This window comes from Kaistella sp. (genome assembly GCF_041824135.1).
Lineage (GTDB): Bacteria > Bacteroidota > Bacteroidia > Flavobacteriales > Weeksellaceae > Kaistella.
Genome location: NZ_JBGZYM010000113.1, coordinates 1 through 57,671 on the forward strand (window position 1 = coordinate 1; position 57,671 = coordinate 57,671).

Below are 57,671 nucleotides of genomic sequence, written 5' to 3' on the forward strand. Positions count from 1 at the left end.
AGTTTAAGAATCAGCGGGTCTATAATATTCTTTTGCGAGTAATAATTCGCACCACAAATATTTGATTTTAAGGTATAATTTCCTTTTAAAATTACGAATTGATTTTTGCTGTTTCTGGAAATAGGTAAGTTATAGATTTGGTTACTTTGAATACCAACTAATCTCACAATAATATTACAATTGGATGTGTTTTCAATAACCGCGGCAGTACTTTTTTCTTGAGGGTCGGAATCATTTAAAAGATAAGTAAGAACCTCTGCATTGATCTTTTTTTTGTTGAATTGATCTTTTTCGAGCAAAGCGGAAAACTCTCTATTTTCATTAATTGTATTTGAGGAAGTTTGCGAATTAGTCGGTCGGTAAATCGAATTCCCGGTCGGAATCATCTCACAACTCATTAAGAACAAAAACGATAAAAGCAGATATAATCCTTTCATAATATTTTAAAAAAGTAAATATAATGATTATTCAAATTTTAAAAGAAAAATGCCAAAGAATTAGCTTTGGCATTTGTATTAAGTGATCTCTTTTACAAAGAATAATTCGGAGCTTCCTGCGTAATAATCACATCATGTGGATGAGATTCTTTCAAACCACTTCCAGTGATCATTACCATTTTTCCGTCTTTCTGTAAAGTGTCGATATCTTTCGTTCCGCAATATCCCATTCCAGCTCTGATTCCACCAGTTAACTGAAAGATAACATCTTCTAATTTTCCTTTGTGTGGAACGCGGCCTTCAATTCCTTCAGGAACGAATTTCTTGGCTTCACTTTGAAAATATCTTTCTTTTCCGCCACGTCTCATTGCTGAAAGTGAACCCATTCCTTGGTAGGCTTTAAATGTTCTTCCCTGGAAAATAATTTCTTCCCCTGGAGATTCGTCCGTTCCGGCTAGAAGAGAACCGAGCATTACGGCACTTGCGCCAGAAGCCAAAGCTTTTACAATATCACCGGAAAGTTTAATTCCACCGTCGGCGATAACGGCTACATTTTTCGTTTTTGCGTATTCGAAAACGTTATAGATTGCAGAAAGTTGAGGAACACCAACACCAGCAACAACTCTCGTTGTACAAATAGAACCTGGTCCAATTCCTACTTTTAGAATATTTGCACCTGCTTCAATTAAATCTTTCGCACCCTCAGCAGTAACAATATTTCCACCTACAATATCGAGGTCAGGAAAATTCTCACGGATCTCTGTAATTTTATCTAAAACGCCTTTTGAATGACCGTGTGCAGAATCAACGGCGATAATATCAACCCCAGCATTAACTAAAGCAGTAACTCTGTCGATCGTATCTTCACCAATACCAACTCCAGCTCCTACGATCAGTTTTCCTTTGTTATCTTTGTTTGCGTTCGGATATTCTAATTGATTGTCAATATCTTTAATGGTAATTAAACCAACTAATTTGAAATTTTCATCAACAATCGGAAGTTTTTCAACGCGGTGTTTCAGTAAAATTTCTTTGGCCTGTTCCAAAGTAGTCGTTTTGTCAGACGTGATCAATTTATCTTTAGTCATCAATTCTTCTACTTTCGCATCCAGGTTTTCCTGGTACTTAACATCGCGATTGGTAATGATTCCAATTAAAGTGTTCTCATCATCAACAACAGGTAAACCAGAAATTTTATAGTCCGCCATTAAATCGCGGGCGTATTTTAAAGTGTGATCTTTGGTAAGAGTAACAGGATCTGAAATCATTCCGTTTTCTGAACGTTTCACTCTGTACACTTGTGCCGCCTGTTCTTCGATAGTCATATTTTTATGGATAAAACCAAGACCGCCAACTCTTGCTAAAGCAATCGCCATTTCTGCTTCGGTTACCGTATCCATAGCTGCGGAAACGATGGGAACATTGAGCGTAATTTTATCGGAAAGTTTTGATTTTAAGGAAACCTGATTAGGTAAGACTTCTGAATAAGAAGGGATTAGAAGTACGTCATCGAAAGTGATGGCAGTTTCTACGATTTTGTTGTGGATAGACATCTTTTACTTTCTGTGCGAAATTAAGTTATTTTAATTAAAAATAAAAATTTATGCATTTTATTAACAAAACTTTAATGTGCGTTTTTTAATAAAATCCATTGCGATTTCTGAATTTTATTCCCAGCATCATCCGTTAAAATATAATAAGTCCAATAGGTTCCAGTTGCATAACTGATTCCGGTTCTGGATTTTCCATCCCAGTAGGATTTGTTTTTGTCAGTATGCTCGTAGACTTTGGTGCCGTATCGATCGAAGATTGCCAGTTGTAAGGTACTCATGTTTCCTAAGGCTGAATAATCCCAGACATCATTAAACCCATCAGCATTCGGGGTAAAGACATTCGGTAATATAGTATCGGCATTTCCCGGTTGCTCTGGAATTTCAGTCTGAATTAAATCTACTTTTCGAATAGCGAAACAACTGTTTTGAGTAATCACTCTGACGTAAATCTCTGTACTATTCGTGATGAATTTTGTGAGCTGGCTGCCTGTAATCTCATTGCGATTGCCTTCTGCATCACTTTTTGTGCGGTAATATTTAATAATATCATTGTCTCGATTATCAATTACAGCTTCTGTTAAATCATAAACATAACTTCTACTATTAAAACTTTTTGGGAATATTGCGTTTTTTAATTCCGCGGTGGGCGAGGAGTAAACGGTAAAGGAAGCTTTAAATATTTCGTAGAATCCACTTTCTGCGGTCAATCGATAAACGATTCGGTTTTCTCCAGAAAAACTCTCATCAATGTTAACCAAAATATCTTCGTCTTCTACTGTTGCTGTTCCGGAAAGCGGTTGCGTTAAAATTTGAATTGATTTTACGACTTCCTTAATTCTGGGTGGACTAAAAGAAGGACTTATTAAGAAGGAATGACAGAAACTGCCAAGATTTTTCTCCGTTAAAGTGTAAGGACAGGCAACGACGTTTACCGCATCGGTAGTAAAGCTGAAGCCGGTATAAAAACAGACACATCTGTAATCTCCAGGGAGCGTTGGAATATAAGTAGAACTGGTAGCACCTGGAATATCGACGCCATTTCTTTGCCATTGAAAACTGATAAAATCGGTACTATTCAAATAAAGATAGACGCCTTCTTCAATACAGTTGCCATTTTTAATGACAAAGGGATCATTTGAAAAGGCGGTATAACTACTGCCAAATCCTGCATATTGATGTCCACCTGTAGCATCAACCAGTAAACTTTTAGTAGAAGAAATGGTAATGTTTCCTGAATTTGCGGGTCTGCTAAAATAAGACCAACCAGGCTTTCCCGGCATCGGTGAAAGATTGGTTACCGTTGCGCCATTATACGTGACGTTGGCATTATTTTCAGTTTTAACCGTAATTTTATTGTCCATCGTCACCACTCCAATTTTATCAACACTTGGAATTTGGATGGTGTTTGCTAATTTCTGCCTGGGATCTGACAAATAATTTTTGTCGAGCGGATAAGAAAATAACATTCCACTGGAAACATCGGTGAAATCTGGCGATGGTCCTCTGACCAGCATATTAAATCCTCCTATGAGCTGATAAAAATAAATTGGTTCCGAAGCTCGAACAAACAGACCAGCGTTCGGGATGGTCATGCTATCAGAATTGGTGAAGCTAGGCTGAGAATCGGGAATCCATTTATCACTTACATTAGGTGTTGGCGCAATAAAGTGTTGCCCTTTATTTAAAATGATATAAGGTGTTGTTTCCTCGTTAAAATAAATTTTGGTATTATCTTTCGTAGCGACGATCAGTGGTTTCTCCATTCCTGCTACGGTCTTTGTCATTCCGTTTGCAACGAAATATTCTTTACCAATTTTAGAAGTCGGCACCGTTTGATCGAAATTCATATTCCCGCCTGGTTCACCAATATTTTGGCTCACAAAATTTCCGTTGATAACGACGATGGGCTCGTCAGAAGTTATTTTTGCCCCGATTAAGTTGGGATCATTGTAATCTAAAATTCCACTCGGGTTATTGGCTTTTTTATCGGCTGCCACAATGAACGATTCTCCTTTATTCAAAACAAAATTTAATTCGTCATCGGTACTTCCATCAGAAAAAATAATTCTGGGATCGTATTCAGAAAAGCGAACATGGGTATTGTCTTTTGTAGCCATTACCGATGCCACGTAATTTTTGTCGTCAGGATTATTACCCTCAAGAATATTCTGATCCATGACGGTGTAAAACTCTTTTCCTAAGGCAGATTTCCCTTTAGATCCGAAAGCTTCAGTAATAGAAGGATTGGTAAGAAGCGGACCTTTGGCAACTCTTAAACTTGCATAAAAACTCTTCTCTCCTGTAATATGAATACCGCTTGGGATTGGTTTCATCACACGACGATCAGTAGCTGCGTAGATCATGGAGCTGTCATCCAGTTGAAAAACAGCGGGCGAAGAATTGCTGATGGTTAACGTTTTCAGCAAAACGTTATTATTATAGACCTTTACGGTAAAGGGAGCTGTTTTTTCGGTGGAGAGATAAAAGTAAATTTCAGAAATCTGATATCCACTCCCAGTACGGTAGATCGGCGGAAACCAATGTTCTAAGTCTAACTGGGCTTTAGCGCTTACACTGAAGAAAATTAGGAGTGTTAAAAATATCTTAGAAAATTTCATTGTCTAAATTTAATTAAAAAAAAAGCAATGATTTAACTACTAATGTTAATTATTTCAACACTTTATTGCGAAGGTCATTTTTTTCTGAATAATTGATCAGTCGGGAAATATCATCTGCGGTGAATTTACCGGAAACATCAACCAAGACCAACTCACTTCCCGAAGCGATAGTGATCATTAATTTTTTGATTTCGTCGCCTTTTTGTTTTGCTTGAAAATTGATGGTTTCCTTTTCCTTTCTCACCGTCATCCATTCTTCAAAATTATCTTTCTTTAAATATTTGGTAAAATCTGCTAGCATTGCAGCATTCCCATTTTCGATGGTCATAACCTTTACATCAGAAACTTTGGAAATCATATTGATCAGTTCTTCACTTTCACCTTCGTCGCGTAAAGATTTTTTTACAATGGGTTTTGCCAAAAACATCGGTACATTGATACTTGTAAATTGAGCACCTCCATAATTATAAGAAGGATTATCAAAAAAGCTTATGTTGGGTTTCTGAGAAACGATGCACGACTGTAGCGATAATACAATAAGTGCAACGGCTATGATAGCAAATGATTTTTTCATGGTGTTAGTTTAAAGGTTTAACGCTTCCGCCGCTTGATGATTTCCCACTCGCAACGATGTTTTTTGGATTTCCTTTGTATCGAATAGAAGCGCCCGAAGTTGCCGATGCAGTTAAACTTTCAGTCGCATTAATTTTAAGCATTGAACCTGATGATGCACTTGCTGTTCCCATTTTAGAAAGTAAATCTTGTGCATTACAAGATGCCGCACTGGAAAGGGAGAACACCGTGTTGTCAGCAGTTCCGACGACCGTTGCCGAGGAGCCGCTGCTTCCTGTCAGTGCGAATTTTTTAGTTTGTACATTCAACCTCATCGAAGAGCCAGAACCGATATCTACGCTTGTGTTATTTCTGATATTCAGCTCTGCATTCAGATCTGCTCCTGAGGAAACTTCAGCTGCGAAATCACTCTCATTGATGGTATTGATTGTGGTCAGTAACGATCCAGAACTTACGCGTACTGAAGAAAGTCTCGGCGCTTCAATCGTTACCAATAATTTTTTGAAATTCAGTTTCCGATTATTTTTGTTTTTGATTCCAATCACCAGGATTCCGTTTTCAATTTCTGTGGAAACATATTCCTGTAAATTAGGATCAGTTTCTACGATAACAGACTGGTTACTGCCTTGCGTGAAATTAACTTTGATTCCACTCGATACAGAAACTCCCGTAAATTTTCCCACATTTCGAACTTGAGTAATTCCATTAGAGTCAATATTTTCTGTGTTGACAGAACTTTTTGTTGCTGATTTTTCGGCTTCATTGATGAGGTTGTTCACATCATCCATGGAGATTTTTCCGTCGAGCATCATTAGCAAAGTATTTCCGTCTGCGTTAATGCTTAGTAAAAGATTGTCTAAGATTCCATTAGTGGCATCTGATGACAAGAATTTTATTTTGTTGTCTTTGCTGTGAACCGTGATCAGCTCTTCATATTTCATGCTTTTAATGGAGCTCGCAATATCGCTTTGCAATTTTTTAAATTGAAGATAAGGTCTGGCATCCTCGGCTACTTTTGAATACTGTGGTTTTTCAATAATTAAAATTTTCAAACTATTGATTTTACTCAATAAAGGTTTAATCTGAGCCAGTTCATCATCAGCAATGTTCAACTTGTTCAACATACTAAACATTGGTTTGCTGATTTTAATAGAAGTCACCCCATCGGTTTCCTGGTATTGCTCAAAAAGCTGATCCAGTTTATCTTTCTGCGCATTTATATGAAAGAAATGAGAGAAGAAAAGGGCGAATATGATAAGTAATTTTTGCATGATATTATTTTTTAGTAATCATTAGTAAAGGAGTTGAGGACCTCAGTTTGAGCCACCGTTTTAGATACATTTTCGGACAGGATTCGGAAGGAGTACTTCGTCAAGTCGATCGCTTCCTGTTCGTTTTCTATTTTTTGCCCGTTGATGATCACATAACTGGATTCATAATCGGAAGTTTCTGTTTTTTCTTTTTCTTTTAATTTTTTCGGTGTAGAAACTTCGGCATATCTCTGTCTCGCGTTTCTATTGATGCGACCTCTTTTCGGAATAATCTGTTCTATAATATCGACTTCTTTTTGGTCTACGGCAGAAGTGGAGTCTGAGCGTACTTTAAGAGGTTCGATTTTTAGCGTATCAGAAACAATGGTAGTCGCAATGTTTGTGTTTTGGTCGAGACTGTCGTTTACTATTTCATTAAAACCAAAATTGTCTTTCCCTTTTCCTGTACTTTCTGTTTCATAATTGAAGAAAAGACCAATTGATATGAGTAAAATTACGCTCGCCGCCATCCAGAAGGTTTTCGGAAAAGTACCGCCTTTTGTTTTTGGAGCTAGAGGAATTATTTTCTCTTCCTGTTTTGTTTTCTCCAGGAAATCTTCAAAGTCCCAGTTCATTTTCTCTTCTTTGAGGTCTTGGGTGATTTCGTTGTATTTATCTTGTGCTTGATCTTTTTTCATCTTAATAATTGTTATAAACTTTCAATCATTCTATTTTCGAAATCCATCAGTTTCAGGATCTGCTCTTTCACTTTTTGTCTGGCCCGCATTAGATTCACTCTTACTGCATTTTGCTCCATTTCCAGAATTTCAGAAATCTCCGCAACATCAAAATCTTCTACATCTTTCAAATGAATCACGGCTTTCTGTTTCTCCGGAAGTTCATTAATAAACCCAATAATCTGTTCCTTCATATTATTAGATTCCACTTCATGAATTTCGCTTCTGTGTTTTTGAAAATCTGCAAAGCCCATTTTCACGTCTTCGTGTTTCAATCGGTTCAGACATTCATTTTTCACCGATTTCATCGCATACGATTTCAGATTTCCAAAATCTGAGAGTTCTTCTTTTTTCTGCCAGAATTTCAGCATCAAATCCTGTACAACATCTTCGGCTTCATCACCGCTGATCACAAATCTTTTCGCAAAACGATACATCTCATCCTTGAGACAGAATACCGTGTTTTTAAAGATTTCGTGAGTCATTGTTTTTTTTCTATAAGTAAGACAACTAATTTCCGAATTATATTACATCAAAATAAAAAAAACTTCAAAATAGTTTTTGAAGTTTTAAAAATGAGATGTTTTTAGGTTTGATTAAAAGTGCCTTTTGTTCTATTGTAGAGTTGTTTAAATAAGAAGTTCTCCTTTTTTGAAAAAAGGTTTTCAGGGCGTAGAGTAATCAAAAAAAGACCTGCGATTTAGCAAGTCTTCTTTTATTTAAAGGTGAAAGTTTTATTTTACAATTAACTTCTCAGACATCAGTCCTTTATCAGTTTGGAAATTGACGAAGTAGACTCCCTGAATTAAATTTTGAATATTAATTTTAGTTTCAGAAATTTTTGGTTTAATCATTAATTTTCCAGAAGCATCGAAAATTGCAATTCTTTGGATTTTAATGTCTGGTGATACATGGAAATTGACCCAGTCTTTTGTTGGATTTGGATATAGGGTAATCCTGGATTTATTATTTATAGAAGTATTTGTTGTTAAAGTTCCGGGTGAACATTCCTGATCATAATAGATAAATTGTTTGGTGCAATAATTAAAGGCAATTGCTATTGGGCAACCATTTCCTAAGAAATCTACAAATCTGGTAACCACCCAATCACATCGCAAAGGAGATCCATCCCCCGGGAAATCAGTAGTTGGATAAATCGAATTTGGATCATCATTAAATCCAAACTGATTGATCAATCCTGTTCTGTTAAAATCAGGGAAAATTCCTGAGGTGGCATTTCCTCCATTTTCATGAAAATACATTCTTCCGCCTCCATATACATCATTTACACTATCGTACCACAAAGGATCTGAAGCAAACAAATTTAATTTAGTAGAACAGTCTTTGGCATATAATTCCGGTACTTGAAAACTATTGCCATGCGGTGGAAATAAAGGATTTTGTATCCAATTAAAAAGATAGGATGGCGTAGTTGGAAAAGCCATAATTTGAGGAGCAACCAAATCAAATCCAAATCCATTATTTTCAAAATAGACGATTCCAGTAATCCTCATTTTACCAGCAATGAGAATATCGGGTAAATTGTCTCCATTTAAATCTCCGATCTCTATAAACTGGTTGGTCTCTCCAGGGAAATCATTACTTGTGTCGTAGCCAAAGTCATCACCAAACGCCATTGCATTTAGCAGTAAAATTGGAGGTGAATTAAAATGACCTGAGCCATCATTATGAAAGATAAATACGCCGCCTGCAACTCTACCAGCATATCCTTCTCTACCAGCAAGTACAATTAAATCATTGTCACCATCGTTATCCCAATCAAAAAGACGGTAGGAAATTGCGTTAGTTCCCCAAGTAGGATAATTTAGATGAGTACCTATAGCAGGAAAATTAAGGTTAAGTGGTGTGCCGGTAGAATTAAACACAGGAGCATTTCCTACGCCTGCGTTATTGATCAGCACATGCAGTTGCCCAAGTTTGGTATATAAAATATCAATATCTCCATCATTGTCTATATCCCCGTATTCTTTGTCAATAATAGTATCATTTCCACTAGTAAGCTCAGCTACTACAGAAGCTGGGAATATATTTGGAACGGCAGGTTTAAATGGTTTAAAATCCAATTCGGGACAATTTCCATCTCTCAGTGTTTGGTAGGTTACAGAAGCGACCGTGTTTCCGCTGCCATCTTTTATGATATTTGTTTTTTCTGAGGTACTATTATTAGCAATAGTGCCCGAAAATTCTAATACTAAAACTTTTTCAGGATCAAACGGGATATTCATAATATTCCAATCTAATGTATTTCCAATGTGATTTTCGGTAATGGAAAAAGGATTTACAATAGGAAGTGTTGATCCTAATCCTGCGCAATCTCCCTCAGAATAATAGCTAAAAGTTGGAGTTCCAGTTAAATTAATATTCTGTTGCGAAGTCTGGAGCTGATCGATCAATTGAATATTTCCTGCAACATTTCCGGTGTTTTTCACCAAAATCCTAAATTGAATCGGGTCTCCTAAACTATAATTGACCTGTGGATTTACAATACATTTGGAAACTTCAATTACAGATTCTAGCGGACTCGTAACGCAAGCCGGACTGTTAGTGCTGCTGGCGGAAGTATTTATTCCGTATGCTGTTACCACACCAGTTACGCTTGCCACATTGCAGCAAACTCCACTGGTCATTTTTTTAGCGGAAAATTTAATTTTAAAATACTCGCCAATATTAAGACTTCGATTTTGAATTACTATGTTTAGATTTCCGTTGGTTGTAAATTCGACGGGTACATTGTTTTGATCTACCACCGTAATCTCCACTGCTTCGTTAAGTTCTACACAGGCAGGAAGCGCATCTGAAATAACAATGTCTGATAGATCTAATGTTCCGGAATTCGTTACCGTAATTTCGTAATTGAAAGTATCGCCCACATTTACAACAGAGGCATCCGCAACTTTTGCAATGCTGAGTTCTCCATATTCGTATACATAATAGTTAGCAATATCAGCAAGAGTGCCAGTAATTTTGTTAATTTTATTTCCTGCCGTTTGTGGATTTATGATTGCGCTAAAGTCGAAGACCAAAGCCTTGTAAGGATCGGCAGGAAAATCCGGAATTTGCCAATTTAAATTTACTCCTGTATGATTTTCGATGATAGAAAATGCAGGAGTAGTCGTAATTAAATTTCCTATTTCATCGCAAGACTGCGACTGTACATCATATAAATAGGTATAGTATCCGATCGTTGGTGTTCCGATTAATGTTAGATTCTGAGAAATTGTTTGAAGTTGATCTGTAATGTTGAAAGATTGATTTGCAGTAGGATTTACGATAAAAACTCTAAAATCAATTTGATCTCCCACACGGTAACCGGTCTGTTGATTTAAAATGCACTTTCTCACAAAAGGTTGCGGAGGTTGTGGAGGATATTCACCTACGAGAATACTTGCACATTTGGAATCTGAAAAAGTTCCGGTTTCATAGGTGCACAGTTCGCAATCAGACTCTGGAAGTAAAGCGCCGGTCTGCGTAACGCTGGAGCAAATGGTAATAAGTGAGCCAGGTATTGCATTGCTGTTAACAAAATAATCGAAATTTAAAGCTACTCCAGTTAATATTTCACTCCAGGTAAAAGTATATTGATTATTGGGCGATACAGAATAGGAATTACCATCTGTGTCTGTCACAGCAGTTACGGTAATATCACCAGTGATTGTTATGGTTGCGGTAACATCTGTAGAATAGAGAGATTCATTAAATGGGTATATTCCCACATTTAATTGAGATACGGTACCGGGAGGAATTGGTTGGTTTGTCGAATTATAGGAACTCGTAAAAATTTCATTTGAGTGATAAATTTCAAAAGGACCAATCATATAATTTCCAGTCCCAATACGATTCTCTGCTGCGATTGTACCTGTCAAAGAAGGTTCAATACAATTTGCATTAGATAGGTGAAAATCATAATTTACGGTAGTGTGTGTTGGTAAATTTAAGATACAATTTGACGATCCTCCTGTAAAACTAAAGTTATTAGTCTCATTCACATAGTTTTGCGAAACAACAGAATTGTCAGGTAGCGTCGCAGAGTAACTGCCACTAATCGAATAAACTCCTAATCCATAACCATTAGGAAAACAGCTATTTGCATTCGTCTTAAATTTATAAGTGCCACAATAATTGGCATCGTAAGACGGGACTCCAGTAAAAGTCCAGGTGTTTTGAGCACGCGCCGTGATCTGCATCACTTTTTCAAAAACTTGACCGCAACTAAGTTCGATTTTTACAGTGATGCTTCCGACGGTACCATTGCAAGTCGTAAATCCCGGAAACCTGTATTTTAAATTAAAACTTTGGCTTTCGTTGCCAGGTAAATTATAAGAAACTTTAGGATTGGGAGTTCCATTTGGGAAAAACGGATTGATGGTACTCAGATTTTCTAATTCACTGCTGTGAGTGACCGTAATCTTTTTGGTACAATCTGCAGCGAGATCACCTTCAATACTGAAATAGAAAAAAAAATCTTTTCCGGTCAGCTCCTCGGTTTTCAATTTTAGCGTAGTTGCGTTATTGGCAATATTGTTTACCATATCAAAGACCTCTAATTGATCAGTGTTGTTGACCACTATCGGATTGGGACATTGCGCTTTTATTAGTGACGAACAAAATAGTATTAAGATTGAAAAGAAAATAAATAAGTAATTATTTTTCATAAGATCAATTTTAAAATTTGGTAATTTCAAAATTAAATTAAAAACAACTACAACCAATATATTTAATAAAAAAAGGGTCTAATAACCCTTGTGTTTAATAATTGGTACTAAATTGTAACTTTTCATGAATAAAATTAAATTTTAGATAATTGAAAAAGGTAACTATTTACATCAATAATTACATTAAATGTTTTTAGGAGAATAATGTTCTGCTTAGATAAAATGAGAGGTTTACAAATCCGTCACCTTTTTCTCAATCTTATAAACCGTTCCTCGAAAAGTAGCCACCAAAATTTTATGCTGATTCGTAATTGAAATATCGTAAACTCCGGTTTTTCGGGTGTCGGAAATCAGAATGCTTTCTGCAGTTAAAGTGTCACCCAATCGAATAGCTTTTGTAAAGTTCATTGAGCAATGTAAAGCAACTGAAGCTTCATTCGTATTATTACTCGAAAACGCCAAAGCCGAATCGGCGAGCGAAAACGTAACGCCACCATGAACTGTTCTCAATCCGTTGATCATTTCCTGTTTAATGGGCATTTCGATCAGGCAGTATTTTTCGCGAACTTCAATGAGTTGTATTCCCATCCATTGGGAGAAATGATCCTGATTGAGCATGTATTGAGCGAGTTCGTGTGGAGACATCATGTGAGGTGCTGTTGAGTTAATTTGAATGACGTGACAATTAAAATTTATTTCAAATTACGGGCTTTGACTTCCTTCTCTAAAAGAGTTACCTGAAAATACAAAGGCATGGTGATGACAGGCAACATAAAAACAGGGATAAAGCTGGCAATTGATATAGCACTGAAACCCTTATTAAAAAAAATATAGACGAGTAGGATGATCAGGATAACACAGACCACATACATTCCAATTAAAATTCCTTTAAACAGATCCCGTCTTTTAATTAATTTTTCATCTGATAATTCAGAAAGATTATTTTTATTTTCCATTGAATTAATTTTAATTATCTGATTAACAAGTCTATATGAGCCTGCATTTTACGAAGCAACGGGCTTTGACGATATCGTTCTTCCTGATATTCGTCGTACAGTTTTTGTAAAGTCTCTGAAATTTTTTCAAAGCCAATATCAAAGCCCCATTGCAGCAAACCTTTCGGATAATTCACGCCTTTTTGCATCGCTAATTCTAGGGCTTCGTCGTTGGCAATTCCGAGTCGTTTTGCTTCTACGGCTTCGTTGATTAACATTGATATAATGCGCATGAAGATTTCTTGGTAGAGTTCCTCATCTATTTCTGGTGCAGGTTTTTCTGCGTTTTCAGCATAATCATAAAAGCCTTTTCCAGTCTTGCGACCGTGTAATTTCGCCTCGCTCATTCTTTGTTGCAGCAAACTCGGTTTGTATTTCGGATCGTAGAAATAATCGGCGTAAACGGTTTTGGTTACGGAGAAATTAACATCGATTCCAATGAGATCCATCAGTTCAAACGGTCCCATTTTGAAATTTCCCAAAGTTCGCATCGCATCGTCAACCTGTTCCGGTGTGGCGATGTTTTCTTCAGCAATTCTCAACGCTTCTCCATAAAACGGACGCGCAATTCGGTTCACAATAAATCCAGGAACATCTTTCGCAATCACCGGAATTTTTCCCCAACTTTCCATTAAAGTGGTAATTTCGTTGGCTAAAGTTTTCTCGGTTAGTAATCCGGGAATCACTTCTACCAAAGGCATTAAAGGAGCCGGGTTGAAAAAGTGAATTCCAATAAAACGTTTCGGATTCTTTAATTCAGATGATAGGGAAGTGATCGAAATAGAAGAAGTATTGCTCGAAATAATGCATTTCTCAGAAACAATTTCTTCTAACTGCTGAAAAACTTTAGTTTTAATTTCTTTGTTTTCAATAATCGCTTCAATCACCAAATCACAATCTTTGAAATCCTGAAGCTCCGAACAAGGCTTTATTTTACAGAAAATATCTTCGCTTTTTTCTTCTGTAATTTTTTGTTTTTCTACTAATCTGCCCAGAATCTTTTTAAGGCTTACTAAAGACTTTTCTGTTTGAGCAGAATTTGTATCATATAAATAGACCTTACAACCAGAAGTTGCGGCAACTTGTGAAATCCCAATTCCCATGGTTCCTGAGCCTATAATTCCTATTTTATTCATGGTTTAATTAAATCAATTTCGATGATATTATTATCTTTTTTAATTTCTTCCAGCATGTTTTTTTCAGCACCCCTAATCATCTCTGCATATTTTGCGTCAGGAAATCTTTTCTTGAGAGCAATGGCTGGATATTTTCTATTTTCCTTAAATACTTTTTCAAATTTCACGTAAGGAATGGCGATCCGGCGATTGCCAGTATTTTCTGGATATACAAAATGATAATTCAAATTTTTAATCCCTTTTAATTCAAATTGGTGACTTTTAGACTCGTCTTCTATTTTTACGATTAAGCCTGGCAAACCTTTAAACTTGTAAGGACCATCTTGAAAAGGAATATCTTTTGTGAACCAAGCTGTCCATTTTCTACCACCAAATTCTGCGGTAGCTTTTTGAGCTTTATAATCTAAAACAGAGATATACTCTGGGTAAAGTTTCCATTTAATATCAATATTTTGCTGAACTAAGTAATCAGATTCTGCGATCTTTGTCAGATATTCAATCGTATTAGAATTGCTTTTTTTAACTACGCGATCTCTTATATTTATTTTATTTCTTTTTTGTGGTGGAGCAGGTGGTTTAAGAAAATAAGATCCATCTTTGATTTCTGCGTGTATGGTAGAATCTGAAACAAATTGTTCGTAATTAAAATATTCAGATTTTTCATGATCGATATTTAAAACCATTATCGCAGAAAAATGAACTGCTTTTTCCGTAGAATCAGGTACCGTAATATACTCGTATAGAAACTGTTTTGTTTGTGCAAAATAAAAATTTGCGATCAAAATTAATAAAATTACCTTTAGTTTTTTCATCCAATTTCTGTAAGATGTTGATTTGATGATGTGTTAATGTATTGATGCGTTGATGAGAGAATCGTCAAATAACCACATCATCAAATCATCCAATTACTTTCCTTTATATTCCGGTATTCTTTTTTCTAAAAATGCAGAAACTCCTTCCATAAAATCTGCTGATTCGGCCGCGGTTTGCTGCAGTATTCCTTCAAGATCCAACTGCTGACTCAAAGTATTATCATAAGATTCATTGAAAGCTTTTTTTGTTAAAGAGATTGCTTTCGTTGGTAAATTAGAAATCTGAGTTAAAACTTCCATAGCACTTTCTACGAAATTTTCATCTGGAAAAGCATCTGCAATTAAACCTAATTTTTTAGCATCTGTCGCCGTAATTTTCTTTCCTGTAAATGTTAAATAGTTGGCTTGCTGTCTTCCTAAAAGTTTTGGTAACCAATACGTGCCGCCTGTATCCGGAATCAATCCGATATTAACAAAAGCTTGAGAAAAATAAGAAGATTCCGTCGCTAAAGTAAAGTCACAAATCAAAGCTAACATTGCACCAGCACCAACTGCAGGGCCATTGACTAAAGAAATGACCGGTTTTCTCGCCTGAGCAATTTCTTTGACCAACGGATTGTAATAATCAATTACGATTCGCTGTATAACTCTTTCTTCATCAGGATCACTGAAAGACATGGCGTCTTTCAAATTTTGCCCCGAACAAAAGGCTTTACCGCGACCTGAAATCGCCAGGCAACGAACATTTTCATCGCGACTTCCATCATGAACGAAAGTGCGAAGTTCGCTAAGCGTAGTTTTATTTAAACTGTTAAATGTTTTCTCATCGTTTAGATAAGCGATCAATAATTTCCCGTCAATGTGAGATTCTATTTCGAGTTGCGTGTACATATTAAAGTGTTGATTTGATAATGTGTTAATGTGATCAGGTTTTTCCTGATTATTAATTGGATTTTAACGAAGATAAAGGTTTAATTATATTTAAAATAATGCTTTGAATAATGCTTTTTCAATCATCAAATAAGCACATGGTCAAACCATCAAATCACTTTAATGACATTTGAAATAATCGAAGGGCTCCAAACAATCGTTACATTGATAACTCGCTTTGCAAAGGGTAGAACCAAACCGGCTGATCTGCTTCGTGTTTTCTGAGCCGCATCTCGGACATTTCTTTGGAACGTTCAGATGATCTTCGTGATTGCCTTTTTCAGGGGGTGTAATTCCGTAAACGCGAAGTTTTTCTCTGGCTTCGTCGGTAATCCAATCCGTTGTCCAAATGGGAGCTATTTTTGTGATCACTTTGGCCTGAATTCCTTTTTCCTTAAAGAGTTTTATAATATCTTCTTCGATATTGAACATGGCCGGACAAGCCGAATAAGTCGGGGTAATCACGATTTCTACTTCTTTGTCAGAAATCATTTTTGCTTCCCGAACAATCCCAAGTTCCACAATGTTGATCACTGGAATTTCGGGATCAGGAATTTGGGAAAGAATTTCGAATAAGTCGTTTTCTATTTTAACCACGGAATTATATTTTTTTTAACCACAAAGTCACAAAAGTATTATGATTGTTAAAGTGAAAATGATGTTTTTGAAAGTTTACAAAATAGTAATTGAAATTTTCAACTACAAAGTGACAAACACTTTAAATAACGCAATTGCTGAATAAAGTTCACAAAAGCTAAAATTAATAATCTTGCAACTATCAACTATCAACTATCAACTATCAACTGAATTTACCAGGCGCAGTTTGGATACGTTTTTTGCATAAACTGCAGTTCACATAAGATAAATCCGAAATATTCGGTGTGATAACCGGTTCTTGAACCTTTTTGCATAAAGTCACTTTCCGGGATTTCTAATCCAAAGTTTTGGAAATCTTCAGTAACGGTTTTCGTCCACTGTTCCTGGATTTCTTTTCCATCAGGTATAACATCTAATTTTGCCAGATCTTCTTCACCAATAGTTTCAGCAAACATTCCGCCGGTATATTCCCAAAGATTTTCAACTGCATTTTTCACGCGGGTTTTACTTTCTTCAGTTCCGCCTGCAAACATTTTGATCCAGGTTGACGTGTGCGTGTAATGGTATTTTACTTCTTTCAAAGATTTTTCAGCGATGGCAGCAATTTGTTCGTCGCTGCTTTTCATTAATTCTGTATAAAGAATTTTCTGATAAACCGAAAAGAAATAAACTTTCAAAATCGTGTTTGCATAATCACCATTTGGAAGTTCTGATAACTGACAATTCAGGTATTCTTTTTCCAACCGCAAAAAAGCCAAATCATCCTCCGATTTTCCAAGATTCTGAATTTGCGCTGCGTATTTATAAAAATTATTCGATTGTCCGAGATAGTCTAAAGCGATATTGGTCAAAGCGATATCTTCTTCCAGATAAGGTCCTTGCCCGCACAGTTCACCCAGTCTTTGACCAAAAATCAAAGTATCATCGGCTAATTTTAAAGTATAATTAAAAAGTGGATTCATTTATTATTTGTTGGGTGTTAGATGTTAGGTATTGGATGTTCGGCGTTGTCAAAAACATCTGACGTCCTACATCCATCATCTTGCATTTACATGTTTTTCACATCATTCGGGATTTCGTAAAAAGTCGGATGGCGATAGAGTTTATCATCTGCCGGATCGAAAAATGCTTCTTTATCAATTCCTTCCGAAGTCACCAAATATTTACTTGGAACGACCCAAATTGAAGTTCCTTCCATTCTTCTGGTGTAGACATCTCTTGCTGCCTGCAAAGCCATTTCAGCCGTTGCTGCCTGTACGATTCCTGCGTGTTTGTGGGAAAGTCCTGGTTTTGTTTGAATAAAAACTTCCCACATATCTAAGTTGCTCATTGCTGTAAATTTTATGGTTTTAAAGATAAAGATTTTTAATGAATTCCGTATCGTTCGAATGATTGCCAATACTTATCTTTATATATTTCAAAAGACATATCGTAGTCAGGATATTTTTCAACCGTTTCTGCCAGAACTTTTGAGATCTTTCGAAAGTCTTTGCTGACGAAATAAATTTCTCTAATGTTATCGGCAGTTTCCCGACCGAGATTTAAATTTCCTTCTTCGGTTTTCAATTCAAGCGTCATTTCATCTTCAATCAAATTAAAAAGGTCGTAATCTTTATCATCAGGGAAACCATTGTTCTCATCTCCTTGGTATTTAATTCTTAAAACCGAAATCCATGGATGCGAAGCTTTTTTGTCCCACTTCAATAAATCGACATTAACGGTCGCGAGCATGAGAAAGCCATTTTCCAAAGTCCCTTCTAATAATGAATAGGAATCTTCGGTAGTTTTAATAGTTGCAGCGTCATACTTTTCTGTAAATTCTCTTTCTCGCCAGCTCAAAAAATCTTTTAACTTTTCAATCGGAATCAATTCTTTCTCAGCGTCATTTTTATTGGATATACTAAAGTTGTCGATTTGAGTAACGAAATTAAGCTCACCTAAATAATTGTCAATAAAGAGATAAGTTCCGTTAATGACTTCATTTTCATTTTGATCATTTAAATCATCATGGACGAAAATTAAATCAATTTCATCAGGATAATCTTCATCGTCATTCGAGTAGAAATAGATATTTTCTTTGCTGAAAATATGATCGCCTATTCTGAGATTCACGTCTTCGATATCCAATTCTGGTTTTAGTGCTGTAAATTTCCAATTTTCAAGTGCTGGAGAAGCTGCCACGAGTTCTTGGGCGTAAACGATATCTTTAATATTTCCATCGACGGTGATAATGAGTTCAGCCGTAGAGTCATCATGCATTCCGGCCAGTAAGAAGAATTGTTCATTCAACTCTTTTAACTTGTGTAAGTTTACATCTAGAAAATTTACTTCCACATCATCCTCATCTTTTAATATACTGAAAAATTCTTTTTCTTTGGTTTCAAACCAATTCCAAAACTCTTGAAATGAATGATTATTTATAATTTCTGCGCTCATAAAATTTGTTTTTCTCCGTCAATATAAACAGTTTCTGCTTTTAAACTTCCCTGGTGATAAAGAACGTTTTGGAAATTATCAGTTTTAAATGCAACGAAATCTGCTTTCTTTCCTTTTTCTAAAGTTCCGCGGTCTTCTAAATTTAATGCAAAAGCTGAACGGAAAGTTAGTCCCGCCAGAACTTCCGCCGTTGACAATTTTTCGAACGTGGCTAAAATACTTGCCTGAGTAATTAAATTTCCCATTGGTGCAGAGCCTGGATTCCAATCGGAGGCGATGGCTAGAATTCCACCGGCATCTAAAATTTTTCTGGCTGGGGTGAATTTTTCACCCAAACCTAAACTCGCTCCGGGAAGCGCTGTTGCCACGGTTTCTGATTTCGCTAAAAAATCAATATCTTCATCAATGGTAGCTTCCAAATGATCTGCTGATTTTGCTCCAACTTCAACCGCAATTCTTGAACTTCCAGAGGTGAACTGATCAGCATGAACGGTAATTTCAAAACCTAATTCTTTCGCTTTCAATAAAAATAATTTACTTTCGTCTGGTAAAAAAGCCGATTTTTCTATAAAAATATCAACACGCTTTGCGAGATTTTCTTCTTTTACTTTGGGTAAAATTTCCTCTAAAATATATTGTAAATATTCCTGCGAACTTCCTTCGAAATCTCTCGGTTTCAAGTGAGCCGACAGACAGGTCGGAACCAAAGTCGCTTTCGTAAAAGTCTGTGCTTTTTTAATAACACGTAACATTTTCAATTCGTTTTCAACGTCTAAACCGTAACCAGATTTTACTTCAATGGTTGTAATTCCCAATGAAATCAGGAAGTTGATTCTTTCTAAAATGGTCTTTAACAATTCTTCTTCGCTCGCTGCTCTGGTGTGCTGAACGGAACTCCAAATTCCACCACCACTTTCTGCGATTTCTAAATAAGTTTTCCCACCGTTTCGCATCGCAAAATCATTCGCACGATTTCCACCAAAACAAATGTGCGTGTGAGAATCAACAAAAGCCGGTAAACAGATCTGTTCACCTTCTATGTTTTCAATTTCAATATTGGGAAATTGATTTTTTAAATTTTGAAAAGAATCTACATTTTCGATCGTGCCATCTTCAATTAGAAGTCCACCATCAACGATAATTTCAAGTTGATCATCTGATAGTTTTCCACGCAAAGGAAGATTAGCAAGTGTTACAATTTGTTTGAAAGGTCCAATTAATTTCATCAAGAAGATTTTTAAATATTTTTAAGTAGCATTTGAGAATTTATAAAAAAAAACTCAAACACATCAATCACATTAGCAAATTACATTTCTTAAATTTATTTGAGCACATTAGTTTTAAAAATCTTTGATTTTTATCTTTTGTAAACTTTTTTATTAAGATTATTTTTTCTTAAAACTTATGTGACTTATTTGGTTGAAAAATCGAACATGCTGTGAACAATTTTTAGCAATTTACTCAGTTTTCTTTAAATGATCGAAAACCATTTTGGATAGCGGAATAAACATTAAGCCAGCAACCATGAACGTAATGAAAGCTCTCTGCAATCCAAAGGCACTTGCAAGATAACCAATAATCGGCGGCCCTAAAAACATGCCGACCGTAGAGTAGGTGCTGATAATTGAAATCACAATCGGAACGGAATATTTTTTAGCTTTACCAGCAAGGATGAGAGTCATCGGGAAAAGACCGGAAACGCCAAAGCCCACCAGACAAAAACCAATAAGAACCGGGACAATGGTTGGGAAAAGCGTAACGATAAGAACTCCGGAAACGATCAATATGGAACTTACCATATATAGTTTTTGCATGCCAAATCGGCCCATCAGATTGTCGATCGTTAACCTCGAAATTGTCATACAAACCATGAACAGGAGGTAACCGTACGTGAAAACTTCTTGATTAACAACTTCTTTTAAATAAACCCCATTCCAGTCATACATTCCGCCCTCGCAAATTGCGGCGAAAAAAACCATAAATCCTAGCAGGGAAATATATTTGCTGGGTTTTTGAAATTTGAATGGATTGCTTGATTTGGCCTTGTCATTTTTAATGAGAAGAGGAAACATGGAAATAATCAGTACGATCCCAAACAACATCACCATCAAAAAATGCCAGAAAATAGAGATCTCATATTTGAGCATAATAGTAGAAAAAAGCACTCCTACAATACCGCCAATACTCCAAATGCCATGAAATTTTCCCACGATTTTTTTTTCGAATTTTTCTTGTAGAGAGAGTGATTGCGTATTGATTGCAACATTTATAATTCGGAGAGATAAGGCAAATAAAAATAGCGAGACGATCAATCCAACCAACGAAAAGCCCCAGCCTAGGGAAAATAGAGATAGTAGAAATAGTACACTTCCTAATTGGAGCGGAATCCTGCTGTTATATTTTGCGACCATCCAACCAGAAAGAGGAATGCCAATAATGGCACTTGCAGGCATGATCATTAATAAATTTCCTAATTCTCCTTCTGTAAGAGTGAAAATAGATTTGATGGTTGGTATTCTGGAGGCGAAAGTAGAAAAACAAATTCCAGATAAAAAGAAATAAGACGATAGTGCAAATCTTTGCTTTTGAGGTGTTGAAAACATAATCGCGCAAAACTACGAAATTAGAGCTCTAAATGGCGAGCGTTTTCAGCATTAATTGATATCGATTGAATTGCTTTTATTATAAAAAATTTATTTGAACTGATAAGAAATCCCGGTACTTAAATAGTATTCAGCGGAAATGTTTTGCGGATTACTGCCAGCAGATATATCCAATTGAAGCCGTGGAGTCGCGAGGTAAGTGAGACCAAAATCGACGCCATGTTCGGGAGAGAGATTCGAATTGAAATAGCCATAATATTCTGTGAATATCGCCAGCCGATCAGTAAAACTATAATCCAGACCAAAGGACAGAAAATAATAATCCTTCATTTCTTCTTTCAGATAACCGATGCCGGCAGAACTTCCAAAATTTTCAGTTAACTGTTTGTCGGAAGCTAATATGAAGGAATAATTCTCCAACTTAAAATCTGAATCTGCAATCGAAGTGAGCGAAGGCGCATAGTCGTCACCTTTTAAAAAATTATATTTTGAAGAAAATCCGTAAGTGCTTTCAGACGAGTTGCTTAAGTCTTGAATGGTTTGCAAACGAACTTCCCATCTTTCCGTCAATCCAAAACGAATAAGATGATCTGAGGTGAATCCTTTTGTACTTCGGTTGTAAATGATTCCACTTTCTAACTGAATTGATTTTGGAGAAATGATGGTACTGGCAGTTCCTTCTCCAGGTCGATCTGTTTCCATTTGGGCAAAATGAAAAACTGGGAAAAACATCACCAAAAAAACTGCGTATTTCATAGGAAGTAAATATAAATTCTTTTTCAAGGATAAAAAATTATTTGAGCTCAACTTTCAGACGTTTTGTTGTAAATATATTATCTTTGGATGATTTCAAATATTACAATGTCAGATTTCCTACACCCCGATAAAGAGAATTTTTCCGAAGATGAATTAATGCACGAGGAAAAGATCCGTCCGCAGAGCTTTCAGGATTTTGCCGGACAACGAAAGACTTTGGATAATTTAGAAGTTTTCGTAGCAGCCGCAAAAAACCGAAATGGTGCTTTGGATCACGTTCTTTTACACGGTCCACCCGGCTTGGGGAAAACTACTTTGGCTAATATTATCGCAAATGAATTGGGAGTTGGCTGTAAAATAACTTCGGGTCCTGTTTTGGATAAACCTGGAAGTCTAGCTGGATTGCTGACCAATCTTGAGGAAAATGATGTTTTATTTATCGATGAAATTCATAGACTTTCGCCGATTGTTGAAGAGTATTTATATTCGGCGATGGAAGATTATAAAATCGACATCATGCTGGAAAGTGGTCCCAATGCGAGAAGTGTTCAGATCGGTTTGAATCCTTTTACTTTGGTCGGAGCAACGACCAGAAGTGGAATGCTTACAAAACCAATGTTGGCAAGATTCGGAATTCAATCAAGATTAGAATATTATACGATCGAACTTTTATCAATGATCATCGAAAGAAGCGCACGGGTTTTAGATGTTAAAATCTATGAAGATGCTGCTTTGGAAATTGCGCGTAGAAGTCGCGGAACACCCAGAATTGCAAATGCACTTTTAAGAAGAGTTCGTGATTTTGCTGAAATTAAAGGAAATGGTGAAATTGAAATTAATATTACCAAATTTGCTTTGAACTCCTTAAATGTTGATGAATTCGGACTCGATGATATGGACAACCGAATTATGCGGGTGATGATTGAAAATTTCCGTGGGAAACCCGTGGGAATTTCTGCATTGGCAACTTCGATTGGTGAAAATCCAGAAACTTTGGAAGAGGTTTATGAACCATTTTTAATTCAGGAAGGGTTTATCATCCGAACGCCGAGAGGAAGAGAAGTGACCGAGAAAGCGTATAAACATTTGCAGATCGCGATTCCCAGAAGACCGGATGAACTTTTTTAGATATTAAACGTCAAATTTGATGAATGTTTAAAACGCAATGGGCGCAAAGAAAATTTAATATATTTGTGTTTAATAGGTCGCAAAGGCGTTTCACTCAGCAATGGCTTGATTTAATGTCTTAAAATTATATGATTGGAATATGAATGAAAATGAGATTTCAAAAATTGTATTTGAGTCGGGTTTGAAAATTCATCGGAAACTTGGAGTGGGCCTTTATGAAGTAGTTTACGAAGAATGTTTAGTTTACGAATTAAGTAGAAACGGTTTGAAAGTTGAAAAGCAAAAAGATATTCCAATTGAATATGAAGGATTGGTTATTGAAAAAGCTTTTAGAGTTGACTTATTAATTGAAGATAAAGTAATAATAGAGATTAAAGCAGTTCCCGAAATTAATAGTTATCATACCTATCAACTTTTAAATTATTTAAGAATTACAGGATTTAAACTGGGAATGCTTTTGAATTTTCACTCTTTATTATTTAAAGATGGCGTTAAAAGAATCGTAAATCATTTATAAAACAGTAGTCCTTCGCTGAGTGAAACGCCTTTGCGAACTTATTATTTGATCAGAAAGAAAAAATCTTTGCGATCGTTGCGTTAAAAACAGATCAAAATTTAAAAGATAAAATTTTATGAAACTCTATCCTATACAGTGCGGAAAATTTAAATTAGATGGTGGTGCCATGTTTGGTGTGGTGCCGAAAACCCTTTGGCAACGGACGAATCCGGCAGATGAAAATAATTTAATTGAATTAGGAACACGCTCACTTTTGGTGGAAGACGGTAAAAAACTGATCCTTATCGATTGTGGTTTGGGAGACAAACAGAATGAGAAATTTTTTGGTCATTACTCGCTTTGGGGCGATGATAATTTAGATAAAAACCTGAAAAAATATGGATTCGTCAAAGAAGATATCACTGATGTTTTTTTAACGCATCTTCATTTTGACCATTGTGGTGGCGCGATTGAGTGGAATGACGACCGAACCGGTTACCGATCTGCTTTTAAAAATGCACAATTTTGGACCAACGAAGAGCACTGGAAATGGGCGACTGAACCTAATCCAAGAGAGAAGGCAAGTTTTTTGAAGGAGAATATTATGCCGATGCAGGAAAGTGGACAGTTGAATTTTTTACCAACGCCACAAAATGGAAATTACGGTTTCGCTCCAGATTTGAAGATGGATGTTATCTTTGTGGATGGACACACCGAAAAACAAATGCTTCCAGTAATTCAGTATCAGGAAAAAACGATTGTGTTTGCTGCAGATTTAATTCCGACTGTTGGTCATATTCCACAGGTTTATGTGATGGGTTATGATACGCGTCCGCTTTTAACAATGGAAGAGAAGGCGAAGTTTTTAAAGCAATGTGTTGATAATGAATATCTCTTATTTTTCGAACATGATGCGCACAATGAATTGGCGAGTTTGAAAATGACAGAAAAAGGTATTCGCTTAGATGAAACCTTCAGCATGAATGAAGTTTTTGGATATTAAGATTAGAAAAATTAAAATAAAGTTATGATAGAAGAAGAAGCTGAACCCGAACCCAGGGACAGTACAAAGATTATTGGAATAACCGGTGGAATTGGCTCCGGAAAATCAACGGTGTCGAAACTGATCGAAGAAGCAGGTTATCCTGTTTATTACTCAGATATTCGGGCGAAAACAATTGTGAACGATCATGCACAACTTCAGCAGCAAATCAAGCAACTTTTAGGAGAACAATCCTACGATGACAATGGTTTGTATGACAGGAAGTACGTGGCTGATATTGTTTTTGAAGATGAAACCATATTATTGAAACTCAATTCGTTGATTCATCCCGCTGTAAAAATAGATTTCGAAAACTGGGTGGATCAACAAACGACTCCATTTGTTTTTAAAGAAACAGCCCTTTTGTTTGAATTGAAATTAAACGAAAGTTGCTACCAATCTCTTTTAGTTACTGCTGACGACAACTGCAGATTAAAAAGGGTGATGGATCGCGACTACAAAACATATCGGGAAGTCGAAACTATCATGTTGAGACAAATGCCGGAAAAAGATAAAGTAAAAATGGCAGACTTTGTTATTTATAATAATGATGGTCTGGAAGAGCTTGAAGCGGAAACAAAAAAAATACTGACTGAAATAGTGGCTTCTTAATTAAAGTTTCTGAAGAAATATAAAACCTGAATTCAATATGAATTCAGGTTTTTTTTGATTAAAAATTTCAGACGTTTAATTTCGGTTTTTTACCAAAAGCCAACCGCTGTATTGGGTAAAAGTATTATGGCCAGGTTCTTTCCAATTGATGATATACCAATACGATCCCGTATTGACTAATCTTCCGGAAGTTTTTCCGTCCCATGAAAATTGATTGCTTTTATCACCACTGAATACCTGTTTTCCAAATCGATCATAAATTTGAAGAGACGGTTCATCTTTTTTCAACAAACCGGAGTAATTCAGGACGTCGTTAATTCCGTCATCGTTTGGCGTAATGACGTTGTAGAGCTGAATTACATTAATACTCACTGAAACAGGTTCGCAATTGTCGGCTGAAATTACGTAGATCGTATGATTTCCCCCCGGAACATTTAAAAACATATTGGATGTTTGATAATTGAAATTGTCAATTGCATATCGGTAAGGAGGATTTCCACCCGAAGCATTTACCGTTACCGTTGAACCTTGAATATCGATGCGGGTGATTTCTGGCAGCTCAACTGGAGTGATCGAAACCGTTTGGCGATAAACACAACCATTGAAATAGAGATCGACCCAATAATCCGCTACTCCAACATTTTGTATAACCTGCGTTTTTTCGCCAGTACTCCATAAATATCCATCAAATCCTGCACCTGCATCGAGACTTGTTTTTGCTTCCGGACATATTTCTTTGTTCACTAAAACAGTTGATTTTCGAGGCTGTCTTAAAGTTAAATTTAAAATGCCGATCGCGTCACAAACTCCTGATTTTTTTAATCGATAGTAAAAAGTTTTATTGCCGCTAAGAACTTGACTTGACGAAATGTTTTCACCTGCGTAATTGTTTTGAGCTTTAGTAAGATCATCAAAATAAGTGGCGGTAACATTTGCCTCCGTTGTAAATTGAGAAAGGTAGTTGGACAGATCGACCGCCGTTTCATTATCGAAATCATTATCGCAGGCAAAATCGGAAACTGTAGTTTTAATGGCAAGCTTGGATCCGATGTTTAAAATTATTTTCCTGATGGCAGGCTGGCAAACATTATTGGCGTCAACCCTGATCCAAACTTCATTGTAAATAGCAGTGAAAGTATAAATGCCGGCTATATTGTCGTTTCCACCAAGTTGTGCCTTGGATTCATTTTCATAATAACGAATATTTAATCCTCCTAAATTCGGAATGACAATTGGCGAAATCGAATTCACATTTACTTTATATTGACCATCGATAATTCCATCTAAATCCTCATCGCAATGTGTTTTTATATAAAGGTTTTCATTAACAACTGGCGGTGAATTTGTTTCCAAAGTTATCGTTGCAGTCGCCTCACATCCGAATTTATTTTTGATGTATACATACACCACATCACCACTTGTTGCTGGATAGTTTGCGAGTTGGTTATTTGGTATGAGATTGAGCAATGCAGCGTCGCTATAATATTTTTTCTCAGCGGTGGTGTCGGGCGTAACAATCGCCTGGTTTAAATTATATACGGCGTTATTGGTGTCGCTGCATTTTTTCAAAACCACGTCATTGGTAACAACTTGATTAAGTTGAATTGTTGCCTGTACCACTTCGCAGTCTGGGATTGCACCCACGCCACAAAATGTAAAGCGGAAAGTATCAATGCCAGATTCGTTTTTATTAGCGGTATATGTCAGCGTTCCGTCGGGAGCGATGGACACCGTTCCCTTAGTTGGCTGCGTCGTTACGACAACTGTAGAATAATTAATTGCTTGCGTGCTTAAAACAAATTTTGGGATGATTTGTTGCTCACTACAAGTGGTATAATTGTAATTGGTAAAATTGGTGCAGTTGAAAAATTTAAAATCTTCGGTTTGGACTTCTGGACAGATTCCCTGTTTAATCCGTACGGCATAAATTCCCGCTTGAGAAGGATAATAAAAGTAATCGGTATTGGAGGGATGAGCAGCCGTTACAGGAGCATTAATATAAGTGTTTCCCACTTTTTGTAACCATTGATAACTGTCAAAACCTTCTATGACCGCAAGCTTCACATCATCTGGAAGGCAGTCTCCTTCAATCTTAGAAATAAGCGGAATAGAAGAAAAGCCAGCGAAAAATCCACCATATCCTACGGCATCATTTCCGGCCGTGATTCCAGCGGTCACAGCGCGGGAAGAAATTAGTGAAATATTTCCTGTGATATTGGGAATAGAATAGGTCACCCAATCGGTAGTTCCGGCAACAGGATGTGGACCGTTTTCAGGAGTAAGCACCAAAGTAGCACCATTACTTTTCACCTCTACAGCTGCATTTTTCTCGGTAATAATATTCAGTTTTGTAGGAACTGTCAAACTGTATGGAACCTGATTGCTGACATATTCATTTTCATCAATAAATCCAATTTCATCAATCTTTCTTGGCAGATAACAGCTTAAAGGAGGAATATAATTAAAACCGCCCGTGGCTGCACTGATCTCACCATCAAGTCCGGCCAAGAGCTGATAAACATAAATATCTTCAGAAGAAGTGATTAACATATTAAAGTGAGAAGAACCTTGATCGACATAACTGCCTGGTGAAGTAGTAAAAAATTCACCGGTATTAATCGTAGCAACAGGGGTTGGGTTACCGTTGAGGTAAATTTTAGTATTATCTTTTACCGCCACAATCAATGCTTTTTCCATGGTTGTCAGAGTTCCGGCATAGTCAAAACTGTTTTCTCCATTTCCTTTTACAAGCACAAAAGTTTTCCCTAATTTATTGATTGGAACAGCTTGATCCATTAATATATCAGAAACGCCCGTTACATTTGAAGAATACTGTCCATTAAAATTTCCGTTGGTTACGACCACAGGTTTGTCTGACACGATTTTCGCTCCTATATAGCCGGTCTGATTTTCATCGAAGCTGTCACCACCTTCAATAATGTACGATTCGCCTTTATTCAATTCAAAAGTGATCTCGGTTCTGGGGATCTCATCTGAAAAAACAACATCAGGTCGAAATTCGGTGATCTTTACTGTGGTGTTGTCTTGCGTCGCCATCACACTGTTCATGAAGTTCAAAGAACCAGTAGATGCGGTTATCGGTGCTACAACCGCGCGAAATTCGGTGCCAAGAGCAGCGGTTCCTTTTGAGGTTTGAATTTCAGCGTGATTTTGAATAGAAAATCTCAGACTTGCAAAAAACGGCTTTTCACCTTTTAAATAAAACCCCATCGCCACTGGTTGAAACAACCCAACCAAAGGATTATTCCAGTCATTGGTAACAATAATTCTGCTTCTTTGGTAAGAGGGAATTTTATATTTCTGAGGATTGTTTTTACTCACCATGAAACTTGCAATCACCACGTTATCATAATAAATGTCAACTTTAAACGGAGTTGTTTCACCCGTCGACATGTAGATAGATTGATAGTTTGCAGTGTTCGGACCACTTACCCGATCAGACATTGGACCGAACCAGTGTTCACGGTCTAATTGTGCGAAAGTACTGAAGAAAATTAAAGAAAATATAAAGAGTAGGAGTTTTTTCATGCATGATTGGGTTACCTTACAAATGTAATATTATTTACCAAAATTTAATAAAAATAAAATGTGGCTAAATCCTGTGACCAAATTAATTTAAATCGAGATTTTCACTGAAATAAATAAACCTGAATTCATATCAACTCAGGTTTTTTTTATACTATTTTTAGCGGTTATTCTCTTGATTTGACTAAAACCCAGCCCGTCAATTTTGCAACGGTTGTTGAGCCTGGCTCCTGCCATTGCAATACATACCAGTAACTTCCGGTTGCAACAGCTTTTCCAGATATTTTTCCGTCCCAGGAAAAGCGGTTGTTTTTATCTCCTTTGAAGACAGAAACTCCATAACGGTCAAAGATCTGTAAAAACGGATTGTCTTTTCGCAACAAGTCAGCATAGTTAAGAACGTCATTTGTACCATCATCATTTGGAGTGATCACATTCAGAATTCTAAGAATATTGATTTCAGTGGTTATTGGTAAACACTGATCTGCAGAAATTACATACACGGTATAATCTTCCGACGAAATGTTGGTGAACACGTTGGAGTTTTGATAAGTGGAGCCGTTTAGCGAGTATTGATACGGTGGATTTCCACCAGTGACTAAAACAGTAACTGTTCCGCCCTGAATTTCGACGCCTGTAATGAGAGGTAAAGATACCGCTTTGACAGAAACTTGTTGTCTGTAAGTACAACCGTCGGCGGTGAGCTCAACCCAATATTCACCCACAGGAACATTGATAGATTGCGCTGTGGAGCCATTGTTCCAAAGATAATTGCTAAAGCCAGGTCCTGCATCCAAAGTTGTCGTAGCTTCTGGACAAATGTTTTTGTCAACAAGGACGATAGATTTTTTCGGAACTTTTATGGAGATCGTTAAAGTTCCGATATTATCGCAAACCCCAGTCTTTTGAAAACGCAGATAATAGGTTCCAGAATTGGTAATGCTAACCTCACTTGGAATGGAGCCTGTGTTTTTTTGAGCATCAGAAATCGTTTTAAAGTACATTGCTGTCACACCAGTTTCGGTCGTGAAAAGCGATTTGTAATTCGCCAGATTTACCGTTTTTATTCCATCAAAATCATCATCACATTCAGAAGCGGTATTGGTTGTTTTAATTAAACCTAATTGAGCTCCAATTTTAAAATCAATGGTTTTAATTTCTGGCGGACAAACTGTTGAAATTGCCCGTACATAAATAGTAGTGTTCGCAGTATAAGTCCAGTCATTCGGCAAAAGTGGGGAGAAAGTTGGCGATAAAGAATATTCCACCGTAAATAACGATGAGTTGGTGATGATGGTCGGAGTTATCGTTGAAAATTTTACTTTAATAATTCCATCAAAGTCATTGTCACAATTGGTTCCATTAAAAGCTACGATATTCCATATTGGTTTGGGTGATTCGACAACAGAAACATTTTGACGATAAACACAACCCGAAGAATTGGTAAGATCTACAAAGTAATTTCCAACACCAACATTAATGGTGGTAGTGGTGGAGCCTGTACTCCAAAGAATATTGGAATAACCAGTTCCGACATTTAACGGAGTTGTAGTTCCCTGACAAACAGTGACCGTTGCCGGAAGTGTTGTTGAAGGTGTCGCTACTTTAATTGAAATGTTCAAAGTGCCGAGTGCATCACAAACTCCTGCTTTTTTAAATCGATAATAGAAGGTTTTATTTCCGGTAATGGTTTGAGCTGCTGGAATATTTTGACCTGGCAGATTGTTTTGAGCTTTCGTTAAATCATCGAAATATTTTACCGAATCGTATGGATTCGTAATAAAGAGATTGAGATAATTAGCGAGGTTAATACTCTCTGTATTGTTCAGATCATTATCGCAAACATTAATCGGAACAATATTTTTAATTAAAGTTAATTGGTCTCCGATTTTAAAATCAATGGTTTTTATTTCGGTCGGACAAACCGTAGAAATTGCTCTTACGTAAACCGTAGTATTCGCAGTATAGGTCCAGTCATTTGGTAAAAGTGGAGAAAAGGTCGGTGATAAAGAATATTCCACGGTGAACAAAGTAGAGTTGGTGATGATGGTCGGAGTTATCGATGAAAATTTCACCTTGGTAATTCCATCAAAATTGTCGTCGCAATAGGTTCCATTAAAAGCTGCGATATTCCAGATTGGTTTCGGTGATTCAACTACAGAAACATTTTGGCGGTAAACACAACCAGACGAATTGGTGAGATCTACAAAGTAATTTCCGACGCCAACATTAATGGTGGTAGCGGTAGAACCTGTACTCCAAAGAATACTGGAATAACCAGTTCCGACATTTAAAGGAGTTGTAGTTCCCTGACAAATCGTTACTGACGCTGGAAGTGTCGCTGAAGGCGTAGCAACTTTAAATGAAATATTTAAAATTCCGAGTGCATCACAAACTCCGGCTTTTGTAAATCGATAATAGAAGGTTTTATTAGCAGTGATTGTCTGAGCCGCGGAAATATTTTGACCTGGCAGATTATTTTGAGCTTTGGTTAAATCATCGAAATATTTTACCGAATCGTATGGGTTGGTAGTAAAGGAAGTTAGGTAAGTACCAAGGTCAATATTTTCTGTATCATCAATATTGGTATCGCAAACATCTTTGTTTATCGGACTGGCAATCGCCAACTTTATTCCGGTGGTTAAAAGAATTTCTTTGATAATAACAGGGCAACCATTTTTCGGTTCCACTCTGATCCAGATGGAACGGTTTGCAGTAAAGCTGAAAATCCCCGTGATATTGTCTGTTCCGTTGGCAATCGCTCTAGCTTCGTCTTGATAATATTTAACAACATGATCGGCTGGAGTTTGTAAAACAATCGGCGTAATCGAAATGACATCCACTTTATATATTCCGTCAAGCACGCCATCCACATCTTCGTCGCAATGGGTTTTAGTATATAATTCAGCTTTAACTTCAGCCGCCAGTTTAGATTTCAATTCGATTTTTGCAATGGCGATACATCCATAAGTGTTAACCATTCTCACCCAAACAAAACGGTCTGCTGTCGTAAGATTCGTAAAGTTGCTGATGACTTCCGTGGCAATCTGATTTTGTGCGCCGTTTAAGGTTTCATAATATACTTTCGTTACAGTCGTATCAGGTGTGACTGCTGCTAAACTTAGGTTGTAGGTTGCAATTCCAGTCAGCGTACATTCGTTCAATACAACATCATACTTTTCAATTTGATTCAGGTTAATGGTTGCCTGTACAGTTTCGCAATCTGCAATGGCACCATCTCCGCAAAATGAAAATTTGAAAGTATCTGTTCCTGTTGCATTTGGATTAGCGGTGTAGGTAATGGTTCCGTCAGCGTTGATTACTGCAGTTCCTTTTGTGGGCGGAGTATCAATTTTAATGGTAGGAATATTTACACCCTGAGAACTTAGAGCAAAGATGGGAGTGATCACTTGTTCCGTACAAGTGGTATAATCGTAATTAGTAAAGGTGGTACAATTGTAAAATTTGAAATCTCTTGTTTGTATTTCCTCACAAGAACCCTGCTTTACTTTCACCGCATAAATTCCGGCTTGTGTTGGTTCGTATTTATAAGTATTATTAATTCCTGGTGCAGGAATGTAAGTAGGACCAACCCTAATTAACCACTCGTAAGAATTAAAACCTTCTGTAACCTCTAGCTTTACACCTGGAAGGCAGTCACCTTCGGTCTTTAAAATTAATGGGATTGAAGAAAAACCAGCAAAATACCCGCCATATCCCATCGCATCGTTTCCCGAAGAAATACCTGCAGTAACAGCATTTGAAGAGAATACTGCGATGTTTCCCGTAATATCTGGAATAGAATACGTAACCCAAGCATTATTTCCTGTAACATTGAAAGGTCCGTTGCTTGCATTTAAGGTTAAAGAAACTCCGTTTCGTTTTACATCAACAGTTGCATCTCTTTCTGTAATAATGTTAAGTTTAGTTGGTACTGTTAAACTGTAGTACACATTATTTGAAGAATATTCATTTTCTTCAATCTTTCCGATTTCATCAATTTTTTTAGGGAGATAACAGTTCAATGGTGGGATATAATTAAAACCTCCTGTTGCCACCATTGAACTTCCCGAATCCCCTGCCAATAATTGATAGACATATATGTTCTTTGTTGCTTTAATGAACATATTATAATGATTAAAAGTTTGGTTAATAAAGGCGGAATTATCAGTAAGAAAATATTCACCAGCATTCAAAGTAATAACAGGTGTTGTGCCGTTGTTGATATAGATCTCGGTGTTATTTTCGGTTGCGAGTATTAATCCTTTTTCCATATTAGAAATGGTGGTGCCATTTCCTTTCATTAATACGAAATCTTGCCCTAATTTGTCAATTGGAACTCCTTGGTCCATCAAAATATCTGATGAATTAGGATAATTCCCTGCATATTGGCCATTAAAGTTGCCATTGGCAATAACGATAGGTTTATCAGCAATTATTTTCGCTCCGATATAGCCCGTATAATTTTGTGAATTGTCGCCTGTTCCATCGATAATATAAGATTGTCCCTTGTTAAGCGTAAATGTAATTTGAGATCTGGATATGTAATCTGAAAATTGAACAGTCGGACTAAAATCTGTGATGGTGACTTTGGTATTATCCTCCGTCGCCATAATGCTATTCATGAAATTAAGAATTGAACTGCCAACTGTTATTGGTGCCATGACTGCTCGAAACTCAGTTCCTAGGGCAGCAGTTCCTTTCGAAGTTTGTATTTCACCGTGATTTAAAATTGAAAATCGTAAACTCGCAAAAAATGGTTTGTCTCCCTTTATATAAAAGCCCATCGGGACAGGTTTAAATAAATCTGATTGTGAATTGGTAATAATCTTTCCACGAACAGAGTTTTGTATGCTGTATTTAACAGGATTGTTTTTGCTGATGGTAACTGAGCCTATAACAATGTTATTACTGTAAATGTCAACTTTGAAAGGTGTTATTTCGTTGGTTGACATGTAGATTGATTGGTATTGCGAGTTATTCGTGGTACGATCAACCATAGGTGCAAACCAGTGCTCCCGGTCGAGCTGTGCAAAAGAACTGAAGAATATAAAAGAGAATATAAAGAGTAAAAGTTTTTTCATTCGTTATTGAGTTTCTCTGCAAATGTAATATTCTTTTAACAAATTTTAATAAACATTAGCATATTCATAACTATTTTTCTAGGTTCATATTAAAATGGCATTTCTAAAGTTTTACATTTCTTTAATTTAATATTGGAGATCAACCTCGACGATAATTTTAAGATTAACTTTGTATTTATTATTAATAGTATGAAAAAAATAGTTTCCCTTCTCTTCATTTTCTTTTGTATAAGTGCGTTTTCGCAAGCTGATACAGCTCAGGTTATTGTTCCAAATCGAATTAATTCTGTTGAAGCGATTTCAAAACCTTACGTAATTTTAATTTCAGCAGATGGTTTCCGCTACGATTATGCTAAAAAATATAACGCAAAAAACCTGTTGAAAATAGCCGAAGATGGAGTTTCTGCAAAAGCCTTAATTCCCAGTTTTCCCACGATCACTTTCCCGAATCACTGGAGTTTAATTACCGGATTATATCCTGCTCATCATGGTTTGATCGATAATTTTTTCTACGATTATAAAAAGCAAGAATTCTACAAAATGAGCAGCCAGGAAAATGCAGAAGACGGAACCTGGTATGGCGGAACACCACTTTGGAGTTTAGCCGAAAAACAAGGAACTCTTTCTGCGTCGATGATGTGGGTGGGTTCTGCTAGTGATGCGAGTGGAATTAGACCAACTTATTATTACCATTATCACGAAAAGTTTTCTCCTGATGAAAAAGTTGAAAAAGTAATCGATTGGCTCCAATTGCCCGAAGATCGTCGCCCTCATTTCATTAGTTTGTATTTCCCGGAAGTTGATGGAGCAGGACATCGGTTCGGTCCGGATAGTCCGGAAGCGGAGAAGTCGGTTCATCTGGTTGATGACGCCGTTGGACTTTTAATTAAAAAAGTAAACGAACTAGGATTAAAAAACGTGAACTTCATTTTCGTTGCAGATCACGGAATGGTTAAAGTAGATGTAGAAAATCCGCTTGAAATTCCAGAAATGCTATTCGATAAAAAACGATTTGATTTTTATAACGCGCAAACCTTAATGAGAGTGGTTGTTAAAAATCCAGCGGAAGTAAAATCGGTTTATAAAGAATTAAAGAAAAATAAGACCGCAGATTACGACGTTTTCCTTGATAAGAGATTTCCAAAAAAATTACATTTCTCACCGAAAAATGATCGTTACAATCGAATCGGACAAATTCTTCTGGTTCCAAAAGCTCCGAAAATATTTTTAGAGAAAGGGAAGAAAACGTCTTTAGGTAAGCACGGTTATAGCCCGTATGAAGTTCCTGAAATGAAAGCGACCTTTATCGCTTCGGGTCCCACTTTTAAACAGAATAAAAAAATCGGTGAATTTCAAAATGTGAATATTTATCCAATCGTGGCTGATATTTTAAATCTGAAAGTGACCGAACCAATTGACGGAACTCAAAAGATCGCCAAAGAAATTCTTCAGAAATAAAAAAATATCTGGCTGAAAATTCAACCGGATATTTTAATTTTATAATAAAGCTTAATTTTTCAAAGACTGCATGTCAATCACAAATCGGTACCGGACATCGCTTTTCAACATTCGCTCATACGCTTTGTTAATGTCCTGCATATTGATCATCTCTATTTCTGGCAAGATGTTATTTTCGCCACAGAAGTCAAGCATTTCCTGAGTTTCTTTAATTCCACCGATCACAGAACCCGCCACTGATCTTCGTCCCAAAATCATTGGTGGTGTAGATAGAGCATCTTCCATTTGACCAATAAAACCTACCAAAACTAATGTTCCACTGATGTTTAAAGTAGCCATGTAAGGATTAATATCATGATCGTAAGGAACAGTGTCAATAATTAAATCGAATTTTCCCGCCGCAGCTTTCATCTCATTTTCGTAAGTCGAAATAACAACGGCATGTGCACCTAGATCTAAAGCATCCTGAATTTTATCCGGACTTCTGGAAATTAAAGTAACTTCTGCACCTAATCCTTTAGCCAGTTTAATCGCCATGTGACCTAATCCACCCAAACCAACGACTGCAACTTTACTTCCTTCTTTTACATTCCAGTGTTTTAGCGGAGACCAAGTTGTAATTCCGGCACAAAGCAAAGGAGCAACTGCTTTTAAATCTAAATTTTCTGGAATTTTTAAAACAAAATCTTCCGTAACCACGATTTTTTCTGAGTAGCCACCGAAGGTCTGTTGATTTAAATGTTTATCATTTCCGTTATACGTTCCGGTTGAACCATTCAAACAATATTGTTCCAGATCCTGTTTGCAGCTTTCGCATTCTTTACAAGAATCTACCAGACAACCTACTCCTGCTAAATCACCAACTTTAAATTTAGTAACCTCTGCACCGACTTTCGTAATTCGTCCTACAATTTCATGTCCCGGAACTGCTGGATATTTGGTGCCGCCCCAATCGTTTCTGGCAGTATGCAAGTCGCTGTGACAAACGCCACAATATAAAATTTCTATTTCAATATCAGTCGGTTTAACTTCTCTGCGGTCGATGATCATTTCTTTTAAATCATCGTCTTTAGAAGCCGTTCCGAAAGCTTTTATATTCCAATTATCGCTCATGTATGTTATTTTTAGTAAAAACAAAGATAGTTTCTTGTTGATCAAATTTATGTTAATGAAGTACTAAATAAATCGTCACTATCTCATAAAATTTATTCTGATGGAACCCAGACAGAAACATTTCCAGCCGGCACCGGGAAGTTTCCAAATCCGTTTTCATCGATGGTTACTTTTTCTTCGAACCAGCCTAGGAAATCGTAAAAAATTTGTCCTGTATATTGCGCTCCCATTTCCATAGGTTTTTGGTACGCGTCTTTATTACTCAGCACCACTGCACAACCTTTGTGGTCTTCATCACCTTCACGAACCCAACCCAAACAGTTAGCATCCTCGAAATAGTCGCGCTGATTTCCGTACGCAAATAATTGTCTTGCTTTCAATAACTCTTCAATTTCTTCTACTTTATCTAAAAATATTTCCTGATCATTTCCTTCTTTGTCTTTGTCGGTGTAGTTTGCCCCAAATAAATCAGGATAGAAAATACAAGGATAACCATCTTGCCTCAATAAAATTAAAGCATACGCCAAAGGTTTAAACCATTTTTCGACCGGCGCCTCTAAGTCTTGCAAAGGTTGCGTATCGTGATTATCAACAAGAGTAACTGATAAAAGCGGATTGCTTAAAGTTAAAGTTCCATCAAATATGTGTCGCAGATCATATTCTGAACCAGCCAACGAAGCTTCATGGAAATTGTGATGCAAAGAAGAATCAAACAGACTCATCGAACCTTCCGTGGCTTCGATGTATTTTTCTAAAAGAGGCAATTCTCCCGGTGCCCAATATTCACCTACTGCAAAAATGTTTTTTCCGGTGTTGGCTCTCAAAGTGTATAACCATTCTTGATAAAATTCGGGTGACTGATGTTTTACAGCATCTAAACGAACGCCATCAAACTGAATTTCGTCATGATACCATTTTCCCCAATTATTCAATTCTTCTCGCACGAAAGGATTTCGCTGATCGATATCGTTATACATTAGATAATCATAGTTTCCTTTTTCGTCAGAAACCATTTCTTCCCAGCCATCACCGTGATCGTTAATGATTTGATAAATTCCTTCTTCCTGACCTTCTGCGTAATCAACTCCTGTGAAACACTGGAAATTCCATTTAAAGTCAGAATACTTTTCGCCTCTTCCCGGAAAGGTAAATTTGGTATAAGATTCTATTTCAAAAGATTCTGATAAGTTTTCCTGACGGTTTTCAGGATTCACTTTTACGGCATGAAATTTTTCTAATTCGTCACCACCTGCCTTATGATTCAGAACAATATCTGCGATGACCGAAATTCCATTTTCCTGTAAAGTCTTGCAGGAATTAAGGTATTGTTCTTTGCTTCCGTATTTTGTAGGAGTGGTTCCTTTTTGGTCGAATTCACCTAAATCAAATAAATCATAAGGATCATAACCGACAGAATAGCCGCCACCAGCACTTTTATACGCGGGCGGAAACCATACCGCAGAAATTCCTAATTCTTTTAAATAAGTTGCAGAATCTTTAATTTGATCATATAGCTGCGAATTTCCATCGGAGTACCAATGGAAAAATTGAATCATGGTTGGGTTCATTGTTCTTAATTTTTAAAGTGGAGTAGCAAAAAGTATCCCATAAATAATTTCTCCTTTTCTTACCTCATTATATTCATCTTCTCTTCTTGAAGATCGAGCAGACGCAAATGTTTTCTAATGATTTCTTCATCCAGTAAAAGTTCTTTTCGATTTTTATTGATGAGCCATTTTTTCTGCGTATTGATTACTTCAGAATAAATGTTTTGGTATTCTTTATAATTAATAATAATTTCTGAACTGTTCAATCTGGTTTCCCATTTGGTGAGTTGATCTTTCAAGTCGGGAAAAGATTCTATTTTATCCGAATAATCAGTGCGAATTTTGTCGATGGCAACTTGGGCGAGTCCAGTACGAATTTCATAATCAATTTCTTTCTCACTTTTGATGTAATCTCGATCTTCTGGTGGAAATTTTTTAAGTAAAATAGGAAGTGTTAAACCTTGAACAACAAGGGTTAGAAGTATGACTACGAATGTGATGAATAAAATTAAATTTCTTTGGGGAAAGGGTGTTCCATCTGCCAAAGTTAATGGGATCGATAATGCTGCCGCTAAAGAAACGACGCCTCTCATTCCGGTCCAACCTAATAATAACGGCGATTTCCAATTGGGACTTTCGGGATCTGCTACTTTAATATAATTTCGCATAATTAAGGTGGTAATGACGGCGCCATAAACTGCCAGAATTCGAACAACTACCAATACTAAAGTTACGGCGGCGCCATATCCGATGGCAGTGTAAATGTTGGTGTTTCCTAAACCAGACACAATTTCTGGTAATTCTAAACCAATCATCATGAATACGATTCCATTGAGTAAAAAACAAAAACTTTCCCAAACAGTAACCGTTCGAAGACGAGAGGCGCTGCTTAGAAAATCCTGATTTCGGTAAGATAAAAACAAACCTCCGCACACTACGGCCAATACACCGGAAGCATGAAGTTCTTCTGCCGATAAGTACATCACAAAAGGCGCAACCAGACTGAGTAACATATCAGTGTTGGCATCCGTTGGTAAAAGTTTATGCAGTTTCAAAAACAGATAGCCGATTATTAATCCCAGTCCGGCACCGCCAATACACATCCACAAAAAACTGCCGGCCGCGTCTTGCCAGACAAATTGACCTGTTGCAGCCGCAATCATTGCAAATCTGAAAATGATCAGAGACGATGCATCATTAAGCAAACTTTCTCCCTGTAAAATGGAGGCGAATCTTTTCGGAACTTTTACAAATTTTAAAATAGCGCCAGAGCTTACGGCATCTGGTGGCGATACGATTCCGCCTAATAAAAATCCTAAAGCTAAAGAGAAACCCGGGATGAAATGATTAGCGAATATAGCTACAGATAAAGCGGTTAGAAATACGACGACAAAAGCGAAACTAAAGATGATTCGTCGCCATCTCCATAATTCTTTCCAGGAAGTGGTCCAGGCAGCTTCATATAATAATGGTGGTAAAAAAATTAAGAAAATGAGTTCCGGCTCTACTTTAATGGTCGGAGTTCCTGGAATGAAACTTACTGCAAGTCCTGCGAGCACTAATAAAACGGGGTACGCAACTTTAATTTTTTTTGCTACAATGAGAAGGATCGTAATCAGCAAAACCAGTGAAAGGTAAAATGCAAAGTTCTCTAGCATAAATTAATTTTAAAGTAAAAGTAAACATTAATTTGCTGTATTTTATCGATAATAGAAAGCGATTATTTAAACTCCTCAAACGGAATTTTCAACTGCACCGAGATTTGTTTTTTCTCCTGCGTATTCAAATTAGAAAGTGACAAACCCAAAAGTCGGACGGGTTTATCGAACGGGCGAAGTTCCCAAAGTTTGATGGCCGTTTTGTAGAAGTCTTGTGCGTTCTCGTAATATACTTCTTGTGTTTTGCTTCGGGTATAAACGGTGAAATCTTTATATTTGATTTTCAAGGTTAAAGATTTCCCTTTAATTTCTTTTTTAGAAAGTCTCGTGTCTAAATCTTCGCTGATGATTTCTAACTGTTTGAAAACCGCTTCTTCATCGGCCAGGTTTTCCCAGAAGGTTTCTTCGACGCCGACGCTTTTTTGAATGCGGTTCGGTTTTACTTCGCTGTTGTGAATTCCGCGAACTACATTGTAATAATAACTTCCAGATTTGCCAAACAAGCTCACGAGTTCTTCTAATGATTTCTTCTTTAAATCTAACCCTTTAAAAATATGAAGTTCATGCATTTTATTGGCCGTGACTTTTCCGATTCCATAAAATTTCTCAATCGGAAGTTCTTCCATAAAATCCACTATCTGGGTTGGATGAATGGTTTTTTGTCCATTAGGTTTTCGATAATCAGAAGCGACCTTTGCCAAAAATTTGTTCACCGAAATTCCGGCAGAAGCGGTCAATCCGGTTTCTGCGAAAATCCGACTTCTAATTTGTCGGGCAATTTCCTGAGCAGACTCAATGTCTTTTTTATTTTCAGTCACATCCAAGTACGCTTCATCTAAAGAAAGTGGCTCGACCAGATCAGTGAAGTCATAAAAGATTTTTCTGATCTGCTGCGAAATTTCTTTATACCGATTGAATCGCGGTTTTACAACAATTAAATGCGGACATTTTTCCATCGCAATTCTCCCGGGCATTGCAGAACGAACTCCGAATTTTCTCGCTTCGTAACTTGCGGCTGCAACCACGCCGTACATTCCTCCTCCAACTGCCAAAGGTTTTCCTCGCAGTTCAGGATTGTCATGTTGCTCCACAGAAGCGTAAAACGCATCCATATCAACATGAATTATTTTTCGGTCAGATTGCATGGCGTAAAATTAGGGAAATGGAAGTTAATGTAGTTTAGTGATCATAGTTGCTTTTACGACTTTTTGTTGAGTATTGATCTGAGTGAAATTTTTTATTAAATGAGCATATTGTTTACACTAAAAAGTATTTAAAAGCTTCATCATTATTTGCCTGGAGCCTAGGCGAAAATAAAAAGTTCCCAGAAATAATAAATTTATTGGCCTTTACTTAAATCCAGTCGTTTGTATTCACGGTCAGGTGATCTTATAGTATAAAGCACTCAAATTATTTATATATTTGGATGTATATAATCGTTTTAGTTTAGAAAGCCATGAATAAAGCAAAAGAAATATTAATTTTTTTAGTGATGTGCCAGTTTTTATCCTGCGGAACAGGTATTTATGGCAAAGTTATAAATGAAAATTTCACACCGACAGAAAATATTGATAAGGTGCAGGTAAGCGTACTGCGTTTTGGTGCTAAAGGTGACGGTATTACAGATGATTCCCGTGCTATCCAAGATTGCATTAACTATTGCGCTGCAAATAAGAAGATGGTGTTCATTCCAAAAACAGCGGCTTTTTACCTACTCGATTGCAAACAACTCTTTGGAGATGAAAGTACAATGATGGCACCGACTGTAAAAGTAGCTTTGGAAATGAGAAGTGATATGCATATTTTCTCAAATGGTGCAACTTTGAAAATTAAGAGTGGTATTTCTTCGGCAAAAAATCCAGTACCAATGAGAATGTTTTTTAGTAATGATTTTTTAGAAAATATTTCATTTAATGGTTTAATTTTGGATATGAACGGGCAAAATAATTTGATAAGTCCCAATTTACCAAAGTCTTCTAATAATTTTACTCAATCTCAAATAATTTTTAGTGGTACAAAGGCTAATATTGCTGCGGGCGCAAACAATGTATTAATTGAAAACTGCGGATTTATCAATAATGCCGGAGTATCTTGCATCTGTTTTGCTCAAAGTAACAAACCTAATGTGATGGTTGGTAAGAACTGGGTAATTAGAAAGAATAGATTCTTTAATAATGGATTTAATTCATCTGATCACTCTTCAATATACGCATGGGCAAATAATGTGGAGTGTTATGATAATAACTTTGCTAATCCTTCGATGTTTAGCAGTAAAAACAATACAGGAGGCTTGGTTGCGTACGAAATTCACGGCTCTAACCAACACTTTTATAATAATGTTATTAGCAATTATTATCAGGGTTTATGGATTACTACTAATAATAGTCAACCTGCAATTCAAGGAACTCAGATATATGATAATAAAGCAAAAGTTTCAGCTATGTTCGCCGAATTTTATAATGCTAATCTAGAAAAAGCTCCATTTTATCCTATCGATATTAATGGAGTGGATATATATAGGAATATAGTGACAATTACGGATGATGCGGTGAACGATGCTACGAAACATTTTGTAAGAATCGCTTCAAAAATTCATCCTTTAAATGTAAATGTTTATAACAATACGGTTATAGGGGAAAGTAAAACACAGAATACTGCTTTTGCAGTTGTTGTGATCTTGGAAAATCAAGAAAAGCCACTCGAAAATTTAATCATACAAAATAACATTGGGCGGGGTTTAGGAGATGGAATTCTGATTTATTGGGGCAAAAAAATGGACATGTCAAATATTGAGATCTCTAATAATGATTTTGGAATTTATAAATCTTTAAAGGATGCTCATAATGTTGACGTTTTCGGATATGGACCGTCGTCCGGAGGCTGTGTAAAAAATCTTGTATTAAAGGAAAATAATAAAATATTAACAGATAACAATTCGCGCTTTTTGGTGAATGGACGGTTACGTTAATTTATAAATATTTTGCAGAAATTGGAATTTTCTGCTGAGGCTTGAAATTAATTTATCCTGATTCTTTACCTAAATTTATATTATGGGTGTAAAATTGAATAATATAAAATAATCCATAATAAAATAAATATGACCGACGATAAATTAGCAGTCCTCATTGATGCGGACAATGTTCCGTATAAAAATGTAAAAGAAATGTTAGAGGAGATTTCTAAAAATGGAACTCCAACTATTAAAAGAATATATGCCGACTGGACCAAACCGACTGTTTCAGGTTGGAAAAACGTTTTGCTCGAAAATGCAATTACACCGATTCAACAATACAGTTATACCACCGGGAAAAACTCTAGTGACAGCGCACTGATTATTGATGCGATGGATATTTTGTATTCTGAAAAAGTAACCGGATTTTGTATTGTTTCCAGCGATAGTGATTTTACGAGATTGGCAACGAGACTTCGTGAAGCCGGTATGATGGTGATGGGATTTGGTGAAAAGAAAACACCGAAACCGTTTATCTCTGCCTGTGATAAATTTATTTATCTGGAAATCTTAAATGATACCGACGATTCTGATAAGGATTCTGATAAAGATTCAGGAAATACAGTCACTAAAAAAACGGAGAAGCCTAAACGTAAAAAAGAACCATTAAGTAAAGTTGATGGTAGAACTATAAAACTGATCACTGAAAGTATCAATGACTTAGGTGACGAAGATGGCTGGACATTCCTCGGAAATCTTGGCAGTTTCATCATTAAAAAGAAACCTGACTTCGATCCGCGAAACTTTGGTTTTGCAAAACTCTTACCTTTAATTAGAAGCATCGGAAAGATTGAAATTGATGAACGCGAAACGGGTGTGAATAATATCAGACACATTTATGTGAAAGTGAAATAAAAGAAATATAATCTTTCGCATAATTGTTCTTACCATTTTTAATTTTTACTCCTGCGGATTTTACAGATTAAGCAGATTTGTGCAGGAGATAATGTGTAATTAGAAATCTGCGAAATCACCTAAATCTGCGGGAATAAATTTTTACAAGTTCAAAAGAATTTTAGGCTCCCTTTTTGTACCGTAGGAAATCTTAATTCTCTAAATTTCTTAATCAAAATCTTAATGGTTCAGTTTTAATTTCAATTTTCAAAATCGTTACGAATTCTTTAAAATAAAAAAACGCATCCCGAAAAGATGCGTTTCTCTATTTATATTCTTGATGGAAATTAAGCGTTATAATTCTTCACCAAACCTTTTACTATTTTAATCACATTCGGCATCGCTTTATCAGCAGCCTGTAAAACTTCTTCGTGAGAAACCGTGAACGCGATATCTGGTCCACCAACATCAGTAATAATGGAGATTCCAAAACACTCCATTCCTTGATGTTTTGCTACAATCACTTCTGGAACAGTGCTCATTCCAACCGCATCGCCGCCGATTGCTTTGATCATTCCGTATTCAGCGGGCGTTTCAAAAGTTGGACCTTGTAAAGCAACATAACAACCTTGGTGAGCTTTGATTCCTAAGTCATCTGCAACCTTGGCAGCGACTTCAATCATTTTTTTATTGTACGGTTCGCTCATGTCCACAAATCGAGGACCGAGTTCGTCTAAGTTTTTTCCACGAAGCGGATGTTCCGGCATCATGTTGATATGATCATCAATAATCATCACATCGGCAACATTGAACGTAGGATTTACGCCACCGGCAGCATTTGATAAAATCAAATTTTTAATTCCTAACAAATGAAAAACCCGAAAAGGAAAAACGATAGTTTGAATATCGTGACCTTCATAATAATGAAATCTGCCACTCATCATCAACACTTTTTTGCCTTCAAGTGTTCCGTAAATCAGTTCTCCTCCATGTCCAGCAACAGTCGTCTGAGGAAAATTTGGGATTTGGGAATATTCTAAAACGTCTATCGCTTCTACTTCATCTTTTAGTTTTCCTAAACCTGAACCTAAAACGATGGCAAAATCAGGCGTGTCCTGAATGATGTTTTTAATAAAATTTGCCGTCTCTTTAATTTTTTCTAACATAATCTAATATAATTTGATTAAAATCTTCCTTCCTATCGATGTTCACATTGATGGGCCAATAGTAAACAAGATCTCTAAGATAATCAAAAGTTTTCAGTCTTACATAGTCTTTTTCGGTAGTAAGGATGAGTTTGTATTCGCCCAGTTTTTTATACTCAGCCACAATATTTTTAATATCCTGATCGCTGAAATTGTGATGATCGCGAAACTTTAAATGTTTTACTTTTTGGGAGAAACGAGCGAGATGTTTTAGTAAAGGTTTCGGATTGGCAATTCCAGTAATTAATAAAATATCATAGTAATCAAGATTGTTATCAGGAAGCATTTTATCTCTCGAATATACATTCTCGTCATAACCAATACTCGAAAAAAATACTTTTTGATAATGCTGAGGTTTAATTCTAGAAATGTAGTATTGCTTTTTCTCGTCGGTTAAATCTTCCGGACATTTAGAAACCATAATAATTTGAGCCCGTTTTGCACCGCTTCTGCTTTCCCGTAAATCTCCCGCTGGCAAAATAAAATCTTTAAAATAAGGATCATTATAATCCGTCATCAGAACATTAAAGCCTGGTTTAATGGCTCTGTGTTGATAAGCGTCATCCAAAACCAACGCATTTAGATCCATATCCTGGATCATCTTTTTTGCTCCAGGAACTCTTTCTTCAGAAACGCCAATCACAAATCGATTTTTAAATCTTTCAAATAGCTGCATCGCTTCATCACCCACGGTTTTGTAATTGCTGTCGTAATTAGTGATTCCATAACCTTTGGTCACTCTTCCGTAACCTCGGGAGAGAACGCCAGTTCGGTAATGTTTGGATAAAAGATCAGCGATGTACATCACCATTGGCGATTTTCCACTGCCACCAACGGAGAGGTTTCCGACATTGATTATCGGTGTTTTAAATGTTTTCGATTTATAAATTCCCCAGTCATACATTGTGTTTCTAACAGCAGTTACCAAATGATAACCCAGGGAAAAAGGGTAGAGATACCATCTTTTCATAGTCGCCAAAATTACGAATTTTTAACAGTAAAGGAAACAGTAAAAAGCTCATTTTTATCACTTCCGATTTTTTATTTGATGATTGAGCTTCATGATATAAATTTCCTAATTATAGCCGTGGTTTTTAAACAATTTGTTTAATTTTGCTTTTATAGTTTTAACTGATGAGCAAAAAAAATATAGCCGTAGTTATGGGAGGATATTCTGATGAGTATAAAGTCTCCCTGAAAAGTGGTCAATTGATTTTCGATTCTTTGGATCGTGATCTCTATAATGTTTACAAAGTAGTCATTCTAAAGGAAGAATGGTATTTTGTGGATGATCGCGGCGAAAAATCACCGCTTGATAAAGCCGATTTTTCCGTAAGTTTAACCAGCGGCTTTAAAGTTAAATTTGACGTCTGCTTTAATATTATCCATGGGAGACCGGGTGAAAATGGTGAGCTTCAGGCGTATTGGAATACCATCGGACAAAAATATACAGGTTGTGATTTTTATCAAAGTGCTTTAACTTTTAATAAAAAAGATACTTTAGCCGTACTTTCAAAATATGGAATTCCATCCGCAAAAAGTATTTATTTAAGATTAGGTGAAGAGATTGACGAAAATGAAATTGTTGAAAAATTAGGTTTGCCTCTTTTTGTAAAACCCAATCAATCAGGATCTTCTTTAGGAATTACTAAAGTGAAAGCGCAGTCAGAATTGAAAGAAGCGTTAAAGTTTGCCTTTGCAGAAGACGAAGAAATTTTAATTGAAAGTTTCCTCGATGGAATGGAAGTTTCCGTGGGAGTTGTCGATTTTAATAATGAAACAGTCGTTTTAGGAATCACTGAAATTGTTCCTGACAAGGAATTTTTCGATTATGAAGCAAAATATGAAGGCGCTTCAGAAGAAATTACGCCGGCAAGAATCGACGATGAAACTCGTAAAAGAGTGGAGGAAATTTCTAAGCGAGCGTATGAAGCTTTAGGAATGAGCGGATTCTCCAGAAGTGAATTCATCATTATGAACGGCACTCCTTATATGTTGGAAATGAATACCAATCCAGGTTTTTCACCAGCTTCCATTCTTCCACAGCAGGCAAAAATTTATGGGATTTCAATCATGGATCTATGTGGAAATGAAGTCGAAAAAGCCTTAGCTAAAAAATAAAAAATAAATTTTGTTTTAGATTTAAAATTATTTTCATCTAAAATTTACAATCTAAAATCAGTTTATGAGAGTTGCAGTTTTCCCAGGTTCATTTGATCCTATAACGCTTGGTCACTATGATATTGTCGAAAGAGCTTATCCTTTATTCGATAAAATCATTATCGCAATTGGGCAAAATTCACAGAAGAAATACATGTTTTCTTTGGAACAAAGAATGGAATTTATTCAAAAATCATTTGCGAAATTCCCGAATATTGAAGTGGATCATTTTGAAGGTTTAACCATTGATTACTGCCACAGTAAAAATGTAAATTTCATTTTGCGTGGACTGCGCAATCCAGCCGATTTTGAGTTTGAAAAAGCCATTGCACAGACCAATAGAGAACTGACGAAAAATAATGAAATAGAAACCATATTTCTATTAACTTCTTCTGGCAAGTCATTTATCAGCAGCAGTATTGTACGGGAGATTATCACCTTCGGAGGGAATTACGAAATCTTAGTTCCCGAAGCTGTTCGAGTTCTTCCAATGAGCAATAAGTAATGAGCAATTGGTAATTTAGATTGCTCCTTAAAATTAGTTTTTTTTATTATAAACAATAACTTATGAGCAATCTTGATTATAATCAAATCTTTAGGGACAGGACAAAAAAACTTGCGTTTCTATAATAAGAACTCTTTCCGTACTGCCTTATTCTGAAGATTTATCCGTCATTAGAAAGCAGATTTATCGATCTTCAACGTCGATTGCTGCAAAGTACAGAGCAGTTGGGCGAGCAAGATCTGAAAAAGAAAAATTTGCTAAACTTTGCATTGTTGTATAAGAAGCAGATGAAACTCAGTTTTGGTTAGAAATTATTGAGGAACTATGTTATTTGCCCTCAGAAAAATTAAATTATTTAAAAATAGAATGTGATGAAATTGTGAAGGTAATGACCAGCTACAAAAAAAACTTGCGGATAATTTTCCGAAGTAAGAATTTTTTATATTACTCATTACTCATTACTTATCATTCATTACTTATTAAAATATGGTTCAAGAAAACTTTACGCTAGCCATTGAAATTTTGGGTACGATTGCTTTTGCAATGTCGGGCAGTTTTGCCGCGATGCAAAAACGGTTGGATCCATTTGGTGTTTTAATTATCGCTTTTGTAACCTCTGTTGGAGGCGGAACAATTCGTGATTTACTACTTGATGTTCCCGTTTTTTGGATGCACGACATGTTGATCTGCACGGTCATTTTCATCACCTGCATTTTCTCTATGATCTTTAAATCATTTGAGAAAAAGTTCAAAGTCACCATGTTTCTATTTGATAGTTTCGGCTTGGGATTATTCACCATTATCGGAATTCAGAAAGGAATGGATGCCAATTTACATCCTTTGATCTGTATTACTTTAGGGACCATCACAGGCTGTTTTGGTGGGATTAGCAGAGATATTTTACTGAACAGAATTCCGCTAATTTTCAGAAAAGAAATTTATGCAACCGCTTGTATTGTCGGTGGCGGAATTTTCTTAGTTTTGGTAAAATACACTACACTTTCCTACGCTTTGGTTCAGATTTCCACGATTCTTCTTATCGTTGCCATCCGAACATTTGCGGTAAAATACCAATGGCAGATTCCGAAATTCTACGGAGTTGATAATAATACGGAAATGTAAAAAGTGGTGATTTGTAGGAGCAACTAGATTCTGCTTCTTAGAAGTTCACATCGTTCCTCCTCAAAAAAGGATGCCGTTTCGATCGGGACTAAAAATATCATTGAGTTTGTTATTTCAAAACTGTTAAAGCGATTCTTGTAATTCTAATAAAAAATAGAAGCTCATTTAGGGCACATCATCAACTCAGCCATAATCTTTTTCAACGCTCGTTTATCTCCACAAAAAAAGCCCGAACTCAGTCGGACTTTATATCTATTTACAAAAAAAGGTTAAGAGAATTTACCTCTGTTTCTCATATTTGGATTGTGCATGTGCTTTTGCATGGAAGGCATTTTTAGCTGATCTTTCAGCATCTTAATTTGATCGGTCATCATTCCGGCAGAATCTAATTTCTTCGCTTCTTCCAATAAATTTTTCGCTTCCTGGCGTCTGCCTTTTTGCATCGCTCCAGCAGCAATATTTAGGGTTGCCATGGCGCGGTCATGTTTCATATTCAAACCATAATCCAGCGCTTTTCTCATAAAAGGTTCCACTTTACTCGGATTGTCCTGAGCTAAAGTTAATCCTTGCAAGTAATGGAAATACCCAAACTGAGTCTTGTGTAACTGAGCTGTATAATTGGTAATTTTAGTCAACCAGCTCGCAGCTTTCACCATGTTTTGTTTTCTTAAAAACCAAAATGCCAATAAGATATATTCGTTTTTGAAGAAAAGAAAAATAGGAATAGCAGACAAAATAACCACGACGATTCCCCAACCGATATTTCTGTTCATCATCAGGTAAATTCCAAAAGCAATCATTGCTGCAGTGATGACGAATTTTATGTATTTATTCATTGTTTAATTTTAATGGTGCAAAGATAATAATTTGAGTCGAAAATGGAAGCCCAGTTTTGAAGTCTAATTTTTATACTAATTTTACCTTTCGCTCATAGGTTTGAAAACAAAAATCGAACTCATTGTTCATATCTTTTTCATGACAAATTTCTTCGGTTTTATTCCAAATTTTAGGACTTATTTTTGGGAAAAAAGTGTCTGCTTCTAATTTGGTTTGAACCAAAGTCACTTTTAATTGATCAGTCAAATCTAAAGTTTGTTCGTAGATATTACCCCCGCCAAGAATGAAAACTTGTTCATCTATTTTCTTTGCAAACTTTATGGCTTCTTTTACACTTCCTACTATTAAAATCCCTTCTTCAAACCAATCTTTTTTTCTGCTTATCACAATATTGGTTCGATTAGGAAGTGGTTTGCCGATACTCTCATAGGTTTTGCGACCCATAATAATTGGGTGTTCAGACGTAAGTTCTTTAAAATGTTTTAAATCTTTGGGAAGATGCCAAAGTAATTGATTGTCAGCACCAATTTCATTGTTTAAACCCATTGCCACTACGATTGTAATCATTTTTATTAAATTTTAACAAATTTAGCACATAATTTGTATATTTGGGTTGCAAATTTAAATTTAAAAATAATAAACTATGAGAAATAAAGGATGCATGAGCGCTGGTACCATCGGTATTGCTCTGCTTGTAATTGCCGTATTGGTTTTTTTCTGGGGTAAAAATGGCTATAATAATTTCGTTGCGAAAGAACAGACGGTCAATACAAAATGGTCGAATGTAGAAACGGTTTATCAAAAACGTGCGAACCTAATTCCAAACCTGGAACGTACCGTAAAATCGTATTCGCAATTCGAGCAGGAAACCTTAACTAAAGTGATTGAGGCAAGATCAAAAGCAACGTCAATTAATATTGATCCTACCAACATGACTGAGGCAGACTTGGCGAAGTTCCAGGCGGCACAAGGCGAATTGAGTGGAGCATTAAGCAGATTAATGGCAGTTGTTGAAAGTTATCCGAATTTGAAAGCAGATCAACAATACCTCAATTTCCAGAGAGAATATACCGCGATTGAAAACAGCATCCGAAGCGAAACCGTTTATTATAACGAAGCCGCACAAGATTATAATACTTCTATTAAAACGTTCCCAAATAATATTTTGGCAAACATTACGAACTTTAAAGAAAAACCATATTTCAAGGCCGCAGTAGGTGCAGAAAAAGCGCCAGAAGTCTTTACCAAGTAATGAATAACTTTCTAACAGATTATCAAATGGCTTCTCTTGTAGAAGCCATTCAAACAGCAGAAAATCATTCCACTGGAGAGATTCGCGTGCACATTGATTCTACAACAGAAGGTCACAATGCAGAAATTGCTTTTGAAGTTTTCAAAACATTATGCAAGGATAAAACGGAAGAACAAAATGCCGTGCTTTTTCATGTTAATTTCGAACAGCAATATCTCACCATTATTGGTGACGAAGGCATTCATAAGAAAGTTCACCAAAGTTTCTGGGATAAAATGCACGATGAAATTACAACCGCATTTTCCAAAGGAAAATACCATGATGGGTTGAAGAAAGCCATCATGGAAACTGGTATCGAACTAAAAAATCATTTCCCAATCGTGGGAGAAAATCCTAATGAACTTCCTAATGAGATTACGTTCTCGTAAATACTTTTTCACATTTCTTTTGTTAGGTTTAAACATTCTTGTTTTTGCCCAATTAATTCCTAAAAAGCCGGTAAAGATATTTCCTGTTACGGATAATGTTGGAATGTTAACACAGACCGAGAAAGATCAAATCAATCAAAAACTCATTAAGTTTTACGATTCGACGTCTACAGAAATCGCAGTAATTATTGTTCCAACCACAAGTGGAGAAGATATTAATTATCTCGCGACGATGTACGGTGAGAAATGGGGAATTGGTGAAAAGGAACAGGATAACGGAATTGTTTTTCTGATCGCGACCGAAGATCGGAAGTTTGCCATACAACAGGGTAGAGGTGTCGAACGTTATTTGACAGCTTCTGTAGCTGGACAAATATTGGATTACATCGTAACGCCAAATTTTAAACAAGGATTATGGTACGACGGAATTAACCGAGGCACCGACGCTTTGATGGAAGCCGTGCAGGGAAAGTTTAAACCTATTGCTAAGGATTCCAGTCAAGAAGGTTTAAGTTCTGCTCAAATTTTAATGATTGCCTTTTTTGTTTTCATCATTATCAGTTTCTTATTTAAAGGTGGCGGTGGCAGTGGTGGAAGGTACGACGATGATGAAGATGTTATTCTTTCCCGCAGAGGTAGAAGAACCTATCCAGGCGGATTCTTTCCATTCCCCGGTAGTTTCGGCGGTGGAGGATTTGGCGGCGGTTCAGGAGGCGGCGGCGGATTCGGTGGCTTTGGTGGCGGCGGAAGTTTTGGCGGCGGTGGTGCATCTGGCGGTTGGTAAGTTGAAAAAAGCCAAGTAAAAAGAGCCTCGCAATAACCAAAAGAAAAAAGTGGGAAGCGTCGTAATTAAGACTTATTTATGTCTATGGATATTTAACAAATCAATAGGAACGGGCTTCAGCCCGTTTTTTTATTGGATGTTACTGTCGGCTTTAGCCAAAACTTATTTTCAGTATTAATAGAGCTAAAGACTTAATCTGTTTCTGAATCTTTGTCAAAAAAAATCAGTCCAAATTTGGACTGATTTTGTCTCGTACTAAATAGGTATTATTTTTATTGAATCGAAACGCTTCCGCCACTGCTTTCTTTTTGGCTGATCACATTAAGATTTCCTTTTCTATAAATATTGATGTCACCCGAAGAACTTGCAGAGGCATTCAACTGGTTGGAAACCGATAAGCTGATGTCACCACTACTTGAGGCGCTCAAGTCAGCATTTTCAGCAACTACATTTTTCGCGTTCAACGTTCCAGACGAAGAAGATTTCATTGTAGCATTTTTTGTTTTACCTGAAATAATAATGTCGCCAGAGGAAGAAACTTGACTGTCTAAATTAACTGCCCAAATTTTACCCGAATAAGTTCCAGAACTGGATACGTCAATTGATAAATCGTTGGCTTCGAGATTTCCTGAAATGCTTCCGGAGCTTGAAGCCGCGATAGCAGTTCGGTCTTGGGTGAAAGTGTCCTTAATAGTTATCGAGGCAGACGAACTCGCTTTAACAGAGGAGAAATCTTTAGCAAAAATTTTCACCGCCACATTTCGGGCTGAAATATTGAGGTTTGGTTTAAAGTGGATATACAATTCTCCATTATTATTTTCGACCAATATATCATCTAAAATATCTGATGGAGCTGTAACGACTACCTTTTCCTCGTCAGATTTTACCACTTCGGTGTCGATCGACTGAGCTACTTTAATTTCGTCGAATGATATATTAAAAGTTTTTGTTTTGATAATTCCCGTTCCTTCTTTTGGCGTCATATTAAAAGGAAATCCTCCGTCGGATTTAACGTTACAAGACGATAAAAGTAAAAAAGTGGATAAAATAGAGATCGATAATGTTTTCATAGTTTAGTTGGTGTTATTATTGGTGATGTTAAAGATAAAATTAAAATGAATATCTTTATACCTTAATAACAATTTACGAATGAAAAATATTACATCAGTTTTTTTAATTTCATCTCTGGCGATGACAACCGCCTGTACCACTATGAAAACCACAGAAAATACTTCTACGGAAATGCCTGCACCTGATGCTTCAATGGCAAATAATCCTTTTTTACAGAAAAGTTCTTTGCAGTATCAGGCACCAGAATTCAATAAGATTAAAGACGAGCATTTTGTTCCTGCTTTTAAATATGGCATTAAAGTTCAGTTGGTAGAATTAGACCAAATAGCGAATAATACCGCAGCGCCGACTTTTGAAAATACCATACTCGCTTTAGAGAACAGTGGTGAAGTTTTGAGACGTGCTCAAATTGTTTTTTATAATCTTACAGGTTCAAATACCAATCCGGAACTTCAAAAAATTGAAGTAGAATACGCGCCGATTTTTGCGGGACTTTCTGATAAAATTTATTTGAATGAAAAATTGTTCTCTAGAATTAAAGCCATAAAAACAAACAATTTAGGTTCGGAAGAAAAAAGAGTTTTAGAACTTTATACAACGAACTTCGAAATAGCTGGTGCTAATTTGACGGCAGAAAATAAAGGGAAGGTTAAGAAAATTAATGAAGAATTAGCTACTCTTTCTACGCAGTTTTCTAATAAATTATTAGATGCCAGAAAAAATGGTGCACTTCTAATTACCGATGTAAAAGAACTAGATGGACTTTCTGCAGATGAAATTGCAGCAGCAGCGGCAGATGCAAAAGCTGACGGAAAACAAGGGTATTTACTGGCGTTACAAAATACAACTCAACAGCCTTTGCTCCAGAATTTAAAAAATAGAGCCACCAGAGAAAAGTTATTCAAAGCTTCTTGGTACAGAGCAGAAAAAGGAAATGCAGACGACACCAGAAGCATTTTGGAAAGAGAGGCGAAATTAAGAATGGAGAAAGCGCATTTAATGGGCAAAAAATCGTTCGCTGAATGGAAACTTCAGGATCAAATGGCAAAAACTCCGGAGAATGCAATTGACCTTTTAGCTAAACTGGTAACTCCAGCCGTTGAAACAGCGAAGAGAGAAAGCAATGAAATTCAAGCGTTGATCGATAAACAAAAAGGTGGATTTACCGTTGAGCCGTGGGATTGGAATTTCTATGCAGAACAAGTTAGAAAAGAAAAATACGATTTAGATGAAAATCAGATCAAACCATATTTTGAAGTGAAAACCGTTTTAGAAAAAGGAGTTTTTTACGCTGCGGAAAAATTCTACGGAATTACCTTTAAAGAAAGAAACGATTTACCAGTCTATCATCCAGACGTTGTAGCTTATGAAGTTTTTGATCGTGATGGAAAATCTTTAGCGATTTACTACCTGGATTTCTATACCAGAAATAATAAAAATGGTGGAGCCTGGATGAGCAACTTTGTGGAGCAATCTCATTTATTAGGTCAAAAACCAGTCATTGTAAATGTCTTCAATTATCAAAAGCCAGCTGAAGGAAAGCCTTCTTTAATTTCGTATGATGATGTAACAACTATGTTCCATGAGTTTGGACATACTTTACACGGATTATTTGCTGATCAAAAATACTTGTCTATTTCAGGAACCAATGTGCAGCGTGACTTTGTAGAATTTCCGTCTCAAATTAATGAGTTTTTCGCTTTGGAACCTTCCGTATTGAAAAATTATGCTTTGCATTATCAGACGAAAAAGCCGATGCCACAAGCGTTAGTTGATAAAATTAAAAAAGCCGGAACATTTAATCAAGGATATTCTACCACAGAATTGGTTTCTGCAGCAACGATTGATATGAACTGGCATTCAGTAACCGATGCGTCTCAGTTTAAACCAACTTTAGAATTTGAAAAAGACGTGTTGGCGAAATACGGATTTAATTTGAAAGAAGTTCCCCCAAGATATCATTCTCCGTATTTTGCTCACATTTGGGGAGGTGGATATTCAGCCGGGTATTACGCTTACATGTGGAGTGATATGTTGAATTCTGATGCTTGGGACTGGATTTCCAGCAACGGTGGAATGACCCGTGAAAATGGTGACCGCTTCCGTAAATATATTTTATCCGTAGGAAACTCTGTTGATTTGAATGAAGCATTTAAAAACTTTACCGGAAGAAATCCTGATTTGAAACCGTTGTTGAAGGATAAAGGATTTATTAAATAGGTCGTAGATTTTAGACCATAAATAACAGTTAACCGCAGAGCTTTCTGCGGTTTTTTTGTTTTTCGTAGACACAAATTGCATTAATAGTTTCACCAATTTCAAAAATGCTGAATAGTTTATTTTCAATGTAAACTATTGGTGGTGGTATTCCAATTCATTCGCGCCATTTGCGTTTAAAAATATTGAAAATAAAAACTACCTGAATTTCTAGCCCGGATGGAAATGAAAATCCTTTTTTTTAGCGCTGGAGTAAGGTATTGCAAAAAAAAGATTGCAATGGACAGCCGGACTGATTTTTCGAAGAAGCGAAAACCGTTTTGCTTCAAAAAAATTCTTAATTTTGTGAAAAATTTAAATAATGCCAAAAATTTCACACAGAGCACAACAGATGCCTGCATCGCCGGTAAGAAAATTGGTTCCTTACGCACTACAAGCGAAACAAAGAGGAATTAAAGTTTATCATTTGAATATTGGTCAGCCCGATATTGAAACTCCGCAATCTGCTTTAGATGCTGTGAAAAATAATGATTTAAAAATCTTTGAATATGCGTTATCAGAAGGTAATCTGGATTACAGAACTGCGTTGAAAGATTATTATCACACGCTGGGTTTTGCGGATCTTACGACCGATAATTTCATTGTAACCAATGGTGGATCGGAAGCCTTAAATTTTGCGCTTTCCACTTTGTGCGATGATGGTGATGAAGTAATTATTCCGGAGCCTTATTATGCGAATTATAATGGTTTTGCAAGCACTTTCAATATCAATGTTGTAGCGGTAAGTTCTACTATTGATTCTGGCTTTGCTTTGCCTCCGATCGAAGATTTCGAGAAAAAAATTACGCCGAAAACCAAAGCGATTTTAATTTGTAATCCAGGAAATCCAACTGGTTATTTATATACCAGAGAAGAGTTGCAGAAGTTGGCAGATATTGCTTTGAGACACGATATCGTCATCATTTCTGATGAGGTTTACAGAGAATATGTATATGATGGAAAGCAGGCAGTTTCGATGGTTGATTTCCCAGAAATTGCTGAAAACTGTATCATCATCGATTCGGAATCAAAACGTTACTCGATGTGTGGCGTGAGAATTGGTTTCATGGTGACGCGTTCGAAATCAATTCACGATGCAGCGATGCTCTTTGCACAGGCGAGATTGAGTCCGGTTCTTTTGGGACAAATCGCAGCGGCTGCGGCACACCAAAATGATGCCGATTATATTTTGACTGTTCGTGCGGAATATACACATCGTAGAAATGTTTTGGTCGATTTACTGAACGGAATTCCGGGAGTGATCTGTCCAAAACCAAAAGGGGCATTTTATTGCGCGGTAGAACTTCCGGTTGATGATACTGATAAGTTTGCGCAATGGTTATTAGAAAGTTATTCTCATAACAACGAAACCATTATGGTTGCGCCAATGAGTGGTTTTTACAGCAATCCAGAATTGGGTAGAAAACAAGTAAGAATTGCTTACGTTTTGAAGGAAGATGATTTAAGAAGAAGTGTGGAATTATTGAATGATGCACTGCAAAAATATAAGATTGAATTTGGTCTTTAATTAATTGAGAGCGGGTTTTTTGCCCGCTTTTTATTTTGTCTTTAGTGATTTGTTTTAACGCAAAGATGCAAAGGTTTAGTTCTTAATATTGCTAAAATTACGTACGCAAAGGCGTTTCACTTAGCGAAGAGTAGATTCTTGCTATTTACATAAAATAAAATTTTTGAATAAATTTAATAAATGAGTTTAGAAAATAAATGTTCGATTTGCGGTGAAGTTCATGCTGATTATCCCGCGCTCACTTTTGCCTATCCCAATTCTTATTATTGGTTGACCGAAGAACAAAAAAACACGTACAAAATTCATGTTGATAGTGATTTTTGTACGATTGAATATCCAGATCGAACAGACTGGTTTATTCGGGTCGTTTTAAGGCAAAAGATTGCAAAATCTTCTCTGTATTTGGAATACGGACTCTGGGTTTATCTAAATGAAGAGGATTTCGAAGATTATAAGGCTGGTTTTAATAACGAAAATCACGAAACCGTTTATTTTGGTTGGTTGAGCAATGCGCTGCCGGATTATCAATTTGAAAAAAGTATCGCTCTGGATGTTAAAACAAAACCGGGGAATGAACGACCCGAAGTTTATCCTCAACTGGATTTTAGTCATCCGTTCGTGGTTGATTTCTATCACGGAATTACCAAAGAGGAAGCCGAAAAAAGAATTCACAATATGCTCTCAAACATTGCTCCATAAAAAATGAATATTCAAGAAAATTATTCTCTTAAAAATCACAATACGTTCGGTGTTGAGGTGTCCGCTAAATATTTTGCAGAAATTAAATCTTTGGATCAATTGACTCAAATTCTTAGAAATACTTCTGTTCAGAAATTTAAAATGTTATTCTTAGGCGGCGGCAGTAACGTTTTATTTACTCAAGATTTTG

General features: G+C 36.4%; 48 protein-coding genes and 1 pseudogene (1 of these 49 running past the window's edge). 18 read left to right on the forward strand and 31 right to left on the reverse strand.

What is annotated here, in order from left to right; genetic code table 11:
• The 20 genes from ACEYOS_RS14095 to ACEYOS_RS14190 form a co-directional block, all read right to left on the reverse strand.
• The coding region (locus tag ACEYOS_RS14095) for a DUF6759 domain-containing protein (protein WP_373797603.1) at window positions 1–437 on the reverse strand (437 nt) is incomplete at its 3' end.
• Window positions 438–529: 92 nt separating this feature from the next.
• A complete protein-coding gene (gene guaB / locus ACEYOS_RS14100) occupies window positions 530–1,990 on the reverse strand; it encodes an IMP dehydrogenase (protein WP_373709868.1) in 1,461 nt (486 codons plus the stop codon).
• 71 nt (window positions 1,991–2,061) lie between these two features.
• A complete protein-coding gene (locus ACEYOS_RS14105; RefSeq protein ID WP_373748049.1) occupies window positions 2,062–4,608 on the reverse strand; it encodes a gliding motility-associated C-terminal domain-containing protein in 2,547 nt (848 codons plus the stop codon).
• 49 nt (window positions 4,609–4,657) lie between these two features.
• On the reverse strand, window positions 4,658–5,182 hold the full coding sequence (locus tag ACEYOS_RS14110) for a DUF4252 domain-containing protein (protein WP_373709475.1): 525 nt from the start codon (window positions 5,180–5,182) through the stop codon (window positions 4,658–4,660).
• Between the two features lie 4 nt (window positions 5,183–5,186).
• Window positions 5,187–6,452: a DUF4252 domain-containing protein gene (locus ACEYOS_RS14115; RefSeq protein WP_373709474.1), complete on the reverse strand. Its 1,266-nt coding sequence runs from the start codon at window positions 6,450–6,452 to the stop codon at window positions 5,187–5,189.
• Window positions 6,453–6,463: 11 nt separating this feature from the next.
• Window positions 6,464–7,129, reverse strand: coding sequence for a hypothetical protein (locus ACEYOS_RS14120; protein ID WP_373709473.1), 666 nt, complete (start codon window positions 7,127–7,129; stop codon window positions 6,464–6,466).
• Window positions 7,130–7,140: 11 nt separating this feature from the next.
• Complete coding sequence (locus ACEYOS_RS14125) at window positions 7,141–7,653, reverse strand: RNA polymerase sigma factor (protein WP_373784599.1); 513 nt, start codon at window positions 7,651–7,653, stop codon at window positions 7,141–7,143.
• Between the two features lie 249 nt (window positions 7,654–7,902).
• Window positions 7,903–11,841 carry a T9SS type A sorting domain-containing protein gene (locus ACEYOS_RS14130; protein WP_373709471.1) on the reverse strand — a complete coding sequence of 1,313 codons (3,939 nt, stop codon included), beginning with the start codon at window positions 11,839–11,841 and terminating at the stop codon, window positions 7,903–7,905.
• Between the two features lie 231 nt (window positions 11,842–12,072).
• Window positions 12,073–12,486, reverse strand: coding sequence for a PaaI family thioesterase (locus ACEYOS_RS14135; RefSeq protein ID WP_373709478.1), 414 nt, complete (start codon window positions 12,484–12,486; stop codon window positions 12,073–12,075).
• A gap of 47 nt (window positions 12,487–12,533) precedes the next feature.
• Window positions 12,534–12,797 carry a hypothetical protein gene (locus ACEYOS_RS14140; protein WP_373709470.1) on the reverse strand — a complete coding sequence of 88 codons (264 nt, stop codon included), beginning with the start codon at window positions 12,795–12,797 and terminating at the stop codon, window positions 12,534–12,536.
• 14 nt (window positions 12,798–12,811) lie between these two features.
• Window positions 12,812–13,972 carry a 3-hydroxyacyl-CoA dehydrogenase NAD-binding domain-containing protein gene (locus ACEYOS_RS14145; RefSeq protein WP_373709469.1) on the reverse strand — a complete coding sequence of 387 codons (1,161 nt, stop codon included), beginning with the start codon at window positions 13,970–13,972 and terminating at the stop codon, window positions 12,812–12,814.
• Window positions 13,969–14,784: a GLPGLI family protein gene (locus ACEYOS_RS14150; protein ID WP_373709468.1), complete on the reverse strand. Its 816-nt coding sequence runs from the start codon at window positions 14,782–14,784 to the stop codon at window positions 13,969–13,971. Before ACEYOS_RS14150 ends, ACEYOS_RS14145 begins: the two co-directional genes overlap by 4 nt.
• Before the next feature lie 93 nt (window positions 14,785–14,877).
• Window positions 14,878–15,675, reverse strand: coding sequence for an enoyl-CoA hydratase/isomerase family protein (locus tag ACEYOS_RS14155; RefSeq protein ID WP_373709467.1), 798 nt, complete (start codon window positions 15,673–15,675; stop codon window positions 14,878–14,880).
• A 159-nt stretch (window positions 15,676–15,834) separates the two neighbouring features.
• Window positions 15,835–16,302, reverse strand: a complete 468-nt coding sequence (gene paaD / locus ACEYOS_RS14160; RefSeq protein ID WP_373709477.1) for a 1,2-phenylacetyl-CoA epoxidase subunit PaaD — start codon at window positions 16,300–16,302, stop codon at window positions 15,835–15,837.
• Window positions 16,303–16,523: 221 nt separating this feature from the next.
• Window positions 16,524–17,273 carry a 1,2-phenylacetyl-CoA epoxidase subunit PaaC gene (paaC, locus tag ACEYOS_RS14165; RefSeq protein ID WP_373709466.1) on the reverse strand — a complete coding sequence of 250 codons (750 nt, stop codon included), beginning with the start codon at window positions 17,271–17,273 and terminating at the stop codon, window positions 16,524–16,526.
• A gap of 86 nt (window positions 17,274–17,359) precedes the next feature.
• The gene (paaB, locus tag ACEYOS_RS14170; protein WP_226063146.1) at window positions 17,360–17,641 is read right to left on the reverse strand and encodes a 1,2-phenylacetyl-CoA epoxidase subunit PaaB; all 282 of its coding nucleotides are present in this window, start codon (window positions 17,639–17,641) and stop codon (window positions 17,360–17,362) included.
• 35 nt (window positions 17,642–17,676) lie between these two features.
• Window positions 17,677–18,747 (reverse strand): DUF695 domain-containing protein, encoded by a 1,071-nt coding sequence (locus tag ACEYOS_RS14175; RefSeq protein WP_373709465.1) that lies wholly within the window; start codon window positions 18,745–18,747, stop codon window positions 17,677–17,679.
• The gene (gene hutI / locus ACEYOS_RS14180) at window positions 18,744–19,973 is read right to left on the reverse strand and encodes an imidazolonepropionase (protein WP_373709464.1); all 1,230 of its coding nucleotides are present in this window, start codon (window positions 19,971–19,973) and stop codon (window positions 18,744–18,746) included. Before hutI ends, ACEYOS_RS14175 begins: the two co-directional genes overlap by 4 nt.
• 231 nt (window positions 19,974–20,204) lie before the next feature.
• Window positions 20,205–21,350 (reverse strand): MFS transporter, encoded by a 1,146-nt coding sequence (locus tag ACEYOS_RS14185; RefSeq protein WP_373709463.1) that lies wholly within the window; start codon window positions 21,348–21,350, stop codon window positions 20,205–20,207.
• A 90-nt stretch (window positions 21,351–21,440) separates the two neighbouring features.
• Window positions 21,441–22,106, reverse strand: a complete 666-nt coding sequence (locus tag ACEYOS_RS14190; RefSeq protein ID WP_373709462.1) for a transporter — start codon at window positions 22,104–22,106, stop codon at window positions 21,441–21,443.
• Between the two features lie 105 nt (window positions 22,107–22,211).
• Here ACEYOS_RS14190 and ruvB point away from each other — a divergent pair, with 105 nt between their 5' ends.
• The 4 genes from ruvB (at window position 22,212) to coaE (ending at window position 25,384) form a co-directional block, all read left to right on the forward strand.
• Window positions 22,212–23,234, forward strand: a complete 1,023-nt coding sequence (gene ruvB, locus ACEYOS_RS14195) for a Holliday junction branch migration DNA helicase RuvB (protein ID WP_373709461.1) — start codon at window positions 22,212–22,214, stop codon at window positions 23,232–23,234.
• Between the two features lie 139 nt (window positions 23,235–23,373).
• Window positions 23,374–23,751 carry a GxxExxY protein gene (locus ACEYOS_RS14200; protein WP_373709460.1) on the forward strand — a complete coding sequence of 126 codons (378 nt, stop codon included), beginning with the start codon at window positions 23,374–23,376 and terminating at the stop codon, window positions 23,749–23,751.
• 115 nt (window positions 23,752–23,866) lie between these two features.
• On the forward strand, window positions 23,867–24,733 hold the full coding sequence (locus ACEYOS_RS14205) for an MBL fold metallo-hydrolase (protein ID WP_373709459.1): 867 nt from the start codon (window positions 23,867–23,869) through the stop codon (window positions 24,731–24,733).
• Window positions 24,734–24,757: 24 nt separating this feature from the next.
• Window positions 24,758–25,384: a dephospho-CoA kinase gene (gene coaE, locus ACEYOS_RS14210; protein ID WP_373709458.1), complete on the forward strand. Its 627-nt coding sequence runs from the start codon at window positions 24,758–24,760 to the stop codon at window positions 25,382–25,384.
• 75 nt (window positions 25,385–25,459) lie between these two features.
• Here the strand turns inward: coaE and ACEYOS_RS14215 are convergent, their stop codons facing one another.
• Window positions 25,460–28,933 (reverse strand): gliding motility-associated C-terminal domain-containing protein, encoded by a 3,474-nt coding sequence (locus ACEYOS_RS14215; protein ID WP_373709457.1) that lies wholly within the window; start codon window positions 28,931–28,933, stop codon window positions 25,460–25,462.
• A gap of 164 nt (window positions 28,934–29,097) precedes the next feature.
• Window positions 29,098–34,014: a gliding motility-associated C-terminal domain-containing protein gene (locus tag ACEYOS_RS14220; RefSeq protein WP_373709456.1), complete on the reverse strand. Its 4,917-nt coding sequence runs from the start codon at window positions 34,012–34,014 to the stop codon at window positions 29,098–29,100.
• A gap of 189 nt (window positions 34,015–34,203) precedes the next feature.
• On the opposite strand from ACEYOS_RS14220, the gene ACEYOS_RS14225 reads away from it, so the two are divergent.
• Window positions 34,204–35,472, forward strand: a complete 1,269-nt coding sequence (locus ACEYOS_RS14225; RefSeq protein ID WP_373709455.1) for an ectonucleotide pyrophosphatase/phosphodiesterase — start codon at window positions 34,204–34,206, stop codon at window positions 35,470–35,472.
• A 51-nt stretch (window positions 35,473–35,523) separates the two neighbouring features.
• Here the strand turns inward: ACEYOS_RS14225 and ACEYOS_RS14230 are convergent, their stop codons facing one another.
• The 4 genes from ACEYOS_RS14230 to dinB form a co-directional block, all read right to left on the reverse strand.
• On the reverse strand, window positions 35,524–36,585 hold the full coding sequence (locus ACEYOS_RS14230) for an NAD(P)-dependent alcohol dehydrogenase (protein WP_373709454.1): 1,062 nt from the start codon (window positions 36,583–36,585) through the stop codon (window positions 35,524–35,526).
• A gap of 92 nt (window positions 36,586–36,677) precedes the next feature.
• Window positions 36,678–38,153 carry an alpha-amylase gene (locus ACEYOS_RS14235; protein WP_373709453.1) on the reverse strand — a complete coding sequence of 492 codons (1,476 nt, stop codon included), beginning with the start codon at window positions 38,151–38,153 and terminating at the stop codon, window positions 36,678–36,680.
• A gap of 59 nt (window positions 38,154–38,212) precedes the next feature.
• Window positions 38,213–39,790 (reverse strand): Na+/H+ antiporter, encoded by a 1,578-nt coding sequence (locus ACEYOS_RS14240; RefSeq protein ID WP_373709452.1) that lies wholly within the window; start codon window positions 39,788–39,790, stop codon window positions 38,213–38,215.
• 62 nt (window positions 39,791–39,852) lie between these two features.
• Window positions 39,853–40,935: a DNA polymerase IV gene (gene dinB / locus ACEYOS_RS14245; protein ID WP_373709451.1), complete on the reverse strand. Its 1,083-nt coding sequence runs from the start codon at window positions 40,933–40,935 to the stop codon at window positions 39,853–39,855.
• A 311-nt stretch (window positions 40,936–41,246) separates the two neighbouring features.
• Between dinB and ACEYOS_RS14250 the strand changes: the two genes are divergently transcribed.
• Both ACEYOS_RS14250 and ACEYOS_RS14255 read left to right on the forward strand, forming a co-directional pair.
• A complete protein-coding gene (locus tag ACEYOS_RS14250; RefSeq protein WP_373709450.1) occupies window positions 41,247–42,758 on the forward strand; it encodes a glycosyl hydrolase family 28-related protein in 1,512 nt (503 codons plus the stop codon).
• 129 nt (window positions 42,759–42,887) lie between these two features.
• Window positions 42,888–43,655, forward strand: coding sequence for an NYN domain-containing protein (locus ACEYOS_RS14255; protein ID WP_373709449.1), 768 nt, complete (start codon window positions 42,888–42,890; stop codon window positions 43,653–43,655).
• 326 nt (window positions 43,656–43,981) lie between these two features.
• On the opposite strand, the gene ACEYOS_RS14260 is transcribed toward ACEYOS_RS14255, so the two are convergent.
• On the reverse strand, window positions 43,982–44,800 hold the full coding sequence (locus ACEYOS_RS14260; protein WP_373709448.1) for a purine-nucleoside phosphorylase: 819 nt from the start codon (window positions 44,798–44,800) through the stop codon (window positions 43,982–43,984).
• On the reverse strand, window positions 44,784–45,809 hold the full coding sequence (lpxK, locus tag ACEYOS_RS14265; RefSeq protein ID WP_373709447.1) for a tetraacyldisaccharide 4'-kinase: 1,026 nt from the start codon (window positions 45,807–45,809) through the stop codon (window positions 44,784–44,786). The genes ACEYOS_RS14260 and lpxK overlap by 17 nt, the downstream gene beginning before the upstream one ends.
• Before the next feature lie 164 nt (window positions 45,810–45,973).
• Here lpxK and ACEYOS_RS14270 point away from each other — a divergent pair, with 164 nt between their 5' ends.
• The 4 genes and pseudogenes from ACEYOS_RS14270 (at window position 45,974) to ACEYOS_RS14285 (ending at window position 48,626) form a co-directional block, all read left to right on the forward strand.
• The gene (locus tag ACEYOS_RS14270) at window positions 45,974–46,960 is read left to right on the forward strand and encodes a D-alanine--D-alanine ligase (RefSeq protein ID WP_373709446.1); all 987 of its coding nucleotides are present in this window, start codon (window positions 45,974–45,976) and stop codon (window positions 46,958–46,960) included.
• Between the two features lie 64 nt (window positions 46,961–47,024).
• Window positions 47,025–47,504: a pantetheine-phosphate adenylyltransferase gene (gene coaD, locus ACEYOS_RS14275; RefSeq protein ID WP_373709445.1), complete on the forward strand. Its 480-nt coding sequence runs from the start codon at window positions 47,025–47,027 to the stop codon at window positions 47,502–47,504.
• A gap of 142 nt (window positions 47,505–47,646) precedes the next feature.
• Window positions 47,647–48,015, forward strand: a pseudogene (locus tag ACEYOS_RS14280) (four helix bundle protein).
• Window positions 47,991–48,626: a trimeric intracellular cation channel family protein gene (locus ACEYOS_RS14285; RefSeq protein WP_373709444.1), complete on the forward strand. Its 636-nt coding sequence runs from the start codon at window positions 47,991–47,993 to the stop codon at window positions 48,624–48,626. The pseudogene ACEYOS_RS14280 and the gene ACEYOS_RS14285 overlap by 25 nt, the downstream one beginning before the upstream one ends.
• A gap of 269 nt (window positions 48,627–48,895) precedes the next feature.
• On the opposite strand, the gene ACEYOS_RS14290 is transcribed toward ACEYOS_RS14285, so the two are convergent.
• Together ACEYOS_RS14290 and ACEYOS_RS14295 are read right to left on the reverse strand one after the other, a co-directional pair.
• Complete coding sequence (locus tag ACEYOS_RS14290; protein WP_373709443.1) at window positions 48,896–49,462, reverse strand: DUF2892 domain-containing protein; 567 nt, start codon at window positions 49,460–49,462, stop codon at window positions 48,896–48,898.
• Between the two features lie 70 nt (window positions 49,463–49,532).
• Complete coding sequence (locus ACEYOS_RS14295) at window positions 49,533–50,030, reverse strand: dihydrofolate reductase (RefSeq protein WP_373709442.1); 498 nt, start codon at window positions 50,028–50,030, stop codon at window positions 49,533–49,535.
• 76 nt (window positions 50,031–50,106) lie between these two features.
• Between ACEYOS_RS14295 and ACEYOS_RS14300 the strand changes: the two genes are divergently transcribed.
• From ACEYOS_RS14300 to ACEYOS_RS14310, 3 genes are read left to right on the forward strand one after another with little or no spacing between them, the layout of a single operon-like run.
• Window positions 50,107–50,715 carry a LemA family protein gene (locus ACEYOS_RS14300; RefSeq protein ID WP_373710099.1) on the forward strand — a complete coding sequence of 203 codons (609 nt, stop codon included), beginning with the start codon at window positions 50,107–50,109 and terminating at the stop codon, window positions 50,713–50,715.
• A complete protein-coding gene (locus ACEYOS_RS14305) occupies window positions 50,715–51,143 on the forward strand; it encodes a TPM domain-containing protein (RefSeq protein ID WP_373710098.1) in 429 nt (142 codons plus the stop codon). Before ACEYOS_RS14300 ends, ACEYOS_RS14305 begins: the two co-directional genes overlap by 1 nt.
• Entirely contained in the window at window positions 51,124–51,927 is an 804-nt protein-coding gene (locus tag ACEYOS_RS14310) for a YgcG family protein (RefSeq protein WP_373710100.1), read from the forward strand. The genes ACEYOS_RS14305 and ACEYOS_RS14310 overlap by 20 nt, the downstream gene beginning before the upstream one ends.
• A 272-nt stretch (window positions 51,928–52,199) precedes the next feature.
• Here ACEYOS_RS14310 and ACEYOS_RS14315 read toward each other — a convergent pair whose 3' ends face one another.
• A complete protein-coding gene (locus ACEYOS_RS14315; protein WP_373710097.1) occupies window positions 52,200–52,997 on the reverse strand; it encodes a head GIN domain-containing protein in 798 nt (265 codons plus the stop codon).
• A 79-nt stretch (window positions 52,998–53,076) separates the two neighbouring features.
• Between ACEYOS_RS14315 and ACEYOS_RS14320 the strand changes: the two genes are divergently transcribed.
• From ACEYOS_RS14320 to murB, 4 genes are all read left to right on the forward strand, one after another.
• Complete coding sequence (locus ACEYOS_RS14320) at window positions 53,077–55,218, forward strand: M3 family metallopeptidase (protein ID WP_373710096.1); 2,142 nt, start codon at window positions 53,077–53,079, stop codon at window positions 55,216–55,218.
• A 358-nt stretch (window positions 55,219–55,576) separates the two neighbouring features.
• Window positions 55,577–56,782, forward strand: coding sequence for a pyridoxal phosphate-dependent aminotransferase (locus tag ACEYOS_RS14325; protein ID WP_373739155.1), 1,206 nt, complete (start codon window positions 55,577–55,579; stop codon window positions 56,780–56,782).
• Between the two features lie 180 nt (window positions 56,783–56,962).
• Window positions 56,963–57,481, forward strand: a complete 519-nt coding sequence (locus ACEYOS_RS14330) for a DUF2199 domain-containing protein (RefSeq protein ID WP_373709982.1) — start codon at window positions 56,963–56,965, stop codon at window positions 57,479–57,481.
• A gap of 3 nt (window positions 57,482–57,484) precedes the next feature.
• Window positions 57,485–57,671: the start of a UDP-N-acetylmuramate dehydrogenase gene (gene murB, locus ACEYOS_RS14335; RefSeq protein WP_373709983.1), read on the forward strand. Its footprint extends 833 nt past the window's final position; only the first 187 of its 1,020 coding nucleotides appear in the window; its start codon is at window positions 57,485–57,487; its stop codon lies off the right edge, out of view.

What these genes read in the sequence shown, in the direction of transcription:
- guaB (WP_373709868.1), bottom strand. Translation starts at nt 1,990, where the DNA reads ATGTCTATCCACAACAAAATCGTAGAAACTGCCATCACTTTCGATGAC.
- ACEYOS_RS14105 (WP_373748049.1), bottom strand. Translation starts at nt 4,608, where the DNA reads ATGAAATTTTCTAAGATATTTTTAACACTCCTAATTTTCTTCAGTGTA.
- ACEYOS_RS14110 (WP_373709475.1), bottom strand. Translation starts at nt 5,182, where the DNA reads ATGAAAAAATCATTTGCTATCATAGCCGTTGCACTTATTGTATTATCG.
- ACEYOS_RS14115 (WP_373709474.1), bottom strand. Translation starts at nt 6,452, where the DNA reads ATGCAAAAATTACTTATCATATTCGCCCTTTTCTTCTCTCATTTCTTT.
- ACEYOS_RS14120 (WP_373709473.1), bottom strand. Translation starts at nt 7,129, where the DNA reads ATGAAAAAAGATCAAGCACAAGATAAATACAACGAAATCACCCAAGAC.
- ACEYOS_RS14125 (WP_373784599.1), bottom strand. Translation starts at nt 7,653, where the DNA reads ATGACTCACGAAATCTTTAAAAACACGGTATTCTGTCTCAAGGATGAG.
- ACEYOS_RS14130 (WP_373709471.1), bottom strand. Translation starts at nt 11,841, where the DNA reads ATGAAAAATAATTACTTATTTATTTTCTTTTCAATCTTAATACTATTT.
- ACEYOS_RS14135 (WP_373709478.1), bottom strand. Translation starts at nt 12,486, where the DNA reads ATGTCTCCACACGAACTCGCTCAATACATGCTCAATCAGGATCATTTC.
- ACEYOS_RS14140 (WP_373709470.1), bottom strand. Translation starts at nt 12,797, where the DNA reads ATGGAAAATAAAAATAATCTTTCTGAATTATCAGATGAAAAATTAATT.
- ACEYOS_RS14145 (WP_373709469.1), bottom strand. Translation starts at nt 13,972, where the DNA reads ATGAATAAAATAGGAATTATAGGCTCAGGAACCATGGGAATTGGGATT.
- ACEYOS_RS14150 (WP_373709468.1), bottom strand. Translation starts at nt 14,784, where the DNA reads ATGAAAAAACTAAAGGTAATTTTATTAATTTTGATCGCAAATTTTTAT.
- ACEYOS_RS14155 (WP_373709467.1), bottom strand. Translation starts at nt 15,675, where the DNA reads ATGTACACGCAACTCGAAATAGAATCTCACATTGACGGGAAATTATTG.
- paaC (WP_373709466.1), bottom strand. Translation starts at nt 17,273, where the DNA reads ATGAATCCACTTTTTAATTATACTTTAAAATTAGCCGATGATACTTTG.
- paaB (WP_226063146.1), bottom strand. Translation starts at nt 17,641, where the DNA reads ATGAGCAACTTAGATATGTGGGAAGTTTTTATTCAAACAAAACCAGGA.
- ACEYOS_RS14175 (WP_373709465.1), bottom strand. Translation starts at nt 18,747, where the DNA reads ATGAGCGCAGAAATTATAAATAATCATTCATTTCAAGAGTTTTGGAAT.
- hutI (WP_373709464.1), bottom strand. Translation starts at nt 19,973, where the DNA reads ATGAAATTAATTGGACCTTTCAAACAAATTGTAACACTTGCTAATCTT.
- ACEYOS_RS14185 (WP_373709463.1), bottom strand. Translation starts at nt 21,350, where the DNA reads ATGTTTTCAACACCTCAAAAGCAAAGATTTGCACTATCGTCTTATTTC.
- ACEYOS_RS14190 (WP_373709462.1), bottom strand. Translation starts at nt 22,106, where the DNA reads ATGAAATACGCAGTTTTTTTGGTGATGTTTTTCCCAGTTTTTCATTTT.
- ruvB (WP_373709461.1), top strand. Translation starts at nt 22,212, where the DNA reads ATGTCAGATTTCCTACACCCCGATAAAGAGAATTTTTCCGAAGATGAA.
- ACEYOS_RS14200 (WP_373709460.1), top strand. Translation starts at nt 23,374, where the DNA reads ATGAATGAAAATGAGATTTCAAAAATTGTATTTGAGTCGGGTTTGAAA.
- ACEYOS_RS14205 (WP_373709459.1), top strand. Translation starts at nt 23,867, where the DNA reads ATGAAACTCTATCCTATACAGTGCGGAAAATTTAAATTAGATGGTGGT.
- coaE (WP_373709458.1), top strand. Translation starts at nt 24,758, where the DNA reads ATGATAGAAGAAGAAGCTGAACCCGAACCCAGGGACAGTACAAAGATT.
- ACEYOS_RS14215 (WP_373709457.1), bottom strand. Translation starts at nt 28,933, where the DNA reads ATGAAAAAACTCCTACTCTTTATATTTTCTTTAATTTTCTTCAGTACT.
- ACEYOS_RS14220 (WP_373709456.1), bottom strand. Translation starts at nt 34,014, where the DNA reads ATGAAAAAACTTTTACTCTTTATATTCTCTTTTATATTCTTCAGTTCT.
- ACEYOS_RS14225 (WP_373709455.1), top strand. Translation starts at nt 34,204, where the DNA reads ATGAAAAAAATAGTTTCCCTTCTCTTCATTTTCTTTTGTATAAGTGCG.
- ACEYOS_RS14230 (WP_373709454.1), bottom strand. Translation starts at nt 36,585, where the DNA reads ATGAGCGATAATTGGAATATAAAAGCTTTCGGAACGGCTTCTAAAGAC.
- ACEYOS_RS14235 (WP_373709453.1), bottom strand. Translation starts at nt 38,153, where the DNA reads ATGAACCCAACCATGATTCAATTTTTCCATTGGTACTCCGATGGAAAT.
- ACEYOS_RS14240 (WP_373709452.1), bottom strand. Translation starts at nt 39,790, where the DNA reads ATGCTAGAGAACTTTGCATTTTACCTTTCACTGGTTTTGCTGATTACG.
- dinB (WP_373709451.1), bottom strand. Translation starts at nt 40,935, where the DNA reads ATGCAATCTGACCGAAAAATAATTCATGTTGATATGGATGCGTTTTAC.
- ACEYOS_RS14250 (WP_373709450.1), top strand. Translation starts at nt 41,247, where the DNA reads ATGAATAAAGCAAAAGAAATATTAATTTTTTTAGTGATGTGCCAGTTT.
- ACEYOS_RS14255 (WP_373709449.1), top strand. Translation starts at nt 42,888, where the DNA reads ATGACCGACGATAAATTAGCAGTCCTCATTGATGCGGACAATGTTCCG.
- ACEYOS_RS14260 (WP_373709448.1), bottom strand. Translation starts at nt 44,800, where the DNA reads ATGTTAGAAAAAATTAAAGAGACGGCAAATTTTATTAAAAACATCATT.
- lpxK (WP_373709447.1), bottom strand. Translation starts at nt 45,809, where the DNA reads ATGAAAAGATGGTATCTCTACCCTTTTTCCCTGGGTTATCATTTGGTA.
- ACEYOS_RS14270 (WP_373709446.1), top strand. Translation starts at nt 45,974, where the DNA reads ATGAGCAAAAAAAATATAGCCGTAGTTATGGGAGGATATTCTGATGAG.
- coaD (WP_373709445.1), top strand. Translation starts at nt 47,025, where the DNA reads ATGAGAGTTGCAGTTTTCCCAGGTTCATTTGATCCTATAACGCTTGGT.
- ACEYOS_RS14285 (WP_373709444.1), top strand. Translation starts at nt 47,991, where the DNA reads ATGGTTCAAGAAAACTTTACGCTAGCCATTGAAATTTTGGGTACGATT.
- ACEYOS_RS14290 (WP_373709443.1), bottom strand. Translation starts at nt 49,462, where the DNA reads ATGAATAAATACATAAAATTCGTCATCACTGCAGCAATGATTGCTTTT.
- ACEYOS_RS14295 (WP_373709442.1), bottom strand. Translation starts at nt 50,030, where the DNA reads ATGATTACAATCGTAGTGGCAATGGGTTTAAACAATGAAATTGGTGCT.
- ACEYOS_RS14300 (WP_373710099.1), top strand. Translation starts at nt 50,107, where the DNA reads ATGAGAAATAAAGGATGCATGAGCGCTGGTACCATCGGTATTGCTCTG.
- ACEYOS_RS14305 (WP_373710098.1), top strand. Translation starts at nt 50,715, where the DNA reads ATGAATAACTTTCTAACAGATTATCAAATGGCTTCTCTTGTAGAAGCC.
- ACEYOS_RS14310 (WP_373710100.1), top strand. Translation starts at nt 51,124, where the DNA reads ATGAGATTACGTTCTCGTAAATACTTTTTCACATTTCTTTTGTTAGGT.
- ACEYOS_RS14315 (WP_373710097.1), bottom strand. Translation starts at nt 52,997, where the DNA reads ATGAAAACATTATCGATCTCTATTTTATCCACTTTTTTACTTTTATCG.
- ACEYOS_RS14320 (WP_373710096.1), top strand. Translation starts at nt 53,077, where the DNA reads ATGAAAAATATTACATCAGTTTTTTTAATTTCATCTCTGGCGATGACA.
- ACEYOS_RS14325 (WP_373739155.1), top strand. Translation starts at nt 55,577, where the DNA reads ATGCCAAAAATTTCACACAGAGCACAACAGATGCCTGCATCGCCGGTA.
- ACEYOS_RS14330 (WP_373709982.1), top strand. Translation starts at nt 56,963, where the DNA reads ATGAGTTTAGAAAATAAATGTTCGATTTGCGGTGAAGTTCATGCTGAT.